Here is a 57,671-nt window from a genome sequence, read left to right as displayed (position 1 = left end):
ACTCCGCCCCGCGACCCGACGGCGTGGCCGGCCGGGGCCGGTCGGTGGGCAGCGGGACGGCCCGGGGTACGTCGGCGAGCCGGTCCCGCCAGTGGCGCAGCACCGCCGGCGGGACCCGGGTCGCCCGCTGCCGGCGCGCGTGGTCGACGTAGCGCAGCGCCGGCGCGCGGTCGGGCGGCGCACCCGAGTAGCCCCGCCCCAGCTCGTCGAGAAGTTGGAGCATGGACCAACCGTCCCCGCACAGGTGGTGCACGACCATCAGGAGGACCCAACGGTCGCCGGCCAGCCGGGCGAGGCGGGCCCGCAGCCACGGCCCCTCGGCCGGGAACGGCTCCCGGCCAGCCGCCACGCACCACGCCCGCGCCCCGGCGGGGTCGGCGGCGAGGTCGGCGACCGGCACCGGAACCGGCCGGTGGGCCAGCACCTCCTGCACCACCGCGCCGTCGCGCGCCACGACGCGGGTACGTAGGGCATCGTGCCGGGCGACCAGGGCATCGACCGCCGCCGCCAGGGCGGGCACGTCGAGCGGGCCGGCGAGGTCGACGCGTACCGCCATGTGCACGGCCGCCGGGTCGGGGGCCAGGCGCTGCCGGTGCCACATCAGCTCCTGCTGGTACGTCGCCGGCGCCCGGTCCCGCACCGCGACGTCGCACTCCGCCGGGCCGGGGTGCGGGGCCGGGGCGGCCGTGCCGGTCGAGCCGCCGGGACCGGCAGGGGCAGGCGGTGGCTCGGCGGCCATCGCGCGGACGCCCGGGCTGCGCAGCACCCGGTCCACCCCGACCTCGACGCCGAGCGCCTCGCGCAGCCGGTTGGCCAGGCGGACCGCGCCCAGGGAGTCGCCCCCCGCGGCGAAGAAGGAGACGTCCAGTGGGACCTGGGCCACGCCCAGCTCCGCGCACCAGGCGTCGTGGACGAGCCGTTCCCGGCCCGGGCGCGGCTCCTCCCCGCCGGGCGGCTGGCCCGGCGCCGGGAGCCGGGAGACGTCGACCTTGCCGGTGTCGCCGGTGGGCAGGGCGTCCAGCACCACCCACGCCCGAGGGACGAGGTGGGCCGGCAGCCGCTCCCCCAGCTCGGCGGTCAGCCGGGCGGTCCGGGCGACGGGCGGCTCGCCGTCGTCGTCGCCGACCACGTACCCGACCAGGTACGGCTCGGCCCGGTCGTGCCGGGCGACGACGGTGGCCTGCCGTACCCCCGGCAGGAGCGCGAGCGCGGCGGCGGCCTCGCCCGGCTCGACCCGGTGCCCGGCGATCTTCACCTGGTCGTCGACCCGGCCGAGGAACTCGACCGTGCCATCGCCGCGGAGCCGGACCAGGTCCCCGGTCCGGTACATCCGGTCCCCGGGCGTCGCGGCGAACGGGTCGGGCAGGAACGCCGCTGCGGTCGCCCCGGGCTGGCCCAGATAGCCCCGGGCGAGCCCGGTGCCGCCGACGTACAGCTCGCCGGCCGCGCCCGGCGGCACCGGCGCGCCGCGCCGATCCAGCACGTACAGCCTGCGGTGGTCCACGGGCCGGCCGATGTCGATCGGGCCGGGGCCGGCGGCCGGCACCGGGCCGGCGGTGGTGACGACGGCGGCCTCGGTCGGGCCGTACGCGTTGAGCACCGCCGCCGGGTACCCGGCGGGCGGCCGGCGGCGCAACTGGCTCCCGCCGACCACCAGGGCCCGGACCGTCGGGGCGGGCGGCGTCGGGAGCGCGAGAACCAGCTCGGCGAGGGGCGCCGGCAGGAAGGCGACGGTGACCCCGGCGCGACGCCACTGCGCGACCAGCCGCGCCGGGTCCGCGCGGGCCCGCGACGGCACGAGGTGCACGGTCGCACCAGCGGCGAGCGCCGGGTGGATCTCGGCGAGGTTCGCGTCGAACCCGAGGCCGAGGGCGTGCGCCACGGTGTCCGCGCCGGTGAGGGCCAGGGCGCGCGCGTGCCAGTCGACGATGTCCACGGCGGCCCGGTGCGGCACGCCCACCGCCCTGGGCCGGCCGGTCGAGCCGGAGGTGTACACGCACCAGGCGAGATGCCCGGGGCGGGCCGCGTCGACCGGGTCGGCCAGGTCCGGCTCGGCGGGCCCGTCCACCAGCACTCGTACCACCCCGGCGGGTGCCCGGGTGGGGTCGGGGACGTCGGCGGCGGTCAGCAGCAGGCGGGCGCCGCTGTCGGCGAGCAGGTCGCGCAGCCGGGCCGCCGGCAGGCCCGGGTCCAGCGGCAGGAAGGCCGCGCCGGCCATCAGCACGGCGAGCTGCGCCGCGACCAGCTCCGGCCGGCGCGGCAGGAGCACGGCCACGAGGTCGTCCGGCCCGACGCCGTGCGCCGCGATCCGCCGGGCCAGGTCCCGGGCCCGGTCGCGCAGTTCCCGGTACGTCCACCGGCGCTCACCGGAGACCACGGCGATCGCGTCGGGGGTCCGGGCGGCCTGCCGGACGAACAGGTCGTGCAGCCGGTCGGCGGCGGGTTCGGGTCGCGGCCCGACCGGGCGGGCGACCGGGTCGTCGAGCCGGTCGGCCAACCGGGACAGCGGCAGGCCCGGCTCGCGGGTCAGCACATCCAGCAGGCGGTGGAGGTGGTCGAGCAGGCGGTCCACGGTGGCCCGGTCGAGCACCTCCGTGCGGTACTCGACGTGGCAGCGCAGCGTCCCGCCGTGCGACAGGTAGACCATCAGGTCGACCGGTGCCTTGTCCAGACCCACCGGCAGGGGCTCGGCGGTGACGCCCGGCAGGTCGAAGGCGAACGCCTCGGGGCCGCTCTCGTACTCCACGACCACGTCGAAGAGGGGGTGCCGACCGGCCTCGCGGTTCGGGGCCACCGCGCGGACCAGGGCATCGAACGGGACCCGGTCGTGTTCGTACCCGTCGGCGGCGGTCACCCGGACCCGGGCGAGCAACTCCCGGAACGTCGGGTCGCCGGTGAGGTCCAGCCGCAGCGGGAGGGTCCGGACGAAGAACCCGATCAGGTCGGCGGTCCGCTCGTCCCGGCCGCCCGTGCCGGTGCCGATGACCAGGTCGGCCTGGCCGGTGAACCGGAACAGCAGCACCCCGAACGCGCTCAGCAGGACGGTGAACGGGGTGACCCGCTCGTCCCGGCCGAACCGCCGTACCCGCTCCGCCAGCTCGGCGGGCAACTCCCGGAAGACGCTCTCCCCCGCCGCCGACGGCAGCGCCGGGCGGGTCAGGTCGGACGGGATGACGAGGGTGGGCGGGGGCGGGTCGAGCCGGTCCCGCCAGTAGGCCAGGTCCTTGTCGTCGGGCTCGCCGGCACCGGCCGCCGCCAGCTCCGGGTAGCTGACCGGCAGCGGCGGCAGGTCGGGGGCGACGCCGGCGGTTCGGGCCCGGTAGCAGGCCGAGACCTCCCGGGTCAGCACGGCGTACGACCCGCCGTCGGTGGCCAAATGGTGGAACGTCAGCACCAGCACGTGGTGGATGGCGGAGAAACGCAGCAGCGTGAAGGCGAACACCGGCCCGCGGGCCAGGTCGGACACCCGCCGGCTCCCGGCGGCCAGCGCGGCCCGGACCGTCGCGTCCTCGGCCTCGCCGGCGTGGTCGCGCACCGGGCACCGCACCGGCACCCACGCGCGTACGACCTGCCGGGGCTCCCCGTCGACCTCCGCGTAGCTGGTGCGCAGCGGGGCGTGCCGGTCGACCACGTCCTGCAACGCGCCGCGCAGCGCGGCGTGGTCGAGCGGGCCGCGCAGCCGCACGGCCACCCCCTCGTGGTACGCGGGGGTGCCCGGGTGCAGCCGCTCCACCAGCCAGAGCCGGCGCTGCGCGGACGACAGCGGTGCAGTCCGAACGACCCCGTCGGCCCTGTCGGCCCTGTCGACCCCGTCGGTTCCATCGGTTCCATCGGTTCCGTCGGTTCCGTCGATCCTGTCCGTTCCGTCGACCCCGTCGGACGGTGGGGGCACCGGGCTGCCGGGGTCCGGTGCCGGTGCGTCGTTGCCCACCGGTCGCTCGGTGGGGGCGGCGATCCGGCGTGGGGTGGCCCGGCGCAGCGCGTCGAGCGCCGGCAGACCTGCGCGGACCGCGTCCCCCGGGAGTCCGAAGTCGACGAAGCAGGCGATCTCGTCGACGCCGGCGTCGAGCACCGCCTCGACCACCGCCCGGCAGCTTTGCGGTGACCCGATGAGCGCCCGCTCGGCGCAGTACCGCTCGTACGCCCGGGACAGCACGAACCGGACGTCGTCGTCCGGGGTGTCGGCCAGGTCGACGTTCATGCCGAGGCTGTTGACCACCTGCCCGAGCAGGCTGAACGAGGAGCGCAGGTACGCGCAGAACGGCTCGAAGGCCTCGGCCCGGGCCCGCTCGGCGTCCTCGCCCAGGTAGGCGTGCAGCAGCACCACCACGCGTCCGCCGGCCGGGTCGAGCCCGTGCTCGGCCCGGGTACGCCGGTACAGGGCGACGTTCTCGGCGAGACGCGCCACGTCCTGCGTCATCAGGTTGGTCACCACGCCGACGTCGCGGCGGGCGGCCTCCCGGTAGCTGTCCGGGTTGCCGACGATCGCGGTGAAAACCGGCGGCTCCGCCTGGACCGGCCGGGGGAACAGGCGCACCTCGATCCGCTCGCCGCTGCCCGACCGGGCCGGCACCGCCTCCCCGCGCCACAGCCGCCGGACGGTGTCCAGGTGCTCGTACATCACCTGCTTGTGCCGCCCGAAGTGGTCGGGCTGGAAGACGAAGTCGTTGGCGTGCCAGCCGGGCGCGCAGCCGAGCCCGATCCGGCCGCCGGAGAGGTTGTCCACCATGGACCACTCCTCCGCGACCCGGACGGGATGGTGCAGGGGCAGCACGACCGAGCCGGCGTTGAGCCGCACCCGCCGGGTACGCACCGCGAGGGCGGCGGCGAGCACCGACGGGTTGGGAAAGAGACCGCCGAAGGAGTGGAAGTGCCGCTCCGGCATCCAGACGGCGTGGAAGCCGTGCACGTCGGCGAACTCCGCCGCGTCGAGGACGACCCCGTACTTGTCGTCCCGGTCCTGGTCGGGGTAGTCGCCGAAGAAGTAGAGGCTGAAGTCGGCGGTGTCCGGCGGGGTCACCGGCTGCGCGACGGTGTCCGTCGAAGTGACCACCGGCGCGGCGGCAACCGGCGCAGCGGCAACCGGCACGGCGACGAGGGGCACAGCGGCGGGAGACACGGCCGACGACACGGCCGGGGTCGTCCCTACCTGCGGGTCGTCGCCGAGCCCGGAAGCAGCACCGAGCAGGGCGAGCTGCTGCTGCATCAGGTCCAGCTGCCGATGGATGATGCCGGCCAGCTCGCCGGATCCCGGCCGGCCCTCGCCGGCGGCGAGGCCGGCCGGAGCGGAACCGGCCACCTCAGGCCCGGCCACCTCCGGCCCGGACGCGGGGGACCCGGGCGCCGCCCGGTCCGTCCCGGGAGGCGCGGTCGCCGCCCGGTCCGGCCCAGTAGGCGCGGTCACCGCCCGGTCCGGCCCGGGAGGCGCGGTCGCCGCCGGGTCCGTCGCCGCCCCAGCGGCGGCGATGATCGCGGCGGCCAGGCGGCGGGGGGTGTCGACGGCGGTGAACAGGTCCCGCACCGGCACCCGGACGGCGAAGGAGCGGTCGATCTCCCGGGACATGGTGATCAGCAGGAGCGAGTCGGCGCCCAGGGCGAAGAAGCTCTGGTCCGGGTCGACCTCGGCGGCGGCCAGGCCGAGCCGCTCGGCGGTCAGCGCCCGCACCCGCTCCAGCACCGCCGACTCCGCCCCCGCCGCCGGAACCGGCGCGGCGACGGACCCCACGGACGCGGCCCCGACCGACGCAGGCACGCCGGCGGCGGGCGGGTCGGCGGCGGGCGGGTCGACCCAGAACCGGCGACGCTGGAACGGGTACGCGGGCAGCGTGACCCGCCGGCCGCCGTAGCCGCCCACGAGCCCCGCCCAGTCCAACGGCGTCCCCGCGACGTGCAACTCGGCCGCGGCCCGCCACAGTCCGGCGGCCGGGGCGAGGCCGCGGCGCTGGGACGGGACCCAGCGCGGCACCGGCCCGGCCGCTGCGGCGATGCCGGTCAGCACGCCGTCCGCGCCGGCCTCGACCACCGTCCGGCAGCCCTCGGCGGCCAGGGCGGACACGGCGTCGTGCCAGCGCACCGGCTCGCGCGCGTGCCGGCACAGGTGGTCCGCGTCGGGCCGCCAGCCGGGCGGGTGGACCCGGCCGTCGAGGGCGCTCACGACCGGCAGCCGGGTGGGCCGGAACGCGACCTCGCCGGCCAGCTCCCGGAGACGGTCCAGCACCGGCGCCACGGCCGCCGAGTGGAACGCCCGGTCGACCGGGAGCCGCCGGGTCACCACCCCGAGCCGGTCGGCCCGGGCCGCGGCGGCGTCGACCTCGGCCGGCGGGCCGGCGAGGACGTGCTGGGCCGGCCCGTTGACCGCCGCCAGCTCCAGCGACGAGCCGGCGATCAGGTCGGCCACGACGGGCCGGTCGGCCAGCACCGCCAGCATCGCGCCGGGCGGCAGGCCGTCGGCCATGAGGCGGCCCCGGCAGGCGGCGAGCCGGACAGCGTCGGCGAGGGACAGCGCGCCTGCGGCGACCAGGGCGGCGTACTCGCCGACGCTGTGTCCGAGGACGTGGTCCACGGGCAGGCCCCACGACCGCCACAGCTCGGCGAGCGCCACCCCGACGACGACCAGTGCCGGCTGGGCCGCGTCGGTGGGCCGGCCTGCGGGCGGGCGATCCTCGCGCAGCCGGCCGACCAGGTCGCCACCGACCGCCTCCCGGTACGCGTCGGCGGCCTCGTCGAGCACCGCGCGGACCACCGGGAACCGCGCCGCCAGCGGGAGCAGCGCCTCGCGGACGTCCCCCTGACCGGGGAACGCGAGGGCGACCGGTCCGGTGGCGTCCCCTCCGGTGTCGCCGGCGACCACCTCGGCCGGGAGGCCGGCGGCGTACCGGTCCAGGGCATCGGCCAGCGCGGTGGTCGAGTCGCCGAGGGCGACGAGTCGGTGGCGCAGGTGACGGCGACCGGTGCCGGCGGTCAGCACCAGGTCCGCCGGCGGCAGGGCGGGGTCGGCGCGGAGCCGGTCCCGGTGGGCCAGGGCGAGCGCGGCCAGCGCGCCCGGGTCGGCGGCGGAGAGCGGGAGCAGGCCGGGAACCGGGGCGGGCCGGTCGCCGGGCCCGGGCCGCGGGGGCGGCGGGATCGGCGGCTCCTCGACGATCACGTGGGCGTTGGTGCCGCCGACGCCGAGGGCGCTGACCGCGGCCCGCCGGGGCGACCCGGTCGCCGGCCAGGCGGCGGTGACGGTGGTGACGGTGAACGGCCCGTCGGCCAGGCCCAGCGCGGGGCTCGGCCGGGCGAAGTTGATCTGCGGCGGGACGCGGCCGGAGCGGACGGTGAGCACGGCCTTGATCAGGCCGGCCATCCCGGCGCAGCTGTCCAGGTGCCCGATGTTGGCCTTCACCGAGCCGAGGAACGCCCGCGCGGGCGCGTACGCCTCGGCGAGGGCGTGGTGCTCGATCGGGTCACCGAGGGCGGTGCCGGTGCCGTGCGCCTCGACGTACCCGACGGAGGCGGCCGACACCCCCGCGTCGCGCAGGGCCCGCCGGACGACGTCCACCTGCCCGGACACCCCGGGCGCGGTGTAGCCGACCTTTGCGGCCCCGTCGTTGTTGACCGCCGAGCCGAGGAGCACCGCGTGGATGCGGTCGCCGTCGGCGAGTGCCCGGTCGAGCGGCTTGAGCACGACGGCCGCCACCCCGTTGCCGCCGACAGTGCCGTCGGCGTCGGCGTCGAAGGGCCGGCACCGCCCGGTGGCGGACAGGATCGACCCGGGGGTGTGCCGGTACCCGGTGACCTGCGGGACGTGCACCGCCACCGCGCCCGCCAGGGCGATGTCGGCGTCGCCGGCGAGCAGGGCGCGGGCCGCCAGGTGCACCGCGACCAGCGAGGTGGAGCAGGCGGTCTGCACGGTCACCGCCGGACCGGTCAGCCCGAGCCGGTACGCGACCCGGGTGGCCAGGAAGTCGGGCTGGTTTCCCAACGCCGCGCCGATCGTGGTGGCCGGGTCGGCCGAGCCGACCGCCTGCGGGAGTTGGTGGCGCAGGTAGGTGTGGTGCGGGTACAGGTTCATCCCACCGCCCGCGTACACGCCGATCCGCCGTCCGTCGGTCTCGCCGGGGCAGCCGGCGTCCTCGAGGGCGTGGTGGCAGGTCTCCAGGAACAGCCGGTGCTGCGGGTCCAGCAGCTCGGCCTCGCGGGGGCTGACGCCGAAGAAGCCGGCGTCGAAGCCGGTGACGTCGTCCAGGACGCCGCTGGCCGCCACGAAGCCGGGGGCGCGCATGGCCTCCTCGGGCACCCCAGCTGCGGTGAGCTCCTGCGGGGTGAAGAAGTGGACGCTCTCCACCCCGGCGAGCAGCCGCTCCCAGTACTCGTCGACGGTGCCCGCGCCCGGGAACCGGGCGGCCATGCCGACGATCGCGACCCGCCGGTCCGCCGGGGGAGCCTGCGTCGGCGCGGGGCCGGCGCTCGGGCCGGCGCTCGGGCCGGCGGCGAGGTGCGCGCTGAGGGCGTCGACGGTGGGGTGGGCGAACAGCGCCGGCTGCGGGACCGGGCGGCCCAGGGCCTGCTCCAGCCGGGCCCGGAACCGGACGATCTCGACGGAGCCGACGCCCAGCTCGTAGAACGGCCGGTCCGCGTCGACCGGCCGGCCGAGGACGTCAGCGAGCGCGGCACGCACCACGGTCCGCGCCGCTGCCCGCCCGGGCCCGGCCGGTGACGGCCCCGTCGCCGGGCCCGCGCCCGCACCCGCCGGCTGCGCGCCAGCGCCAGCCGGGCCGACGACGGGGCCGACGACAGGGTCGGGGCCGACGACGGGACCGGGGCCGGGGCCCCTAGGCGGGAAGCCGCCGGCCAGGAACCGTCGCCGCAGCTCCACCCGCTGGAGCTTCCCCCCGGAGGTACGCGGGAACTCCTCCTCGGGCACGGCCAGCACCCGCGCCGGGACGACCTGCCACCGGCGGGCCACCACCGCGCTGAGCACCTCGGCCACCCGCTGCGCCGGCTCGGCCGCGTCGGGATCGGGGACGTGGAACAGCACCAGCGACTCGGTGCCGGTACGGGCGTCGGGTACGCCGACGGCGGCGACGAGCCCGGCGCGTACCCCGGCGACCCCGGCGGCCACCCGCTCGATCTCGTGGCAGGGGATGTTCTGCCCGTTGAGGATCAGCAGGTCCTTGGCGCGCCCGGTGACGGTGACCGCGCCGTCGCGCAGGTAGGCCAGGTCCCCGCTCTCCAGCCAGTCGCCGTCGGGGAAGGCCGCGCGGTTGGCCTCGGGGTCGCCGAGGTAGCCGGGGGTGACCCGGGCCGAGCGGACCTGCAGCCGGCCGACCCGGCCCTCGGGGAGCACCACACCGTCGGCGTCGACGATGCGCAGCGTGACCCCGGGCGCGGGCCGGCCGACGGACAGGAACTCTGTGCAGTCGGCCGCCGCGTCGTCGTCGACCCACTCCAGGTCGCCGTCGAGGCTGGCCGTGCGGACCCGCTGCCGGCAGCCGGGCGCGGTGAACGACGCGAAGGTGATCCCGGTGCAGGTCTCGGACATCCCCCAGGCGGGGGTCATGGCCGCCGCCGGCACCCCGGTCGCGGCGACGAACGCCTCGAACGTCTCCGGCAGGCACTGCTCGCCGCCGCTGACCATGCGCCGCACCCCGCCGAGGTCCCACCGTCGGCCCGGTACGCGCGCCACCGCGTCGACGACCAGCCGCAGGCCGAAGTTCGGCGCCCAGCCGTGCGTCACCCCGTACCGGCGCATGAGGTCCAGCCAGCGCGGCGGGTCCGCCAGCACCAGCGGTGTGGCGACGTGCACGGACGTGGCGCCGAGGAACACCCCGCCGAGGTGGTACAGGAGCAGGCCGGCGACGTGGTCCAGCGGGAGCCAGTTGAGCAGCACGTCGCCCGGGCGGACGTCGAGCATCTCGCGGGCGCCGACGGCGTACTCGGACAGGCCCCGGTGGGTCAACGGAATGATCTTCGGGCTGCCGGTGCTGCCCGACGACAGTTGCAGGACGGCCACCCCGGCAGGGTCGGGGGCGACGTCGGGCAGTTCCCCGATGGTGTCCCCCGCCGCCAGCTCCGCCACGGCGAGCACCCGGCCGGCCGGCGGCAGACCGGCCAGCCCCGCCACGTCCTCGACACCGGCGAGGACGACCGGGGCGTCGAGGGCCCGCCAGGCGTGCAGCAGCGCCGCGAGGGCGGGGCTGTCCGCGCCGTAGCCGGCCGGGGCGCCGACGGTCAGCGGCACGACGCCGCCGAGCACGCAGCCCCAGAACGCCGGCCAGTACTGCGCGCCGGAGGTGATCCGCAGGATCGCCGACGAGCCGGCGGCGACCCCCCGCGCCCGCAGGCCCGCCCGCACGACACGGGCCCGGTCGAGCAGTGTCGAATGGTCGAGGAACACGCTGCGGCCGTCCTCGTCCACCACCCGGATGCCGGCGTCGGGGAACTCCCGCGCCGCCCGCCGCAGCGCGTCGCCCAGCGTCCGGGGGTGCTCCGGGTCGACGGGCAGGTCGCCGCCGTGGCTGACGGCGGGGCGACGGGCGGGCGGTACGGCGGTCACGGCGTCACCTCTTGGATCGCGGGGTCGACGGGCGGTTTCCGGCCGGCCGTTCGGAACGTCTGGACGAGGAGGAACGTCAGCGCCACGGCGAAGGCCGCCCCATGTGCCACGGCGACGACCACGAGCGGGGCCGCCCGGCCCAGCGCGGCGGCGCAGCCGACCATGCCGAGGCCGAAGCCGGCGTTCTGCGCCGCGCTGGCAAACCCGAACAGCCGGGCTCGCCTGGTCTCGTCGACCGCCTGGAGCCGCGTGGTGTAGCTGATCTCGGCGTAGCCGTCGGCGGCACCCGCCGCCACGGTCAGCGGGACCAGCAGCCACAGGGGAGGATCGGTGAAGGCGAGCACGAAGAAGACCGACATCAGGCAGGTCGCGACGCCGAAGGAGCGCGGGGAGCCCACCCCGCCGGTGCGGGCGGCCAGCCGGGCGCACCACCGGCCGGCGACGAGGCTGCCCACCGCCCAGCAGGTCAGGAAGACTGCGGCGTACCCGGCGGGCGAGTCGGGGCGGACCAGGTTGGCCTGCACCGGGATGCCCACGTTGTGCGACGCGGACCCGAACGCGTCGGCGGCGCGTACGCCGATCATCGCCACCACCACCGGCGCGACCGCCCGCAGCATCCCGAAGCCGGCCAGGGCGCGCGGCCCGGCGGGCGGCACGATCCCGGCGGCGGCGGTCGGCCGGCGGGCCCGCACCCGGGCCAGCAGCCCGGCGGACAGCACGTACGTGCCGGCGTCGAGCAGGAACGCCACCTGGTAGCCGAGCTGGGCGACCAGGATTCCCGCCGAGGCGAACCCGAGCAGCATCGCCACCGACCGGGCCGCGACGAGCCGGGCGTTGGCGCGGGCCCGCCGGTCGGGGCCGGCCAGCTCGGGCAGCTCGCTGCGCAGCGCGACCCCCCACAGGGTCTGCCCGCAGCCGAGCACCACGGCGAGCGCGTAGAGCATCCCGGGCCGCGCCCCGGCGGGGGCCGCGACCAGCAGCGCCAGGGTCACGGCCGACAGCACGTCGGCGCCGATCATCAGGCGGGTACGCCGGCACCGGCCGGCGAGCAGCCCGCTCACCGGTCCCATGAGGAAGCCGGCGGTCATGCGGACGGCCATGAACAGGCCGGTCTGCACGGCGGAGCCGGTGACCTCCAGCGTGAACAGGCCCAGCGCCACCAGGTTCAGGTAGCTGCCGTACGTCGACGCCGCGTGCGCGGCCACGACGAGCCGCAGGTCACGCGCCGGACGCCCCCCGTCGGCCCCATCCACCACTGAAGGTCCCCACCACTGTCGATGCCTCCGGACCGCCGATCCTGCCTGCCGGCCGGGCGACTTTCAATGGCGCTGTCGGGATTGCGGGGTGCCCCTACCGTCCCGGGGTGAGGTATCGGGCGGGGACGGCGTCGGTCAGCCACACCCCGTTGGCGCTTCGGTGGAAGACGTGCCCGTCGCGGGCCATCGCCGCCGCGTCCACGGTGAACACCACCACGGCCCCGCCCCGCCGCGCGCCGACCCGGCGGGCGGTCTCGACGTCCTCCGACAGGTGGACGTGGTGACGGCCGCCCCGGTGCAGCCCGGTGGCCCGGATCGGGTCGAGGGCGGCGGCACCGGTGCCGTGGTACAGCCGGTCGGGCGGGGCCGCCGGTGGCAACCCCAGCTCGACCGGGATGGAGTGGCCCTGGTTGGCCCGGATACGTTCGACCCCGTCGGGGCCGCGCTCCACCGCGAAGCGCTGCTTGTCGCTCTCGGCGACCACCGTGTCGAGCACGTCCCGCCCCACCCGCAGGGCGGCCAGCAGGTCGTCGACCAGGACCCACCCGGCCCGGTCCGGGGTGAGGCCCAGGCGGTGCGGCTCGTGTCGCAACGCCCGGGACATCCGCTTGCTCAACTTGACCTTGGCTCGGTGATCCATCCCGGGATTGTGGCCGCGGTCGCCGCGCCGATCCACACGTTTTCCACGCGACGACCGGCTGCGCGGCTGCTAGCCTCTCGCGTTGACGCGGAACCACCATCGGGAGGCCGGCCGTGCCCAGGGAGACCGGACGCACCCTCGTCGCGTCGAACAAGAAGGCCCGGCACGACTACGACGTCCTCAAGACGTACGAGGCGGGGTTGGTGCTCGCCGGCACCGAGGTGAAGTCGCTGCGGGCCGGCCGGGTCTCGCTGGTCGACGCCTTCGCCCAGGAGCACGACGGCGAACTGCTGCTGCACGGCCTGCACATCGCCGAGTACGGCTTCGGCACCTGGACCAACCACCAGCCCCGCCGCACCCGCAAGCTGCTGCTGCGCCGCGTCGAGATCGACCGGATCCTCGACCGGACGCGCGAGGGCGGGCTCACCCTCGTGCCGTTGTCGCTGTACTTCTCCGACGGCTGGGCGAAGGTCGAGCTTGCCCTGGCCAAGGGCCGTAGGTCGTACGACAAGCGGCAGGCGATCGCCGAGCGGGACGCGAAACGGGAGATCGCCCGCGAGTTCGGCCGCCGACTCAAGGGCGCCCGCGCCCGACGCGCCTGACCCGCGCCCGCCGCCGCTTCTTCCCGGGCCCCGCCGTGTCCGGTCCCGGCCCGCGTGACCCGTCCCACGCCGTGCCGGCCGGTGCCGGATACCGGCGCGGAACGACATCGTTTCGCCACGTCATGCGATAAGGATCGCGTCTCGACTTGCGAACGCCGAGTCTTTACTACGATCGGGTACGACATCGTTTCGCAGGAGGGACCAGTGACGAGCGATCAGCGGAGCACGACGACTCCGGCCGTCCCACCGGCACGGACCGCCCCGGCAACGGCACCGGCCAGCCCGGCAACGGCCGTTCCGGCGGCGCGGGCCGCCCCGGCGTCGGCGCGGACGCAACGCTTCCCGGAGCTGCTCGCCACCGTGCTCGACCTGCTGCGCGAGGTGGGCTACGACCGGCTGACCATCGACACGGTGGCCGCCCGGGCCCGGGTCAGCAAGGCCACCGTCTACCGGCACTGGCCGGGCAAGGCCGAACTGGTCGCCGCGGCCCTGCTCGAGCGCCACGTCGACCGGCGCGTCCCCGCCGACACCGGCTCGCTGCGCGGCGACCTGCTGGAGCTGCTCCGCGCCACCGCGGCCATCTGCACCGCGGACAGCGACCTCATCCAGGCGCTGACCCTGGCCATGCGCACCACCCCGGAGCTGGAAACGATCATCCGACAGCAGGTGATGCCCGCCGGTCGCGTCCTCAGCGTCGCCGTCGTCGTCCGCGCCGCCGCTCGCGGCGAGATCCCGCCCGAGGCCGGCGAGCGCGATCTCTTCCACGACCTCGCACCCGCCATGGTGATGTCCCGGATCCTCGCCCACGGGCTCCCCGCCGACGACACGTTCCTCACCCAGCTCGTCGACCAGGTGCTGATTCCCGTTCTGCGGTACCGCGCCGACTGACGCGGGGGCCCGCCCGCGCGCCGACACCCCTTCACGGAGGGCTCCACCATGCCCGGATCCACGTCCAGCGCGCCCGCCTCGCCCGGGGCGACGGCCGCCTCCGCGCACCCGCGGCGCTGGGTCGCGCTGGCGATCATCGCGTTCGCCCAGCTGATGGTGGTCCTCGACGCGACCATCGTGAACATCGCCCTGCCCAACGCCCAGGTCGACCTCAACATCTCCGACGCCGACCGGCAGTGGGTCGTCACCGCCTACACCCTCGCCTTCGGCGGCCTGCTGCTGCTCGGCGGCCGGATCGCCGACTACTGGGGCCGCAAGCGGACCTTCCTCGTCGGCATGGTCGGCTTCGCCCTCGCCTCGGCCCTCGGCGGCCTGGCCGGGAGCGGCGGGTTGCTCTTCGCCGCCCGCGCCCTCCAGGGCGCCTTCGGCGCGCTGCTCGCCCCCGCCGCGCTGGCCCTGCTCACCGTGCTGTTCACCGAGACGAAGGAGCGGGCCAAGGCGTTCGCCGTCTACGGGGCCATCTCCGGCGGCGGCGCAGCCGTGGGCCTCCTCCTCGGCGGCGTGCTCACCGAGTACGCCAACTGGCGCTGGTGCCTGCTGGTCAACATCCCGGTCGCGATCATCGCCCTCGCCGCCGCCATCCCACTGGTGCCCGAGAGCCGCGCCCACGGCGACACCCGGTACGACGTACCCGGCGCCGTCGTGGTCACCGCCGGCCTGGTCTCCCTCGTCTACGGGTTCACCAAGGCCGCCGAGGACGGCTGGGACGCCACCGCCACCCTCGCCTTCATCGCCGCCGGCGTGATCCTGCTCGCCGTGTTCGTGGTGATCGAGCTGCGTTCCAGCCACCCACTGCTGCCGATGCGCATCCTGCTCGACCGCAACCGGGGCGGCGCGTACATCGTCTCCACGCTCGTCGGCGCCGGCCTGTTCGGGGCGTTCCTGTTCCTCGCCTTCTACTTCCAGGTGGTGCTCCAGTACACCCCGCTGGAGGCGGGCCTCGCCTCCCTGCCCGTCACCGCCGGCGTGCTGGTCGCCGCCGCCGCGGCCAGCGTCCTGCTCCCCCGCATCGGCGCGAAGCCGCTGATGCTGGCCGGCGCGGTCCTGGCCGCCGCCGCCATGCTGCTGCTCACCCAGATCGACGTGGACACCTCGTTCGTGGCCCACCTGCTGCCCACCCAGGTCGTCCTCGGCATGGGCCTCGGGTTCACCTTCGTGCCGGTGTCCAGCCTCGCCCTGGTCGGGGTGCCCGAGCACGACGCGGGCGCGGCCAGCGCCACGCTCAACGCCACCCAGCAGATCGGCGGGTCGCTCGGCACCGCCCTGCTGAACACCATGTACACCAGCGCGGTCGCCGGGTACCTGGCCACCCGGGTCCCCGACCCCGCGACCCAGGTCAAGGCGCTGGTACACGGCTACACGGTCGCGTTCGCCTGGGGTGCCGGGCTGATCCTGCTCTCCGGCCTGGCCACCCTGCTGCTGATCAAGGTCGGCCGGAAGGACATCCTGGCCGGCGGCACCGTACACATGGGCTGAGACCCGCCGGGGCCGGACTTTCCTCTTCCGGTACGTGCCGCGCGGCGACACCGACCCCGCGCGGTGGTATCAAGAATCGGAGTCCACGGAGGAGGGGCCGTGCAGAGCTTCACCCGTACCTTCGTCCGCAACCTCGTGATCTTCACCGTCTGCGGGGTGGCGGGGCCGGTCTTCCTCGTCGTGGGCGCCCTCGGGGTCAGCGAGGTCGGCTCGGGCGAGGAAGGCGTCCCGCTGGCCTTCTTCCTCACCGGCCTGGTGTTCACCCTCGCGATCCCGGTCGGCGCCTTCCTCTTCACCCGTGCGCACTTCCGGGTGATCACCGGCCGCGACCAGGTACACGACGCGCACCGGCGCGACGACGACAGCTTCGCCATGTGGACCCCCACCACCCGGATCCCGATCCAGGATGGTCGGTTGGCCATGGCCGAGGTGCGCGAGGCGACGTTCGTGACGTACGGCCAGGACTGGGAGGCGACGTACCAGAGCTACGGCGGCGCCCTCGACCCCGACGAGCCCAAGGCGCGCATCCGGCTCAGGCTGTGGGTTCACCCCGAGGGCGGCGAGCCGTTCGAGTCGACGGCCACGTGGCGTGTGCCGTCCCTGTGCCTGGCGGCCGTCACCGCGGGGCGACTCGTCGCCGTCACCCACCCGGGCGTCCCCGCGGAGTTCGGCATCGACTGGCCGCGCAGCGCCCTGCTGTCGGGCGCCCGGACCTGCCGGCTGGTCGGGCTCGACGGCCGACGCGTCGAGCTGACCGGGCACCCGGATCTCCTCCTGGAGCAGATGAGAACCGCGCGGGCCACGGGCCGGGTCGCCCTGGACGGCGACACGATCGACCTGCGACGCGTCGACCCCGCCGTGGCGACGCGACTGCGGAGCATATTCGAGCGGGCCGCAGCCGGTCGACCGATGCCCGAGCCGGTGCCGCACGGCAGGGCCAGGTGGGTGATCGACCGCCTGCCCGGTGCGGAGGGTGCGTTCGGTGGCGTCGACCGCCGGTGGGCGCGCCAGGGCGGGCAGCTCGTCCGGGGCCGGTTCCTGGAACTGCGGGGCACGGACACCTTCCAGTACGAGGGCCCGGTACTGGAAGGTGTCCTACGGCTGTTCCCCGACGGCGGTGCCCCGTTCGACGTCGGGAAGAAGCTGACGGTGCCGATGAACTACCTCGCGCTGCTGCACCGGACGAAGCAGCTCGTCGTGCAGGTCGGCGGGGACCGCCGGTCGTACGAGATCGACTGGGAACGCACCAACCTCGCCGCCGGGGTCAGCCCCGCCGTCGTGATCGGCCCCGACGGCCGGCGGTTCGACCTGACCGGCCGGTTCGACCCCCTGCTGGCGATCATGCGGCTGCTCGTGGCCCACCGGGTGAGCCTCCCCGGCACCGTCCTGGACCTCCGCGACCGCCGTCCCTCCGCCGTGGCGGCGCAGGTCATGGACGTGATCCGACGTACCCCACTGAGCCTTCGATCAGGCTGACCCGATCCTCAGCCCTTCACGCAGACCACCTGCTTGAGGTGGGCGACCACCTCCACCAGGTCCTCCTGCTGAGCCATCACCTCCGTGATGTCCTTGTACGCGGCGGGGATCTCGTCGACCACCCCCGCGTCCTTGCGGCACTCCACCCCGGCGGTCTGCCGCACCAGGTCGGCCGTGCTGAAGGTCCGCTTCGCCTGCCCGCGCGACATCCGCCGCCCGGCCCCGTGCGAGGCGGAGCAGTACGCGTCCGGGTTCCCCTTCCCGCGCACGACGTACGACCCGGTGCACATCGAGCCGGGGATGATGCCGAGGTCCCCGGCGCCGGCCCGGATCGCGCCCTTGCGGGTGACCAGCACGTCCACCCCGCCGTACGTCTCCTCGGCGACGTAGTTGTGGTGGCACGAGATGGGCTCGTCGAAGCCGACCTGCGGGAACCGGTCACGGACCACGTTGCAGAGCAGGGCCAGCATCACCGCGCGGTTGCGGCGGGCGTACTCCTGCGCCCACCACAGGTCCCGCCGGTACGCCGTCATCTCCGGCGTGCCGGCGAGGAACACCGCCAGGTCCCGGTCGGGCAGCTCGGCGTTGTGCGGCAGCCGACGCGCGACACCGATGTGCCGCTCCGCCAGCTCCTTGCCGATGTTGCGCGACCCGGAGTGCAGCATCAGCCAGACCCGGCCGGCGTCCGGGCCGCCCTGCTCCAGGCAGACCTCGATGAAGTGGTTGCCACCGCCGAGGGTGCCCATCTGCTGCTGGGCCCGGGTCTCGAGCTGGGCCACCCGCTTGTCGAGGGTGCCGAAGCGCCCCCAGAAGTCGGCCCAGCCGCGCTGTTCCAGCCCGCGTATCCGGCGCGGGTCGACCGCGTTGTCGCGCTTGGCGAAGCCGACCGGGATGGTCGCCTCGATCTCGGAGCGCAGCCGCGCGAGGTCGTCGGGCAGGTCGGCGGCGGTGAGCGAGGTCCGCACTGCCGACATGCCGCAGCCGATGTCCACGCCGACGGCGGCCGGGGAGACCGCCTGCCGCATCGCGATCACCGAGCCGACGGTGGCGCCCTTGCCGAAGTGGACGTCGGGCATCACTGCGACGCCCTCGACCCAGGGCAGCGCGCCGATGTTGCGCAGCTGCCGGGCGGCCTGCTCCTCGATGGCGTACGGGTCGGTCCAGACCCGGACGGGCGCGCGGGTGCCCGGAAGCGGGGTGAATGCCATCGTTCTCTCCTCGTTCGTTCTCGTCCTTGGCGGAGCGGCTGGCCGGATTCGAACCGGCGGTCTTCACCGTGGCGGGGTGACGCGCTGCCGGGCTGCGCCACAGCCGCGAGGCCGGCCCGCCGGTGGCGGGACGGGCGTGGGCGATATCGGTCCGACGGGCGGGGCCGGGGACGAAAAAGCCGCCCGGTCCCGGACTCGGGATGGGCGGCTACGCATGTCGCGCTGGCGCTATCCGCGCCACCACCCGGATTGTCGGCGCTGACACCGGCCGAGGGTCTGCCCGCCGGTGTGCAGCGGGGCACCCCCGCGCGGCGTGGGCCGCGAGGTTGTGGTGCGTTTGCGCTGCGACACGGCATGCTCCCTGGATCAGCTCGGGTTGGCCTTGCCCGATGACCGTAGGCGAGGGCCACGACGACCGCAATGGATATCCGGCTGCCCTCGGCGCCCACCGGCACGCCCGCCGGACGCCCGGCGGGTTGTTCGGGCGATCAGAGCCAGCCGCGTGCGGACGCCTCGACGCCGGCCTGGAACCGGGTGGTGGCACCCAGCCGGTCGATGACGGACGCGATCCGGCGGGTGGCGGTGCGGGCGCTGACCCCGAGCTGGCGGGCGATGCCCTCGTCCTTGAGGCCGGCCTTGAGCATCTGAAGCAGCAGCAGATCCTCGTCGCTCGGCTTGTCGTCGGCCGGCGGGTGGGTGCCGGCGAGCGGTGTGGCCCGACCCCAGTACGCCTTGAACAGTTCGATCAGCGCGTCGAGCAGCCCCGAGGGGTGGATCAGCGCGATGTTGTCGTAGGCCCCGCCGGTGAGCGAGACCACCGCCACCCGCAGGTCCATGATCCGTAGCTTGAACGGCAGGCTGGGAAGGATCCGGGCCTGCTCACCCGCCTCGGCGAGCCTGACCAGCAACTCGAAGCGGCCCGGACGCCCCATGGACTCCGGGCAGTAGACCGTGCGGATGTCCACCCCTCTGGCAATCAGGTCCTGGGTCTCCGCGATCTCCGCCTCGTTGGTGTCCGGGGTGCCGTCCACGTGCTTCATGTAGGGCGGCCGGTCGAGCACCCACAGGTGGGTTCGCACGGACCGGGTGAGCTCGTCCACCCGACGGTTGACCGTCTCCCGGCCCGACAGCACCTCCACCCAACGCCCGGGATCGCGGAGCCGAGCTTTCTGGAACAGTTGGGCAAAGTCCGCGACGGCGGTCTGCACGCCGTCCAGCGCCGCTTCCGTCTCCAGCCGGTGCCGGGCGACGAGCGCCGTCAGTGCCGCCTGCGGCCCCATGGCCTCGTATCTTCCGGGCGCTGTCCGTCTCAGCAGGCCGAGCCTGCCCAGCCGGGTTACGGCGCTGCGTACCCGGGCGGTGGTTACGCCCAGGGCGTCGGCGCTCTCCGACAGTGGTTGGTCGGGCTGGATCAGCAGTAGACGGTAGACCTGCTCGTCGAACTCGCTGATGCCCAGTGCGCCCAGCACCGGATCGTTGCGCACATCCCACCTGCCCGTGACCAGGTCACCGACGCGTGGCGCGATTCGCCACGTGGCCGAAGACGTCATGAAGATATCTCGACTTCTTTGGCCCTGAGACGTTCACTACTCACCATCCCACCTGGCGATCTTGCCGGCGTGGACAGGCTCTCTTCGTCTCCAAGCCCCCCAAAGAGGAGCAATGGCCCGTAGGATCCGACAAACCTCCCGCTATGGCGCGGCGGTAGCTGCTGTGGCCCTGGCGATCACGATCAGCCCGGTCCCGGCGTCCGCCCAGCCGGAGCCACCGGCATCGCCGAGTGTCCTGCCCTCGAGTGCCGGGGGCAGCGAAACCTACATCGTGACCCTGGCCGACAAGCCGCTGGCGACCTACGAAGGCGGGGTCGCCGGCATCGCCGGCACCAAGCCCGGCAAGGGCAAGAAGGTGGACGTGGGCACCCCCAACGCCCAGCGCTACCGCAGCCACCTCACGGACAAGCACACCAGGGTGGCGCGCAGCGTGGGCGCCAAGGCGCTCAGGAGCAACTCCGTCGCCTCGAACAGCTTCGTCGCGGAACTGACCCGGGCGCAGGCAGTGAGGCTGCTGGCCACCGGCGGCGTGCTCTCCGTGGTGCCGGACAAGCTGCTCAAGACCACCGACGACCGCAACTCCGTCGACTTCCTCGGTCTCTCCGGCCGCAGGGGCGTGTGGTCCAAGCTCGGCGGCACGGCCAACGCCGGCAAGGGCGTCGTCGTCGGTGTGATCGACACCGGGGTCTGGCCGGAGAGCGCGTCGTTCACCGCGCCGGCCCTCGACGCCACCGCGCCCACGGCGGCCGATCCGTACCGGCCGTACCGTCAGGGCACGGCCACCGTCATGCACAAGTCCGACGGTGGCACGTTCACCGGCACCTGTCAGACCGGCGAGCAGTTCGCCGCGACCCTCTGCAACGAGAAGGTCATCAGCGCCCGGTACTTCGGCGACGGCTGGCTGAAGCGCGTTCCCGCGGAGAAGCGGAAGGACTACGTCTCCCCCCGGGACGCGCAGGGACACGGCACCCACACCGCGAGCACGGCGGCCGGCAACACCGCTGTCCCCGTCACCGAGCAGGGCGTCAACTTCGGGGAGATCTCCGGAGTCGCGCCGGGTGCGGCGATCGCGGTCTACAAGGCACTCTGGCAGGGCATCGACGACGACACGACCGGCGGGCAGACGTCGGACATCGTCGCCGCCATCGACCAGGCGGTGGCCGACGGCGTCGATGTGATCAACTACTCGGTGGGCAGCGGAAGCGAGTCGTGGCCCGACGACCCGACCCAACTCGCCTTCCTCAACGCGGCGGCGGCGGGCATCTTCGTCTCCGCGTCCGCCGGCAACTCCGGTCCGGACGCGTCGACGATGGACAACACCCCACCGTGGGCGATGACGGTCGGCGCCAGCACCGTCGCTCCATACCCGGCCAGCGTGGAGCTGGGCAACGGGGCCCGCTTCAACGGCACCAGCACGACCGTCGCGGCGGCGTTCGGACCCAAGCCCTTGATCGCCTCCCGGGCGGCGAAGGCCGCCTCCGCCGACGACACCGAGGCGGACAACTGCATGACCGGCAGCCTCGACCCGGCGAAGGTCGCCGGCAAGGTCGTCGTCTGCCTCCGGGGCGTCGTCGCACGGCCGATCAAGTCCGCCGAGGTCAACCGGGCCGGCGGCGTCGGGATGGTGCTGGCCAACCCGAGTGACCAGGACCTCAGCGGTGACCTGCACAGCGTGCCGACCGTGCACATCAACTCGCCCGACACGCAGACCGTGCTGGACTACGCGGCGACCGCCGGCGCGCAGGTCACCCTGCTGCCGACGGGCCCGACCATGCCGTACCCCCAGGTGGCGGCGTTCTCCTCGCGCGGTCCCTCGGAGCGCCACCCGGACCTGCTGAAGCCGGACATCGCGGCTCCCGGCGTCGCGATCCTCGCGGCGGTGGCCCCGCCGGGTGCCGAGGGGAAGAACTTCGACTTCTACTCCGGCACCTCGATGGCCGCGCCGCACATCGCCGGCCTGGCCGCGCTCTACCTCGCCAAGAACCCGGACTGGTCGCCGGCGCGGGTCAAGTCCGCGATGATGACCACCACCTTCCCCACCAGGACCGCCACCGGGAAGCGGACCAGCGACGTCTTCGCCCAGGGCGCGGGCCACGTCGACCCGGCCAAGATGCTCAACCCCGGTCTGGTCTACGACGCGGCGGAGCAGGACTGGCTGGGCTACCTGGAAGGGCTGGGCGTCCGGACCGGTTCCGGGGTCAAGCCGATCCAGGGCAGCGACCTGAACTACCCGTCCATCGGCGTCGGCAAGCTCTTCGGCACCCGGACGGTCACCCGTAAGGTCACCGCCGTCACCCCCGGTGTGTACCACGCCGCGGTCGACCTGCCCGGGTTGAAGGTCAAGGTGAGCCCGTCCACCCTCCGCTTCAAGAAGGCGGGGGAGACCAAGCAGTTCACCGTCACCATGGAGCTCAAGACGGCTCCCGCCGGCGTGCCGACCATCGGTTCGCTGACCTGGCATGGCGGCGGCACCGTCGTTCGCAGCCCGATCGTGGTGACCCCGCAGAGCGTGCTCGCGCCGACCGAGGTCCGGGGCACCGGCGCCGCCGGCTCGGTGTCCTTCGAGGTGACCCCGGCGCTCAAGAAGCTCCCGATCACCACCTACGGGATGGTGTCGGGGCCGCTGACGCCCGGCACGGTGAACGTCACCGACGTCTGGGGCAAGGACTTCCCGGTCACGGTGGCCAAGGGCACCAAGGCCGTCGAGTTCACCGCACGCGCGGACAACCCTCAGGCGGAGATCGCCATGATCATCTTCCGGGTGGTGAACGGCAGTCTGGTCTTCCATGACTGGACCGTGTCGGGCAATGACATGCGCCTCACCTTTGCCAGGCCGGAACCCGGCCTGTACCAGATGACGATCATCACCCTGGCGGACCTGCCGGGAACCACGGAAACGCCCTTCAAGGTGCAGGCGAACCTAGTCACCGGCCAGGGTGGCGTCGGCAAGCTGGCCGTGTCCCCCAAGAACCCCAAGGTCACCCCGGGCACTGCGCTGACGGTCACCGCGAAGTGGTCGGCAGTGCCCGCCGGGCGGCACACGGGCTACATCGAGTACCCGAACGGGGCCGGCACCATCATCAGCGTCAACTGACCTGATGCCGTACGGAAGGCGGGGCCGGACAGCATCGTCCGGCCCCGCCTTCGCAGGTCCGAGGCCCGCAGCGGCGGCCGAACGCGCGCCGGGGCGGTCGGGTGCCGGTCAGGCGAGCGCGATGCCCTCGCCGACCGGCTCGGTCACGTGGTCGAGGAAGGAAAAGCGGGCGCGCAGCTCGGTGAACGCCGCGCCACCGCGCCAGGCGTCGGCGAGCCGCACGACCTGGTCCAGGTCGGTGGTGTCGCCGTCGGCCCGGGACCCGTCCGAGCCCGAGATGTCGACCATGAAGTAGCGGGCCTGGGATCCCAGCCCCACGCAGATCGTTCCCCGCTCGGAGATCAGCTCGGCGCACGTGAACCGGCTCCGCCCCTGCTCGGGGGCGCTGATCCGGCCCACATCCACCTGACACCGGGTGGCGGTCAGGGCCAGCGCGGACGCGAGCCCGCCCAGCTCCACCAGGTCGGGGTAGAGGCGCACACCCAGGGCCGTCGACACGTCGCTCATCACTGACTCCCACTTCTCTGTGACAGGTCCAGCAGCGCGGACGTTACAGCCTGGTAAACCTTTGATCTAGGGTCCTGGCCGCCCCGGAACAAAAACGTTCCTCCGTGGCCGGTCCCGCCCCGGGACGCCGCCGCACCGGCCGGGGCGCCGGCCGACGCCGCGTAGCATCCACGCCCATGGCGCTGATCCGCTGCGACTTCCACTCCGAGGCGCTGGGCATGGGCACCTCGATGACGGTGCTCCTGCCGGACCCGGCCGGCTCCGGGATCGGCCTGGACGGCAGCGCGCCGGCCGGCGACCCGCCCGTGCTGTACCTGCTGCACGGCCTCAGCGACGACGACACCGTCTGGACCCGGCGCACCTCCCTCGAACGGTACGTCGCGCCGCTCGGGCTGGCCGTGGTGATGCCGCAGGCCGGGCGCAGCTTCTACACCGACGAGGAGCACGGCAAGCGGTACTGGACCTTCCTCAGCGCCGAACTGCCCGAGCTGTGCCGGTCGTTCTTCCGGCTCTCCGAGCGGCGCGAGGACACCTTCGTCGCCGGCCTGTCCATGGGCGGGTACGGCGCGGTCAAGTGGGCGCTGCGTGAACCGGGCCGGTTCGCCGCGGCGGCCAGCCTCTCCGGGGCGCTGGACTTCGCCCGGCGGCGCGACCACCCGACCAGCCCCGTGGACCCGGCCGTGTGGCACCCCGTCTTCGGCGACCGGCACGTCCCGGGCAGCGACGACGACACGATGGCGCTGCTGGAACGCGCCGGGGACGACCTGCCGGCGCTCTACGTCGCCTGCGGCACGAACGACTTCCTGTTCGACGACAACGCCCGGTTCGTCGAGACGGCGCGGCGGCGCGGCGTGCCGCTGACCGTGGACTTCTCCCCCGGCGCCCACGACTGGGCGTACTGGGACGCGAAGATCCGCGACGTGCTGGCCTGGCTGCCGCTGCGCACGCCCAGCGGGGCGTAAAGGCCGGGTCCCGCAGATCCTGGTCCGGAGGGGCCGAGATCGTCCAGGGTCTCCGGGTAGCCCCTCGACCGGGCGCAGCGGTTCAGACGCCGACCGAGCCGTCGACGGCCTCGCGCAGGAGGTCGGCGTGGCCGTTGTGCCGGGCGTACTCGTGCATCATGTGCAGCATCACCAGGCGCAGCGACACGTCCTCGCCCCAGCGGGGGTTGTGGGCTACGACGTCCAGCGACCCGGCCTCCCGCTCGATGCGCCGGGCGTGGTCGACCTCCCGCCGCCACGCCTCGAACGCCTCGGACACGCCTGCCGTGCGGGCGTCGTACGCCTCCTGGTAGTCGCCGGTCTCCGACCAGACCAGCGGCACGTCCTCGCCGCCGATCACCCGGCGGAACCAGTTGCGCTCCACCTCGGCCATGTGCCGGACCAGGCCGAGCAGGCTCAGCGTGGACGGCGGGGACGACTGCCGGCGCAGCTCCTCGTCGGTGAGACCCTCGCACTTCATGGCGAGGGTGGCGCGGTGGAAGTCCAGGAACGCGCGCAGCATCTCGCGCTCGTCGGCGATCAGGGGCGGTCCGATCCGCTCGGTGGTCATGTCCGGGTCCTCTCCGGTCGCCGACGGCCCGTCCCACGGGGTCGGCGGGCCGGAGGCCGCCGAGGGGCGATGCTCTCGCCGGGCGAGCCTAGCCGCCGGAACCGCCCGGGGCCGGCCGGCGCGGTCGGGCAGGGCCCGCCGGGTCAGCCGGACGGGCGGGCCACGGGAAAGTCGAAGTACGTCTCGGGGTACGGCTCGTCGTCGTACCGGTAGTGCCACCACTCACGCGGATAGTTGGTGAACCCGCCGGCGGCCATCAGCCGCTTCAGCAGTTCGCGGTTGTCCCGGGCGGCTCCGGTGACCCGACCGTCGGCGGTGTGGGCACGCGGGTCGAAGCAGTCGAAGCCGGTGCCCATGTCGACGCTGTTGTCCGGGAAGCGGTCGCCCTTCGGCGCGGTGCAGGCGGCCAGGGGCTCGCCGGGGACGTAGGGGCGTTGGCCGGCCGGCGGGTCGTCGACCAGGGTCAGGTCGACGGTGCTGCCCCGGCTGTGCGCGGTGGGCGCACCGAGGTAGCCCTCGTCGAACAGTCGCGATTTGGCCACCCCGGGGTAGAACTCGGCCTTCGTCTGCTCCTCGTCGGGGCGTTTCGCCCAGGCCACGAAGTCGTCCACGGCGGGCTGTGGGCGGTAGCAGTCGTACACCTTGAGGCTGTGGCCCGTCGCACGGGCGGCCTGCTGCACCCGGCGCAGCGCCTCGGCGGCGGGCCGGGTGAGCAGGCACAGGGGCTCCCGGTACCCGGCGATCGGCCGGCCGACGAAGTTGTGCGCGGTGGCATACCGGATGTCGGACCCGATGCTCGGATCCACATCGGACAACACCACGAACTCCCCCGGCACCCCCACCGCGCCCCCGCCCGACGCGGACGCCCCGACCCCGGACGACCCCACCCCGGACGGCCCGACCCTGGACGGCCCCGACACGGAACACCCCGCCAACAACACCGCTCCCCCGACGACGGCCCGTCCCAGCCCCCCGACCACCCACCGCCAACCCCCCACCCGCCCCGCGGCGGCGATCAAGAGGTTCACGTCAGGTCTGATCTCCGATCCCGACGTAAACCTCTTGATCGATCCGAGAGGGAGGCCTGGGCGGGAGGAGGCGGGTCGCCCCTCGGGGGCGGGGCGGGGTGCACGGGCCGGCCGGCGTCGCTGTCCCATGCACACCGTTCTAGCAGCATCCGGCCTGTTTCACGGTCAACCGGTGGGATCCCGCTCCGGAATGGGGTGGGGTGGCCGAGCGCATCCGCACCGCCCGGTGGGCCCGCCGACACTCACCGCCCACGGGCCGCCCGGCGGATCTCCACCGGCAGCGCGGGCGCGCCGTCGACCGGGGCCGGGTCCTCGGCCGTAGGGGCGATCCCGCCGGCGGCGATCCGGTCCAGGGTGGCCAGGCCGGCGGCGTCCACCTCGCCGAAGATGGTGTAGTTGGGGCGCAGCGCCGAGTTGGCGTACACCAGGAAGAACTGGCTGCCGTTGGTGTCCGGGCCGGCGTTGGCCATGGCGAGCACACCCCGGGCGTACACCTTGCGCACACCCGTCGGGTCCGTCGGCGCGGGCGGCAGGTCGGTGGGCAGCTCGTCGGCGTACCGGTAGCCGGGCCCGCCCGAGCCGGTGCCCGACGGGTCGCCGCACTGGAGCACGCTGAGCGTCGGGTACGCGGTCAGCCGGTGGCACGGGGTGCGGTCGTAGAACCGGTGCCGGACCAGGTGCAGGAAGCTCTGCACCGTGCAGGGCGCCTGCTCGCGGTCCAGGGTCAGCCCGATCGGGCCCTGGTTCGTCCGAAGCGTGACCCGAACGGTGCCGTGACCCGGCGTCCGCCGGGGATCGGGCGGCAGCGGGACGGGCCGGGCGGCCGGCTCGTCCGGCGTCTCGGTGTACGCGCACGGCCCCGGGGTCGTCCTCGGCGGCGCGGCGGCGGCCGGGACCGCACCTCCCCGGGCGGCGGCCGGGGCTGCCACGGCGGCGACGCCGCTGCCGCCGACGAGGGCGGTGGCGAGCAGCGCGACACCGGTGAGGCGGGACAGCGTACGCGTCCTGCGGGGGTGGGCCGGCACCGGCGGGACCGGCTGCCGACGGGATGACCTCGACACGGGCGTCCTCCTGGGCTGTTGAATCCAGAAAGATCGCAGTCTATGGATTCGGCGGTCCTCCTGTCGACGGCGACACGCGAAGCGGGGCGCGGCAGCAGGTCGAGGAGGTTCGCCCGACGCGGGTTGACTCCCCGGCCCAGGCCGCGCGGACACCGCGCCGCGCCCGGCCGCCTACTCCGGGGGCGTCAGCCGGCGGGCGCTCAGGCCCGACGGCGGCGGCTCAGGCCCGACGGCGGCGGCGACGCAGGAGCACCGCGGTGAGCAGCGCGGCCACGACGACGGCAGCGGCGGCGACCCCCACTACCACCGGCCACGACGCGGCCCGGCCGGGACGGGAGACCCGGTGGGCGGCCACCGCCCGGGGCGCGGGCGAGACCGCCGCTCCGGGCGACGCGGACGCCGACGGCGAGCCGTTGGCGGCTGTCTCCCCCGGGGAGACGAGACGGCCCACCGAGGCGTCCCGGGGCAGCGAGAAGCCCCAGTCCAGCAGCGTGGCGCCCTGTTCCCAGCCGCGCATCGGGCTGGGCTCGGCCCCGAGCAGGGTGACCACCAGCCGGCGTCCGCCGCGCTGCGCCGCGCCGACGTAGGTGTGCCGGGCGTAGTCGGTGAAGCCGGTCTTCCCGCCCAGCGCCCCCGGATAGCGGTAGATGAGCTGGTTCTCGTTCTGGATCTGGAAGCCCTTCTTCCGCAGCGCCGGCTGGGCGGGGATCCGGGTGCTCTCGGTCAGCGCGTACCGGCGGAAGGTGGGGTCGGCGAAGCAGGCCCGGGCGATCAGCGCCAGGTCGTACGCGCTGGTGAACTGGCCGGGGCCGTCCAGCCCGGAGGGGGTGACGGCGTGGGTCTGCAGGGCGCCGAGGCGCGCCGCCTCGGCGTTCATCGCCCGGACCCCGCCAGCCGCCCCGGCCGGGCCGCCGACGAGCCGGGCCAGCACGTTGGCCGCCTCGTTACCGGACTGGAGCAGCAGCCCGAGGAAGACCGTCTCGACGGTGTAGCGACCGCCCTCCAGCAGTCCGACGGCGGAGCTGCCGGGGGCGATGTCGAGGTCGGCTTGGGTGACCGTCACCACCTGCTTCGGGTCCAGCTTCGGCAGCGCGGTGGCGGTCAGCAGCAGCTTCTGCACGCTGGCCGGGGTGGCGTACCCGTGCGGGCCGCAGCCGCCGAGCACCGCTCCGGTGTCCAGGTCGGCGACCAGCCAGGAGGTGGCGGTGACCGCCGGCGGCGGGGTGGCCCCGGCCGGCGCGACGAGGCCCGGTACGGCCAGCGCCGCGCCGCCCACCGCCTGCTGTTCCGGCACCGACGGCGGGGGTGTCGGCTTCGGGGAGCGCGGCACCTTCGGCGCCACCGCCTTCGGGCAGGGCACCGCGGCGTTGGCCCGGCCGGCCGGCGCAGCGGCGGCCGGGACGGCCGGGACGGCGCCGGCGAGGAGGACGGCGGCAGCGGCGGCCAGCACCGGAGCTCTCATGCCCAGCACCCTAACCGGCAGGGTCCGGCGCCGACGGGCGGCCACGCGCACTCCGGACCGCGCCCACGGCCGCCGTTCCGCCACAGCGTCCACCGTCCCGCTTACGCGCCGTTTGAGACTCTTCCGCCCGCTCCCGCCGCTGACCACGCCGTATTGCCGCGCAAGTTTCAACGTGTGGGTCAATGAGATGATTGAACCGGCCAGGCCCAGCACCAGCAGCCGGGCAGGGTTCACCCTGCCCACGATCGCCCGAAGGGTTCGCATGCAGCAGCCGACTCGGACCGTCGCCGACAGCCACGACATGATCGAGGTAAGCGGTGCCCGGGAGAACAACCTCGCGTCCGTCTCCGTGGACATCCCCAAGCGACGCCTCACCGTCTTCACCGGGGTCTCCGGCTCCGGCAAGTCCTCGCTCGTCTTCGGCACCATCGCCGCCGAGTCGAAGCGGCTGATCAACGAGACCTACAGCGCCTTCCTCCAGTCGTTCATGCCCAGCCTGGCCCGGCCGGACGTCGACTCGCTGCGCAACCTCAGCGCCGCGATCATCGTCGACCAGGAACGGATGGGGGCGAACTCGCGCTCCACGGTGGGCACCGCCACCGACGCGTACGCCATGCTGCGCATCGTGTTCAGCCGGCTCGGGCAGCCGCACGTCGGGGCGGCCGGCGCGTTCAGCTTCAACCTTCCCGAGGGGATGTGCCCCACCTGCGAGGGGATGGGCCGGGTCTCCGACCTCGACGTGCACGAACTCGTCGACATCGAGCGGTCGCTCAACGACGGGGCGATCACGGTGCCGAACTTCGCCGTCGACTCCTGGTACTGGCAGTCCTTCGTCGCCTCGGGCCTGTTCGACCCCGACGCCAAGCTCCAGGACTACACGCCCCAGCAGTGGCAGGACTTCCTCCACAAACCGGCCACCAAGCTGAAGGTCGGCGGCGGCAACCTCACGTACGAGGGCCTGGTCGTCAAGGTCCGCCGGCTGTACCTGAGCAAGGACAAGGAGCCGGCCCAGCCGCACATCAAGGCGTTCGTCGAGCGGGCCGTCACGTTCACGACCTGCGGCGACTGCGGCGGCGCCCGGCTCAACCAGGCCGCCCTGTCCTCCCGGATCGCCGACCGCAACATCGCCGAGTGCTCCGCGATGCAGATCAGCGACCTGGCCGCGTTCGTTCGGGGTGTCACCGACCCGTCCGTGGCGCCGCTGGTGGGCAACCTGCGCGACCTGCTGGACTCGCTCGTCGAGATCGGCCTGGGCTACCTCAGCCTCGACCGCGAGTCGGGCACCCTGTCCGGGGGCGAGGCGCAGCGGGTGAAGATGGTCCGCCACCTCGGCTCCAGCCTCACCGACGTCACGTACGTCTTCGACGAGCCGACGGTCGGGCTACACCCGCACGACATCGCCCGGATGAACGGCCTGCTGCTGCGGCTGCGCGACAAGGGCAACACGGTGCTCGTCGTGGAGCACAAGCCGGAGACCATCGCGATCGCCGACCACGTGGTCGACCTCGGCCCGGGAGCCGGTCCGGACGGCGGCCGGGTCTGCTACGCCGGCGACGTCGCCGGGCTGCGCCGCTCCGACACCCTGACCGGCCGGCACCTCGACCACCGGGTCAGCCTGCGCGAGCAGGTCCGGCCACCCGCCGGGCAGTTGCCGATCCGCGGCGCCGACCTGCACAACCTGCGCGACGTCAGCGTCGACGTGCCGCTCGGGGTGCTGACGGTGGTGACCGGCGTCGCCGGCTCCGGCAAGAGCTCACTGATCCACGGCTCGCTCCCCCGCCGCGCCGGGGTGGTGGTCGTCGACCAGTCCCCGATCCGCGGGTCCCGGCGCAGCAACCCGGCCACCTACACCGGTCTGCTCGACCCGGTACGGGCCGCCTTCGCCAAGGCCAACGGGGTCAAGCCGGCGCTGTTCAGCGCCAACTCCGAGGGCGCCTGCCCGACCTGCAAGGGCATCGGGGTGATCTACACGGACCTGGCCATGACGGCCGGGGTCGCCTCCAGGTGCGAGGAGTGCGAGGGCCGCCGGTTCACCCCGAAGGTGCTCACGTACACCCTGCGGGGGAAGAACATCAGCGAGGTCCTCGCCATGTCGGTGGCCGAGGCCCGGGACTTCTTCCCCGGCGGGCCGGCCCGGTCGGTGCTGGACCGCCTCGCCGACGTGGGCCTGAGCTACCTCGGCCTCGGCCAGCCGCTGACCACCCTCTCCGGGGGCGAGCGGCAACGACTCAAGCTGGCCATCCACATGGGCGAGAAGGCGCACACCTACGTGCTGGACGAGCCCACCACCGGCCTGCACCTGGCCGACGTCGACAACCTGCTGGCCCTGCTGGACCGCCTGGTGGACGCCGGCAACACCGTGGTGGTCATCGAGCACCACCAGGCGGTGATGGCGCATGCCGACTGGATCATCGACCTCGGCCCGGGCGCCGGCCACGACGGCGGGCGGGTCGTCTTCACCGGCACCCCCGCCGACCTCGTCGCGCACGGTGACACCCTGACCGCCACCCACCTGCGGGAGTACGTCGCCCAGTGAGGTCCGGGCCGGGTCCACCACGCCCACGGTGGGCCCGGCCCGTCGTCGACGTACCCGCGAACGCGCCGGCCGGCGGACCCTAGCAACGGCCGCTTCGTCGGGGGGCCGCGCCTCTCGGACAGTCGCCGCCGGCCGGGCCCCCTTGTCGGGGCCCGGCCGGTTGGCTGTGCGGTGGTGCGGGGGTCAGCTGTTCCAGTGCTCGGCGACGAGGTCGGCGGCCTGCTGTTCCCACTGCGCGTACGCGTCGGGGTACGCGGACACCTGGACGGTCTGGGCGGCCTCGGTCAGGGGCATGTCCTGCCATCCGTCGACCTGCTTGAGGCCCTTGAGGAACGCGAGGGTGGAGTATTCGGGGTCGGTGATCTGCTCGGGGGTGCCCCAGCCGGAGGTGGGGCGCTGTTGGAACAGGCCCTGCGAGTCGTGGTCGTTGCGGTCGCCGAGGTGACCCAGGTTCTCCAGCTTCGACTCCTGCAGGGACGTGCCGATGGAGATCACGGCGGCCCGCTCGTCCATGTCGGCCTTCTTCGTGGCGGCGATGATCGCCTTCACGTTGGCGGTCTGCTCGTCGTCGAGGTCGATGCGGGACTGGTCGCCCTGCACGCCGTGCGGGATCAGCTTGCCCTTGTCGACAACCGGCTTGTCTGCCTGCACGGCCACAGCGGCCGGGGTGGCCGACTCGACGGTCGCAGGGGTGGTGGCGTGGTGCAGGGGACCGGCGGCCAGACCACCGGCGAACGCGAGACCGGCGATACCGAGAACGCTCTTACGCATGATCGTGTTCATGGGGGTGTCTCCAATCGGGGGTCGACACACCCGCCCCGGGGGAGGGGCGGGGGTGTGAGCACCACGTCGAGGCGCCCAACAGATCAAGAGGGGGGAAGTCATCCGACAGCTCACCCGCACCCGGGGGGTGCTGATGGCGGCGGGACCATGTGTAACGACCGGCGGCCCACCCACATTCCCCGACGGGGTCACGGGGGTTCGGGTGGCTCAGCAGCGGGTGCGCTACTCGATCGTCTGCCATGTGTAACGACCCCGGGCCGGCCCATGTTCCGCCGGGCGGGTGTCGCCGGTCACCACGAACCGGACATTCGACCCAGACGCGCCGCCACGCGCAGGCACCGGCAGGATGATCGACTCCTCGTGCCGGACGCGCGGGCCGGCCGGGGACATATCGACCGAATGGCGGACGGGCACGAGCGCCGCGCCGGCCGGACCAGGCGTTACCCTGGCACCATGCAGGGCGTAGCCTCCCCCACCTCGGCCGGCGTGGCCTTCCTGGCCCGTCCGGGCCGCCCGGCCGTCGTCACCCCCACCCTGGCCGAGCTGACCGGCCCCACGCGGGGGGTCGTCGAGCTGCCCGTACGCCTGATGTGGAACCTGCACCGCACCTTCGACCTGAGCGACCCGGACGACCTGCTCTGGATGTACGAGAACGTGTTGCGGGAGACCACCCACGCGGACGACCTGCGGGAGCTGGTCAACGGTCACCTGCTGCGCCAGGTGTGGCCCATGCTCAACCTTCCCCGTGGTGTCCGCGCGGCGTGGGAGCACCGCCACGGGGCCCTGCGGGACGACCGGGCCCTCCGCACGGCGTGAACGACGCCGCACCGCCGGACGAGTTCTACCGCGAGGTCGCCCGGGTGGCCCTGTCGGTCGCCGGCCGCCACCGGTTCGTGCTCGGCGGCGGCGTCGCCTGGGCCGCGCACGGGCTGTTCTCCCGCCCCACCGAGGACGTGGACCTCTTCGCCGATGTCGAGGGGGCAGCCGCCGCGGCGGCGACCGGCGTGCGTACCGCCCTGGAGCGCGCCGGCTTCGAGGTGACCGACGCGGACCCGGGCAGTGACCTGGCTGAGCTGTTCGCCGGGTTCGACCGGGACATGAAGGACTTCGTGGTGAGCCGGGGGCCACGGCAGATCCGGCTGAGCCTGGCCCGGCTCGACCGGTACCGCAGCCCGGTCGTGATGGACCTCGGGCCGGTGATGGACATCCGTGACCTGGTGGCCAACAAGACGGCGGCGCTGGTCAACCGGCGGGAGGTCCGGGACTTCATCGACGTGGGGGCCGCCCTCGATCACTATTCGGTCGCGGAGCTGCTCGGCCTGGCCCGGCAGCTCGACCCGGCGCTGGAACCAGAGGACGTCCGGGACGCCGGCCGCTACCTGGACCGCCTGCCCGACCGACGCTTCGCCCGGTACGGCCTGGACGCGGCGCAGGTCGCGCGGCTGCGGGCCCGGCTGGCCGCCTGGCCCCGCTGACGTCCCCACCGGCTGTGAAGCATGTCCGCTCCTGTGGCGGGAGGGACAACGGCTCGTTAGGGTGCGCAACGGCGCCCGCGAGGCGCGCCCACCCCCATGGAAAGGCACCTCATGACCTCCTCCTCCGGCGCGTCGCGCCGCCAGGTGCTGGCCGTCGCCGCCGCCGCCGCGACCGCACCCCTGATCGCGGGCGCGCCCGCGCAGGCGGCCGGGTCCAAGGGCCCGAAGACCTGGGACCTGACGATCCTGGGCACCTCGGACACCCACGGCAACGTGTACAACTGGGACTACTACCGGGACGCCGAGTACGACGACAGCAAGCACAACGACGTCGGCGTCGCGAAGCTGGCCACCCTGGTCAACCAGATCCGGGCCGAGCGGCGGGGCAGGGCGACCCTGGTCCTCGACTCCGGCGACACCATCCAGGGCACGCCGCTGGCCACGTACTACGCCAAGCAGGAGCCGATCACCACCACCGGTGCGACGCACCCGATGGCCAACGCGATGAACATCCTGAAGTACGACGCGGTGACGCTGGGCAACCACGAGTTCAACTACGGCCTGCCCCTGCTGGCCAAGTGGATCAAGCAGCTCGGGTTCCCGGCCCTCGCCGCGAACGCGGTCAACGAGGCGACCGGCAAGCCGGCGTACCTGCCGTACGTGATCAAGGAGGTCCGGCTCGGCGGGCACGGCGCGCCGAAGCTGAAGGTCGGCATCCTCGGCCTGACCAACCCGGGCGTGGCGATCTGGGACAAGTCCAACGTCGAGGGCAAGCTGGTCTTCGCCGACATGGTGACGACCGCCGCCAGGTGGGTGCCGGTCATGCGGGCACGCGGCGCCGACGTCGTCATCGTCTCCGCGCACGGCGGCGACAGCGGCACCTCCAGCTACGGCCCGGAGCTGCCGAATGAGAACCCGTGCACGATGATCGCCGAGCGGGTCCCGGGCATCGACGCGATCCTGTTCGGCCACGCGCACAACGAGGTCGTCGAGAAGTTCGTGACGAACACGAGGACCGGCGCACAGGTGCTGCTCTCCGAGCCGTCCAAGTGGGGCCAGCGGCTGACCCGGATGGACTTCACCCTCACCCGGGAGCGGGGCCGCTGGAAGGTGGCCACCAAGCACGCCACCATGCTCAACACCAACACGGTGGTCGAGGACCCGGCGGTGCTCGCGGCCGTGCGCGGCCAGCACAGCAAGACCGTCGCGTACGTCAACACGGTGGTCGCCCAGTCGACCGTGGAGCTGTCGGCGGCCGAGTCGCGGTACCAGGACACCCCGATCCTGGACTTCATCAACCACGTCCAGACCGAGGTCGTCACGGACGCGCTGGCCGGCACGCCGTACGCGGGGCTGCCGGTGCTGTCGATCGCGGCGCCGTTCAGCCGCACGGCGGTCTTCCCCGCCGGTGATGTGCGCATCCGCGACGTGGCCGGGCTGTACGTCTTCGACAACACCCTGGAGGCGGTGGTCCTCACCGGCGCCGAGGTGCGGGCCTACCTGGAGTACTCGGCGAAGTACTTCACCACCCTCGCAGTCGGCGCGCCGGTCGACCCGGCGACGATCAGCGACCCAGCCGTCCCGGACTACAACTACGACGTCTTCTCGGGGCTGGACTACGACATCGACATCAGCAGGCCGGTCGGCGGGCGGATCACCCGCCTGGTCCTGCCCGGCACCGGCACCCCCGTCGCCGACGACGCGCAGTTCGTGGTCGCGGTGAACAACTACCGGCGCAGCGGCGGCGGCAACTTCCCCGGCATCGTGAAGACCCAGGTCTACAACGCGCAGCAGGAGATCCGCCAGCTCCTCATCGACTGGGCGCAGACCCGGGGGACCATCGACCCGGCCGACTTCTACGTGCCGAACTGGAAGCTGGTCCGCGAGGGCGCGCCGGTGGAGTTCCCGAGCGCCTGAGCGGTTCGGACCGCGCGACAGCCCTCTTTTCCGTCCGTCCGAAAAGAGGGCTGTCGCCGGAAAGGCTCGGCATCTCTCGTCAAAGGCTTACATAGTGCGTCCGCGCTCCCACTCCATCGACAGCACAAACGGGGCAGCTCCATAGGGACCGACGCAGGGCAAGCCGACCCGGCAAAGGCCGACCCGGCAGGGCCGATGGTGTCGGCAGCGCTCATATCCCCTGGGGCCTGCCAAGCCGGAGACCCTCACGACTTTGCCGGTGCCCGGGGTGAGTCGGCGTGCCGTTTCAGCCGGTGCCGGGGCCGAGGCGCAGCGCCCACTGGTCGGGGTTGCTCGCCGGATCGGGCCGGTCCCGCCGGGGGTCGGTCTCGGTCGACGTGGTCCGCTCGTCGGGGTGCGCCCCCGACGGCAGTTCCCCGAAGCGGACGTGCCGCAGGAAGGCGTACTCCTCGTCGGTGAACGGGGCGTCGGACGCGGTCATGGCTGCTCCCTCCACGGGTCTCCATCCTGCACCCGGTCCGCCATCGGCGCAGCCCCGCCGCTCACCGGGACACGACTGGCGTCGAACGGACCTGGCGGGCCGGCGGGAGCCGGTCCAGCAGCGCCAGCGCCGCCCGCACCGGCACCCGGTTCAGCGTCTCGTCGAAGCTCGCCCGCCCCTGGCAGAACCGGACGAACATCCGCCAGCCGGCCGGGGTGGCCAGCAGGGCGTGGAAGACGTCCGGCCGGCGGGAGAACACGTCCAGCAGCCGGTGCCCGGCCCGCATCGATCCGACCAGGTCCCGTTCCACGCCGCGCTGGTAGCCGTCCAGGTCGCCCTCGGCGACGGCCGCGCCGGCCAGCGCGCCGGACCGTAGCGCGTAGCTGATCCCCTCCCGGCTCCACGGCTCCAGCAGGCCGGCCGCGTCCCCGGTCACCAGCACCCGGCCGTGGCGCAGCGGCGAGTCGTCGGCGCGGCAACGGGTCAGGTGCCCGGAGTCGTGCTCCGGAGTCGCCCCGGACAGGCCCAGCCGGTCGACGAAGTCACGCAGGTACCCCCGGGTCCGCTCCCCCTCGCCGCGTGCCGCGATCACTCCCACCGTGAGCCGGTCGCCCTTCGGGAACACCCACGCGTACGAGCCGGGGATCGCCCCCCAGTCCAGCAGCAGCCGGCCGCGCCACCGGCGCTGCTCCTCCTCGGGCACCGGCAGCTCCAGCTCCAACCCCAGGTCGACCTGCCGGTACCGGACGCCGACGTGCCGGGCGGTCACCCCGGAGGAGCCGTCCGCGCCGATCACCGTACGGGCGTGCACGGTGTCGCCGTCGGCGAGCCGCAGGCGTACCTGATCGGGGTCCTGCTCCAGGGCGCGGACGGCGACCCGCTCGCGCACCTCGGCCCCGGCGGCGACCGCAGCGGCACGCAACCGGTCGTCGAACTCGTCGCGGCGCACCATCGACACGAGGGGCCCGTCGGCGTGCCGGCGGGTGAACTCGCGCCGCCCCTCCCGGGTGAACGTCACCCGGTCCACCCGGTCGTGCGCCGGCACGTCGATCCGGTCGCCGACCGCCGCGAGGGAGGTGCCGATCAGGCCGCCACCGCAGGTCTTGTACCGGGGGTGCGCGGCCCGCTCGACGACCAGGGTGCGCAGCCCGGCGCGGGCCGCGACGTGGGCGGCGGAAAGCCCGGCGGGGCCGCCACCGACGACAGCGAGGTCCCAGATGATCACGGTTGAAGCCTAGGGCACCGCCGGACGGAAAGCCGGGCGGCACAGCGGGTACGGGCCGGCGGGAACCGCACGAAAGGGCGGGCATCAACCGCGGGGCGGCGGGTAATCGTCCAGCGCAGTCCCGCCCCCCTGACGGGCGGTCACGTCGAGGAGGAAGTCATGCAGCAGGTACGGCTGTCGGATGTCGAGGAGCGGGTCTACCAGGCGGTGGCCGCGCTGGAGTCCCGTGGACAGGTTCCCTATCCCGACATGATCGCGCAGGAGTCGGGGTTGCCCCAGGACGAGATCCACGCGCCGCTGCACATGTTGACCGAGAAGAACCTCCTGCACCGGGAGGACTCACCGATGGCGGGGCTGGACTTCGGCCCGCGCTGGTGCGCCCGCCAGATGGCGTGAACCGGCGCGAGGCCCCGGATTGCCCCTCGTGGGCCCGGGTAGCGATCATTGACACGTGATCGACGGCCGACGGGGGGCACCGCCATGAGCCCAGGACGGCCGGACCGACCGGGCCAATCGACGGATGCTGCCGACGGGGCCGACAACGTCGACAACCGACGGCGCTGGCAGGCCCTCGGGGTCGGCCTGGTCGCCGCCTTCATGACGCTGCTCGACGTGAGCATCGTCAACGTCGCCGTGCCGTCCATCGACCGGTCGCTCGGCGCGACCCCGAGCGACCTGCAATGGGTCCTGTCCGGGTACGCGCTCACCTTCGGCCTGGTGCTGGTGCCGGCCGGACGATTCGGCGACGCCCGGGGCCGCCGCAACGCGTTCGTCCTGGGGATCGCCCTGTTCACGTTGACCAGCGCCCTGGCCGGGTTGGCCCGATCACCCGAGTGGCTGGTCGGTGCCCGGCTGCTGCAGGGCGCCGCCGCCGGAATCGTCAACCCGCAGGTCACCGGCCTGATCCAGCAGTTGTTCCGGGGCCCGGAACGGGCCCGGCCGTTCGGCTTGCTCGGTGCCACGATCGGCATCTCCACCGCGGTCGGCCCGCTGCTCGGTGGGCTGCTGATCCAGGCGGGCGGCGAACAGCACGGCTGGCGGTGGGTCTTCTTCGTCAACGTGCCGGTGGGGATCGTCGCGGTGCTGCTCGGCTGGCGTCTGCTGCCCGCCCGCCCGTCCGGCGGCGTGTCCCGTCACCGGCTTGACCCGGTCGGGGTGCTGCTGCTGGCCGTCGGCGTGCTGCTCCTGCTCCTGCCGCTGGTGCAGCGGGAACAGTGGCACAGCCCGTGGAAGTGGGCGCTGGTTCCCGCCGGCCTGGTCACGCTCGCCGGCTTCGGCCTCTGGGAGCGGTGGTACGCCCGGCACGAGACGCCGCTGTTCGACCTGCGGCTGTTCAGGTTCCGCTCGTACACCCTCGGGTCCCTGATCGCGCTGGTCTACTTCGGTGGCTTCACCGCGATCTTCTTCATCTTCACCCTGTACCTGCAGAACGGCCTCGGCTACAGCGCGCTGATCGCCGGCCTGGCCATCACGCCGTTCGCCCTCGGCTCGGCCGCCGCGTCCGCGCTCGGCGGTCGGATCGTCAACCGGTACGGCCGCCCACTGGTCGCCGTGGGCCTGCTCGCCGTGGTGCTCGGCCTCGGCGCGGTGGTGTTCGTGCTGCGCGGCGACCCGCACGGCTCGGTGCCCCTGCTCACGGCGGTACCGCTGCTGATCGCCGGGCTGGGCAGCGGCCTGGTCATCGCCCCGAACCAGACCCTCACCCTGTCCCAGGTTCCGGTGGAGCAGGCGGGCAGCGGCGCGGGAATGCTCCAGACCGGTCAGCGGATCGGCTCCGCCGCCGGCATCGCCGCCGTCGGCGCGGTCTTCTTCTCGTCCCTGGCGGACACCGGCGGGAACTGGTCGACGGCGTTCCGACACTCGCTGCTGCTCGCCGCCGGCATCATCGCGCTTGCCCTGGTCGCAGCCCTGATCGACATCCACCGCAGCCGCCGGGCCCGACCGGCGCAGCACAGCGCGCGTGACGGCGCCCGCCGGTGAACAACCCGGCGGGCACCGTCACGCGGTAGCTCGGGCACCGCCCGGCTCAGAGCGGTCAGCGCGTCGACCCCGTGCCGAAGCGGTTGCGGCGACGCCAGGCCAGCCCGGCGATCGTCAGCACCACACCGACACCGAGCAGCCCACCACCGACGGCCAGCGGCGTGCCGATGCTGTCACCGGTCACGGGCAGCCCTCCGTGCGGCTTGCGGGTCGGGGTCGGTGTCGGCTCGTGGCGTGGGAGCACGGTCAGGGTCGCGGTGGCCGTCCAGCCCGTGGTGGCACCGACGGCGGTGAACGTGAGCCGGCCGGTGACACTCGGCGTGTAGCGAACGGAGAACTCCCCCTCCGCGTTGGCCTTCACCGTGAACCGCAACGGCGCCGCGGCCTGGTAGGCCACCGGGGCCATCGCGACGGTGCTGCCGTCGCTGCGGCGGGCCGGCGCCTGACCGGGCAGGCCGGCGGCGAGTGGCGTCGTCGCCACGGCGTGCCCGACGGACTCGTTCGGCCCGAACCCGGCACCGGTCAGGGTGACGGTCTGACCGAGGACGATCGTCGACGAACTGACCGTCAGGGCCGGGGGCTGCGGCGGGTACTGCGGCGGCTGTTGTGGGCCGGACGGCGACGGTGCCGGCTGCGGCTGCGCCGCCCCCGCCGCGGTCGGCGCCGCCACGACGGCAAGGCCGACCGTGAGCGCCATGATGATGCGGGATAGCCGCATGATTGGTTCCCTCCTACTGGTCACAGAGTGGTGCGGACTTAACTTGGGTGGTCCATGGGGTGGCGGTCGGGGTGAGCCAGAGGTCGGCGTCTCCGCTGCCGGTCCTGCCGGTCAGCACGTCGACTTCGAGGGTCCGGGTTACGCCGGGGCGTACCTCGACGTTGGCGATGACGACCTGTCGCCGCCGTTCGAGGCCGCTGCCGACCCGCAGGTCGACTCCGTCGAGCCGGCTGGCGAGCACCGCGCCGCCGGCCGGGCTGTAGACGGACACCAGGGTGCGGGCGGTGTACGGGTCCCCGGCCAGGCCCAGGCCGAGGACGGAGGGGGAGAGCCCGCTGGCGGGCGCGGTCGAGTGGAGCGTGAAGCTCAGCCGTAGCTGCCGCCGGCCGTCGGGGCGGCAGTTGCCCACGGTCAAAGTCGCCGACGGCCGCAGGTAGTAGCCGAGCTTCGCGCCACTGCCGTCGTTGAGGAACACGCCGATGGTGGGAACGTTCTCCTGCTCGGGCAGCGCCCCACCCAGCCGGCTGCCGGCGATGACCCGCTGCTCGGCCGGGTGGGCGCTCCAGAACAGGATCCGCCGCTCGCCGATGGCGCGGTCCAGTGCGGACAGCAACGCCCGGGGGTCGACCGCCCGGGTGAAGAAGGCGCTGAACACCGCCGCCGCGGAGGCCGCGAAGAACTCGTCCTGCCTGGCCTGGTCCAGCCGCTGGTACGTGTCGGAGAGCAGGGTGTGCACCACCTTGTCGCTGACCAGCGTGGTGTTGCCCGGCACGGGCACCGGTCCGGTGGCCTTGAGCAGGTACGAGAGCACCACCGGGTCGACCGCGAGCACCCCGTCGACCGTGCTGCCGCTGCGCTTGCGGTACATCGCCCGGAAGAGCGCCGCAGCGGTCGGGAAGTGCGGGGTCAGGTTGACGTCCGCCGGATACGTGCCGACCAGGTCGGTGTAGAGGTTGCGGACCTCGGTGCTCAGCTTCGCGGACAGGTCGAAGCGGCCCAGGCTGGCGGCGGCGTCCTGTGCGCCCATCCGGAGCCGGCCGCCCTCTGCCTCGATCACCGCGTACGCGCCGAACATCCCGCCGGTGGCCCGCAGCTCCGCCGGGTTCTGCGACACCAGCAGGTAGCTGCGCGGCCCGTCCGCGCCGAGCAGGTTCGGCAGCAGACGGGCGGCCTGGTCGGCGGCCCGGGTCAGGGCGGCCAGCCGGTCGGTCTCGGCCCGCAGGTCCGTCACGGCCTGTCGGACCGCGTCGACCAGTCCGGTGGTGGGCACGGCGGCGAGCCGGGCGTTGGTGCGCCGGACGACCTCGTCGGTGTCGGTGAGCTGGGCCGAGACGGCCCGGAGCTGGTTGACGTCCAGCCGTCCTTTGCCGGGCAACAGCGTGGACAGGTCGGTGCGCAGCAGGGCGGGGAACGCGTCCCGGGCGAGTTCGTCGACGGCCACCGCGATCTCGCGGACCGCAGCGAGGTCGTCCCCGGCGTACGGGGTGTGCCGCCCGACCGACCAGCCCGGGTCGGCGGTGGCGTCGCGGGCTGCGGCGGCCTGCTCCTGGAGCGCGGCGAGGGTGCGTTGCGCCCGGTCGGCGTCGGCCCCGACCACCTCGGTGCTGAGCTGCCGCGCCAGCCCGGCGGCGTTGAGCAGGTGGGCCCGGGCCTGCCAGCCTCGGAAGCCGACCCAGCCGCCGCCGACCGCGACGAGCGAGCCGACGATCAGGCCGGTGAGCAGGACGCGGCGTACCCGCGCCCTGGTTCGCCGTCGGGATCTTCGCCGACGGCGGCGGGGCCGCACGGTTTCGCTCACACCTGCTCCCGTCGTAGAGCGGACATAAATGATGATTCATCGTTTTCTAGCACGCATAGTGCAGGCCGTGTGGGAATATCGCACTTTTTCAGACTTCGAGTCCCGTATGGGGGGTTGCTTCCGGCGAGTCCGAACCACGATGCCGCCCGGCCACCTCGTACAGCAGCTCCTCGACGCGGTCCACCCCGCCGCGCGTGGACATGTCGCGCAGGTACGCCTCCCGGCCGCGCCGCCCCATCTCCAGCCGCGCCGGCGTCGGGATGGCGGCGGCCAGCCAGAACCGGTCGGCCAGGGTGGCCCAGTCCTCCGGCGGGCAGGACAGCCCGGCCCGGGCCCGTTCCACGATCTCCACGGTGTCTCCCCCGGCGGAGGCCACCACGGGCGAGGCGGAGCTGAACGCCGCCTGGAGCTTGCCGGGGACGTTCCCGCGCAGCTCCGGCAGGTCGCGCAGCATCACCAACTGGTAGTCCGCGGCGGCGTACAGGTCGGACATCTCCAACGGCGACCGGCGCGCGACGAACCGGACGTTGCGGGCCCCTAGCTCCTCGGCGAGCCCCCGTACCCGCCCCTCCTCGGAGCCCGAGCCGACCAGGACCAGGTCCATCGTGCCGCGCAGCGGGGCGGCGGCGCGGACCGCCGTCTCCAGGCCCTGCCGGGCGCCGATGGTGCCGGCATACATCACCGCGCACCGGCCGTCGCCCCGGACCAGCCGGCGGGCCTCCCGGGTCGGCTCGGCAGGGCGGAACAGCCGCTCGTCGGTCCAGTTGAGCACCACCCGCACCCGGTCGGCGTCGGCCCCACCGGCGACCACCAGGTCACGCATGGCGGGGGCGGCGACCGCGACCAGGTCGGCGGACCGGTAGAGCCGACGGGTGGCCGCGGCGAGCCGGTTCGCCCAGGGGCGTGCCGCCTCCGCCGGCCCGGGTAGCTCCGGGTGCACGTCCTGGACGTGCAGCAGCGTCGGGACCGCGCCCAGCAGGCGCAGCAGCCCGGCGGCGGCGAAGGTCGTCGGCGGCAGCTGGTGGACGTACAGGGCGTCGACGCCGGCGAGCTGCCCCCGGCCGATCGTCCCGACGCTGGCGGCGAAGGACAGCCAGCTCGCCATCCTGGCGCGGACGGAGGCGTCCCCACCGGTCCACCGCGGCACCCGGCGCACGGTCAGCCGCTCGCTGCGGCTCTCGTAGCGCCACCGCTGCCGCCAGCCCGGATAGGCGTGGCCGCCCGGGTAGTCGGGAAAGCCGGTCAGCACGCGAACCTCGTGGCCGCGGGCGGCCAGCCCCTCGGCAAGGCTGCCGGGGATGAACGCCGGCTCCGGCGGGAAGTGGTACGCCAGGATGCCGATCCTCACCGGGCACCCCCACCCCGGAGGTCACCTTCCGGCGCGGCGTCGCCACCCTGGGTGGTTCCGGCTGCGTACGATGCCGGAAACGCGCTGCCCACGGGCGCCGCCTCGGCCGGTGCCGGCACAGCGCCGGGCCGACACGCGACCAGACCGCTGGGAGAGTCTCCGATGGCCGACCGGATCCTGTTCGTCTGCCACGCCAACATGTGCCGCTCGCCGATGGCCGAGTACCTGGCCGGCTGGCTGCTGGCGAAGCTGCCGGTCGAGGTGGCCAGCGCCGGCACGGCCGCCGTGGACGGCCGGCCGATGCATCCGTACGCGGCGCAGGTGGCCGCCGGGACCGGCCGGGATCCGGCGGCGTTCCGCAGCCGGGCGCTGACCGCCGGCCAGTTGACCGACGCCGCGCTGGTGCTGACCGCGACCCGTCGCCAGCGGGCGGCCTGCGTGTCGCTGGCCCCCGCCGCACTGCACCGCACCTTCACCCTGCGCCAGTTCGGTCGGCTCGCCGGGCTGTCCGACGCGCCGGACACCACGGACGCCGGGGCGCTGCGCGCGGCGGCGCGGGCGGCGACCCAGGCCCGGGGGCGGTTGCAGCCGACCACCACGGCCGAGGACGACCTCGTCGACCCGATCGGTGGCACGCCGATGGACTTCCGGCGCTGCGCGCAGGAGATCGAGCGGTCGTTGACACCGGTCGCGGCGCTCATCGAGGCAGCCGGGTGAGTTCCTGCGTCGGGTCGGCAGCCCGCTCCTGGCCGAAGAACCCGCTGCTGGGGTCTGCCGCCGGCTTGCCCACCCGCTCGGCCGGGGCGGCGACGGGCGCGGGAGGCACGTCGATCCGGTAGCTCTCGTACTGGTCGGTCTCGGCGCGGCCGAGCTTGGCCATGTTGAGCACGCAACCGAGCAGCCGGACGGAGACCGACTGGAGCGCCTGAGCGGCGGCGGCGATCTGGCCGCGGTCGGTGCGCCCGTACCGGCTGACCACCAGCGCCCCGTCGGCCTGGACGGCCACGACGACGCCGTCGGTGACGGTCCGCAGCGGGGCGGTGTCGATGACGACGATGTCCGCCGATTCCCGCAGCACCAGCAGCAGGTCCGCCATCGCCTTGGAGCCGAGCAGCTCGCTGGGGTTGGGCGGGACCGAGCCGGCGGGCAGCACCAGCAGGGACTTGTCGCCCCACCGCTGCACCACGTCCCCCACGCTGACGTCGCCCAGCAGCACGTCGGTCAGCCCGACGCTCGCCTCCAGGTTCAGGTACTCGGCCACCTTCGGCCGGCGCAGGTCGGCGTCGACCAGCGCGACCCGCCAGCCGGCCTCGGCGAGCGCGATGGCCAGGTTGCAGGAGAGGGTGGTCTTGCCCTCCCCCTGCAACGCGCTGGTGACGGCGATGACGCGGGCCGGTTCGTGGACGTCGACGAAGCGCAGGTTCGTCCGCAGCTTGCGGACCGCCTCGGCGCGCGGCGAGCTGGCCGCGTCCCCGACGATCAGCGGCGCGTTGCGCGCGGTGGGGTCGAACGGGATCTCACCGAGCAGCGGGCTGCCGGTGGCGCGTTGGAGGCCGACCGCGTCCCGCAGCCGGTTGTCGAACCGGGTCCGGAGCACGGCCAGTCCGATGCCGACGAGCAGGCCGGCGAGCCCGCCGACGGAGAGGTTGAGCGGCGGCTTGGGCGACACCGGTACGGAGCTGACCCGGGGTCCGCTGATCACCTCCACCTTGATCGGGGCGGTCCGCCCCTCGGGGGGTGTCTCCACCGCCTTGACCAGCTCGACGAACTGGGCGGAGACCGCCTCGGTCAGCCGCAGCGCCCGCGTCGCGTCGGTGTCGGTGACGGTGCCGCGCAACAGGACGGTGTCGGGGACGGTGCTGGCGCCGATCCTGGCCTGCACCTCCTCCGCCGTGAGCCCGAGCGGGTTCTTCGCCACGACGCTCTGCGCCAGCCGGTCGCTCTTCAGCAGGTCGGCGTACGACTTGACGCGCTGCTGCATGAAGATGCCGCCCTGGTACGCCTCGCTGACCCCCTGGTTGGGAACGGTGACGAAGTAGGTCACCGAGGCGACGTACCGGGGCTTCGTCTGGACCGTGACCAGAGCGGCCACGCCGAGACTCACCATGACGGCGAGCAGGACCAGCCACCAGCTGCGTCGGACGGCCCGGAGGTAATCACGAACGTCCATCAGCCGGGAAGCCCCCGTCCGGTCCGTGCGGTCGACTTGTCAAGCACAGGAACTCCTCAGCAGTCACGGGGCGGTCACCGGCTCCGACACCCCCACCCAGCGCATTCGGCTCCACCGACTGTAGAGGATGTAAGCGGTCAAATGCCGCAAACGGCCCATTCAGCGAGGCATAGCCATTAATGGGACCGCTCGCATCGCCGAATTCGTTCGGAACAACTGCCCCGGGACCCGGGAAGTGACGTAGGACGCGGCGGACAGGTGTCGCTCGGCGGCCCGCCGGGGCAGGGCAGCGGACAGGTGTCGCTCGGCGGCCCGCCGGGGCAGGGCAGCGGACAGGTGTCGCTCGGCGGCCCGCCGGGGCAGGGCAGCGGACAACGGCGGTCCGGGAGCCAGCCCGGCGGACGGCCAGCCCGAGGCAGCCCGGGGCGGGGCCGGCGACCCTCGCGACGTGGCGGGCCCCGCCTCCCGGGTGCGGCGGCGGTGGGGCCGGCCCACTGCCGTTGCCCCCACCGGTGGACTCAGCGGCGGCGCTCGACCGGCTCGTCCTCCTCGGACTGCTCGGTCTCCTCGCCGATCGCCTCGTTGAACGGCTCGGTGAGGTCATCGCCCGGGACGGCCACCTCCTCGGCGAGGTCCTGCTCGTCGGGCCGCCCACCGGGTTGCGGCTGGGGCGCGGTGGCCCCGCCGGCGAAACCGTACTCGTTGGGCTCGTCGTGCCGGCTCATACCGTCATCCTCCCGATTTCTCCGGTTTGTCTCCTGGGGCCCACGGTAGGCCGTGATCTTCCTCGGCGCAGCGCGCTACGGATTGTCGACACGACACCGGCTCGACCCGGCACTCGTCAGCGGGCCGGGAGCCCGGCGGGTGCCTCGAATCGAACCGGGAGACGCGGTGACCGGGCCGCCGGGTGGCCGGCGAGCAGGATCGCGGGCGACGACGTGGCGGCGGCGTGGTCATCGATCCGGGGTGACCTGTCGCTGCTCCTGGGCGATCTCACGACGCAGGAAGAAGTTCAGCGCGGTCCGGATGGTGGCAATGGCCGCGAGCTGGCCTATCTGGTCGAAGGTCGGCGACACGGCGGTGCGCAGGATGTCGGCGGCGAGCTGGAACTCCAGCCCGAGTACGAGGAACCGGCCCAGGGAGAGCCGGATGGGGGTGAAGACGGCGGCGCTGCGGTGGCGCAGTCCCTCGACCACGAACCGCAGCGCCGCCCAGGCCGCGCCGACGAAGATCACCAGCGCGCCCGTGACCTCCACCAGGGCGACCAACACCTGGTCGCCCTGCCGCAGGAATTCCTCCCACCTCACCCCGGGCCGTTACCCGCCCCGGCAGGCGGTAGTCGGGATCACTTGAGCTCGGCGACGGCCTCGAAGATGAGCCAGAGACCGCAGATGGCGAAGAGCACCGCCGCGCCGTACCGGATGGCACGCTCCGGCAGGTGCCGGCCGAGCATCCGGCCGACGAGGATCGCCAGCGCGTCCGCGGCCACCATGCCGATCGTCGAGCCCAGCCAGGTGCCGAACCAGCCGTACTTGGTGGCCAGGGTGATGGTGGCCAGCATCGTCTTGTCACCCAGCTCGGCGAGGAAGAACGCGACGCCGACGGCGAAGACGGCGGACTTGCCGCCCCGCTCGGCCTTGCGCTTCTCCTCCTCGGTGAGCTTGTCGCCGCGCAGCGTCCACGCGCCGAAGCCGAGGAACGCGACGCCGGCGATGAGGGAGATCCACCCGGTGGGCAGGGCGGCGCCCAGCCCGTAACCGATGGCCACCGAGGCCAGGTGGACGAGGGCGGTGGCGATCGTGATGCCGATCAGCACCGGGACCGTCTTGAACCGCGTGGCGAACGTCAGCGCCATGAGCTGGGACTTGTCGCCCAGCTCGGCGACGAAGATGACGCCGAAACTGACGACCAGCGCGACGAGGAAACCTTCCATGACACCCTTCCCGATGGTGCCGGGCCGGGGTGTGGGGCGCCCTCGACCCGGCTGTTGTGCACAGCCTGGGTCGAAGGTCTCGCCCGCCCCACCTGAGGTGGGGCCGCGTGGCCGGATGCGGAACGCACCAGTGTGTCGACCACGACATTGGGGGCTACTCCCCTTCGCCCCGGCAGCCTAGCCGATCGACGCGGCCGGGGCCGACGCGGGTGGACGGCGGCACCCGCGTCGGGCCGGCTGCGTCACCCGCGTCGGGCCCGTCAGAGCGGCTCAGTCGGCGTGGGCCAGGGTCACGCCGAACAGGCCGTCGGCGTCGGTCCAGAACTCGCGGACGGTGAAGCCGGCGGTGGCCAGCTCCGCCGCGATCCCCTCCGGGCGGAACTTCGCCGACACCTCGGTGCGCAGCTCCTCCCCCGCCGCGAACGCCACGTCCAGGTCGAGCGCCCGGACCCGCTGCGGACGCTCGGCGCGCAGCCGCATCTCGATCCACTCCCGCTGCGGGTCCCAGAGCGCGATGTGGGTGAACGCCTCCGGATCGAAGTCGGCGCCCAGTTCCCGGTTGACCACCCGCAGCACGTTGCGGTTGAACTCGGCGGTCACCCCGGCCGCGTCGTCGTACGCGGGGACGATGACCGCCGGGTCCTTGACCAGGTCGGTGCCGAGGAGCAGCCAGTCGCCGGGCTCCAGGGCCGCGCGCATGGCGGCGAGGAAGCCGGCCCGCTCGGCGGGGAGCAGGTTGCCGATGGTCCCGCCGAGGAAGATCACCAGTCGGCGTCCGCCGGCGGGCAGCCGATCGAGGTGCCTGGTGAAGTCCCCGACGATGCCGCGTACCCGCAGCCTGGGGTAGTCGGCGGCGATCTGCTCGGTGGACTGCCGCAGGGCGCTGACCGACACGTCCAACGGCACGAAGGTGCCCAGCCCGCCACGGCGGGTGAAGGCGTCCAGCAGCAGCCGGGTCTTCTCCGACGAGCCGGAGCCCAGCTCGATCAGCGTCTTCGCCCCGGTCAGCTCGGCGATCTCGCCCGCCCGTTCGGCCAGCACGGACCGCTCGGCCCGGGTCGGGTAGTACTCCGGCAGGCGGGTGATCTCCTCGAACAGCTCGCTGCCCCGGGCGTCGTAGAACCACTTGGGCGGCAGCCACTTCGGTGCCGAGGTCAGCCCAATCCGCACGTCCTCCCGCAGCCCGCGCCCGAGGTCCTGCTCCTCCAGGTAGATCTCCAGCGGTTCGACGCTCATCAGGTGTCCCCCTCCGTCACTCGTGTCGTGTCCCCACCTGCCGGCCGGTCGACGGGTCCGCCCCCGGGCAGGGTGTCGACCCGGGCCCCGGCGGTCGTGGCCACCACCAGCCGCCCGTCCGGCACCGCCTGCCAGCCGGGCTCGTCGTCGTGCGGTTCCGAGGCCAGCAGCACCGCGCCCGGGGTCCGCCGCAGCGACAGCGCGTGGCCGGCGACGCTGGCCACGACGGTCCGCCCGTCGGTGAGCAGCAGGTTGAGCCGGGACCCGGGCGCCGCCGCCGCGACCCGCGTCACCGTGTCGGCGACCGCCCGCGCCGGGTCGTCCCCGGCGCGCAGCCGGTGCCGTACCAGGGCCCAGAGCAGCGCCGCGTCGGTCGGCGCGTCGAGGGTGAGCAGGTCGCGTACGGGCAGCCGGCCGGCGAGCCCGGTCACCGCGTCCGGCCAGCCGCGGACCACCCCGTTGTGGCTGAACAGCCACGGACCCTCCGCGAACGGGGCGACGGCGGTGTCGAGCACCGGCATGCCGACGGTGGCCGACCGGACGGCGGCCAGCACCGCGCCGCTGGTGGTGGCCGCGGCCAGCTCCGGCAGCGTCACGTCGCCCCAGATCGGCGTGCCCCGCCGGTAACGCAGCGGCTCGCCGCCGCCGGGCGGGTACCAGCCGACGCCGAAGCCGTCGGCGTTGATCGTCCCGCCGCCGCGCATGTCCCGGGGTGCCCAGGACTGCCGCACCAGGGAGTGCGGCGGGTCGTACAGCAGGGCCCGCAGGCTCACCGGCGGCCCGACGTACGCCAGGTGCCGGCACATCAGGCGGCACCGCCGGTCGGGCCCGCGGCCCCGCCGGACGTCCGCCGGGGCGCGGTCGCCACCGGGTGCGGCGTCACCGGGGTGCTTCCTCCGGCCGGGCGTCGCGGGCGCAGCGGAAGCCGCTGAAGATCTGCCGCCGGATCGGGTAGTCCCAGTTGCGGAACGTCCCCCGGCAGGCGGCCCGGTCGGTGCCGAACGAACCGCCGCGCAGCACCCGGTGGTCCTCGCCGAAGAACACCTCCGAGTACTCCCGGTAGGGGAAAGCGGTGAAGCCGGGGTGCCCCCGGAAGGTGCTGGCGGTCCACTCCCAGACGTCGCCGACGAGCTGGTGCACCCCCAGCGGCGACGCGCCGGCCGGGTACGCGCCCACCGGCGCCGGCCACAGGTGCCGCTGCCCGAGGTTGGCGTGCTCGGCGGTCGGGTCCTCGTCGCCCCACGGGTAGCGGCGGGACCGGCCGGTGGCCGGGTCCCAGCGGGCGGCCTTCTCCCACTCGGCCTCGGTGGGCAGCCGCCTGCCGGCCCACGCGGCGTACGCCTGCGCCTCGTGCCAGCAGACGTGCGCCACCGGCTCGTCGGCCCGCACCGGGGACCACCGGCCGAACCGCCGGTACGCCCACCCTCCGCCGTCGCGCCGCCAGTGCATCGGCGCGGTCAGCCCGGCCTCGGTGCGGTGCCGCCAGCCGGCCTCGCTCCACCAGCGCGGGTCGTCGTAGCCGCCGTCGGCCATGAACTCGGCGTACCGGCCGTTGCTGACCGGGGCGGCGTCGATGACGTACGCGGGCAGGTGGACGGTGTGCGCGGGGCGCTCGTTGTCCAGCGCCCACGGGTCGGTGGAGGTGCCCATGGTGAACCCGCCGGCCGGGACGAAGACCTCGTCGGCGACCCGGGCGCGCGGCTCCGGCGGGGGCGGGGCGTGCAGTGCCGGCGGGCCGGTGCGGAGCTGGTGGGTGGCGAGCATGGTCTCGTCGTGCTGCTGCTCGTGCTGGACGATCATGCCGAAGGCGAACCCGTCGGCGACCAGCGGACGGTCGGTGAACGGCACCCGGTCGAGCAGGTCGTGCACCTTGTCCCGGACGGTGGCGAGGTAGGCGCGGGCCTCGGCGGGCGGCAACAGCGGCAGCGCCGGGCGGTCCCTGCGGGGCTGCTTGAACGCGTCGTACAGGTCGTCGATGTCCCGCCGGACGGGCTCGCGCCCGCCGACGTCCCGGACCAGCCAGAGTTCCTCCTGGTTGCCGACGTGGGCGAGGTCCCACACCAGCGGGGACATGATCGGCGAGTGCTGGCGCATCAGGTCGGCGTCGTCGACGGCCTCGGTGAGCAGGGCCGTCCGCGTCCGGGCGCGCTCCAGCTCGGCGGCGATCCGGTCGCGCAGCCGCTCCGTGCCGAGTTCGTGGATGGTCGTCACCGCGTTCCCCTCTCCGTGGCGGTCAGTCGCCCCCGTAGTGCGTCGGCGGTCTCGTCGCGCAGCGGGGCCGGCAGGTCGAGCCGGGGCAGGGCCGCCAGCGCCAGGTCGAGCAGACCGGCGGCGGCGCGCGCCAGCGGGGGGTCGGCCAGCCCGTGCCGGGCCGCGACGTCCCACCGGTCGGCCACTGCGGCGGCGACGCTCGCGGCGCGGGCCACCGTCCCGGGGTCGGCGAAGAGCGCGGCCAGCACGGCCAGCGGGAGCCGCCAGTCCGGCCCCGGCTGGGCGTCCAGGTAGCGGATCTCCAGGTACCCACGGGGCCGGACCACCGGGAACAGGGTGCTCAGGTGGTAGTCCAGGTCGTCCGTGGTGGGCGGGCGGGGCAGCGCGCCGGCGAGCCAGTCGCCGAAGGTCACCCCCGCCGGCGGGGTCCAGTCCGCGGCGTCGTCGCGCAGGCACAGCAGCGGCGCGGCCAGCGCGTACGCCGTCCAGGCCGCCACCGGGTCGGCGTCGGGCCGGGCCGGCGACCAGACCGGCCGGGTGCGGGCGGGGTCGATGGCCAGCCAGGCCGCCATCCGGGCGGACGCCCAGCCGGTGCGCCGCCCGGCGTGCCGCCCGGCCGTGGCGAACGCGGCGAGCAGCGGCGGGCCGACCGCGTGCGCCGCCGCCCAGCGGGCCGCCACCTGCTCCGGTTCGCCCGCGTCGAGGCAGACCTGGAGACCGGCGGTGCTGTACATCATGGTCCGGCCGGCCGTCCCGCCTCGGTCGAACACGCAGCGCATGGCGCGGTAGCGCAGGGTGTCGACGACCGGGCGCGGTGTCCGGAACGGGTCGATGCCGGTGCGGCCGAGGGCGAGGCCGGCGGCCCGGAGCAGGCCGGTGACCTGGGCGATGTCGGCGTCGGTGGCCTTGATCAGCGCGGCGACCGAGGGTCGCGGCGGGGTGGATATCTCGAGCTGGCCGCCGGGCTCGACGGTCACGGCGCTGCCGTGCCGGAGCGGTGCGGCTGGGCTGGAGTCGTCGATGGTGACGGGGGCGTGTCGCCCCAGCGCCGCCAGCAGCCGTTCCCGGTCGACGGGGAGGGCGGGGTCGGCGGCGTCGTGCACGGTCCATTCCAGTTCGACGCCGGTGTGGGTGGGTGGGCCGGTCTTGAAGCAGATCCGGGCGATGTGCCGGGCGGCGTCGGCCGCCTCCAGCAAGCGGGTGTTCCGGTCCAGCTCCGGCGATGTCACCACGAGACGATTCCTTCCCGCGCTGGTTGACTGACGACCACACCGCTGACGGCCGTTTCCTGACCGTGACCGGTCCGGGCGTCCGCGGTGCACCCATCCTCTGTCTAGCAGACGAAATCCGCTCGTCTTGCCGTAACAGATGTTTCGTTGCCGGTCGTCCGGGTCGGGGCGCGAGGGGGCCGTCGGCCCAGGTCAGGACGGGAGCTTCGCCGCGTCCGGGATCTCGCCGCCGGTCGCCGCCGCCGCGTTCCGGTCCGGCCGGCCGGGGTGGGAGGGGCGCACGGTGGGGACCCGCCCGGAATCCGCCCCGCCCAGCAGGTCCTGGCAGAAGCTCTCCACCTCGGCGGCCCCGCCGGCGGCGGTGACCAGGGGCGCGAAGCCGGGCTTCTCCAGCGCCCGTTCCCGCTGGGCCGCCGACTTGGCCAGGTACGCCCGGCACAGCCCCGGCAGTTGGGCACCGGCACCCGAGTGGCCCGGGTCGGGGCTGCGGGTGTCGGTGTCGGTGCCCGGCGTCCCGGGCCGGGCCGGGCCGGACGGGCGGGCGCCGGACGGCGTGGCGGTCGGGGCCGGGATGGGGGACGGGGACCTGCCAGGGCCGGATCCGGTGGGGCGGGGCGCGGTGGGGCCGGCGGCATCCGGGTCTGCGGGGCTGGCCGACGCGGCGGACGGCGCCGACGGGGGCGCCGGTTCCTCCGCCCGGTCCAGGGTGGCCGCCGCGACGGCGACGCCAGCGGTGGCGGTGGCGGCCAGCGCGCCGATCCAGGCGACCACACCGACGGTGAGTCGGCGGGGCGTCCGCGCCGGGCCCGACGCCGGGGCCACCCGGGCGGCCCGGAAGGCCGCCAGCGCCCTCTCCTCCCCGGCCAGTTCGCCGGGGAGGGTCGGTCCGGCCGCGGCGGCGAGCAGTTGGGCCAGCGGATCTCCGGCGGGACGGCCGGGGCCGGCGGCGTCCTCCCGGTCGGCGGCCCGGTCCCGTCGGGCAGCGGCGGTGTCCTCGTCCTGCGCGGCCCGGCCCGGGCGGGGTGCCGCGGCGTCCCGGGCGGCGCGGGCCGCGTCGAGGAGCCGGTCGGACTCGGACCGGCCGGCGGGGTGCCGCCCGGGGCGGTCTGGTTGACGGAAGCTCATCGGTGTCCCCTCACGTCACCGTCCGCCGGCTCGACGCGCGGCGCGTCCGGGGCCGACCGATCCGTCCGGGGAAGGGGCGGGATGACGGACGGCATCGCGGTCGGGAGCGGATCGTGACGTTGCACGAGTGCGGCTAGCCGGCGCAGGCCGCGATGGGCGGCCGTGCGCACCGCGCCGGCCCGGCAGCCCAGCACCCGGGCGGCGGTCTCGGCGTCCAGGCCGACGACCGCACGCAGCAGCACCGCCTCGGCCTCCCGAGGCGGCAGGGTGGCGATCAGCGCCAGCGCGGCCTCGGTGCCGAGCGTCTCGCCGGCCCGCTCGGCCGTGTCGGCGTCACCGGCCAGGTCGCTGAGCGTCTGCACCGGCACCGGCATCGAGGGCCGCCGGCGCTGGCGGCGCAGATGGTCCATGGCCCGGTTCCGGGCGATGGTGACGGTCCAGGCACGAAACTCCCCGCCGGTGAAGGCCGGCAGGTCGCGGGAGATCTGCAACCACGTCTCGGAGGCGACGTCCTCCGCCTCGGCCCCGACCAGTGCGGTCAGGTAGCGCAGCAGGCCGGGCTGGAGGCTGCGGTAGAGGAACCGGAAGGCGTCCTCGTCACCGGCCCGCGCCGCGACGACCGCCTCGTTCAGCTCACCGGCCATGGCTCCGCCGTCCCCGCCGCCCGGCCTCCGAAGACCGGCGTACGCCGACCGCGTCGCACGCGACGCCGGCCCGGCCCGGCGGCCGGACCTCATCCCGCACCATCAGCCCCCCGCTGACCAGATCACGCCCGACGCCGGTACGGCGCGGACGGCACGTCCGGGCGCAGCACGCGGCACGTCCGCCGACGGGTGTGTCGTGCCAACGCCGCCGGGCGGGCCCGAGCCGGGCTAACGCTAGGAGTGGAGGGGCAGGTGGACAAGCCACCGACTGCCGGAAAAAGAGTGAGAATTATCAACCCGCCTGCCCGGCGTGTCGATGTAACACGTCGGGGTCAGCCGACGCCTGAGCCCGCCCGCGAGCGGCACGGAGCCCCGGTTGATGCAGGCCACGACCCGCTTGACCAACACACCCGCCCACCACTGTGACCGACTGTCGCGAAAAGGTCACAGAATATCCGACCCGGGAATCCCCTCGCTGCCCCGTCGCCACGAAGGCCCCGTCCGATTGGGCCAGATCACGAGAAGTGCTCCGCGCCGGCTCTGGGTACGGTAGTGCCGTGTTGTCTTCGGGAGTCGTGCTCAGCGGTCGGTACCGCCTGGACGACCGTGTCGCCACCGGCGGCATGGGTGACGTCTGGCGGGCCACGGACCAGATCCTCGGCCGCCAGGTCGCGGTAAAGGTCCTGCTTCCGGCACTGGTCTCCGACCCCGACTTCATCGCCCGGTTCCGGACCGAGGCGCGGATCATGGCCGCCCTGCGACACCCGGGCATCGTGCAGGTCTACGACTGCGGCGAGGACGACCTGCCCGACGGCGGGCGGGCCGACTACCTGGTCATGGAGTTCGTCGAGGGCCAGCCGTTGTCCCGACGGATCGAGGCGGCCGGGCAGCTCGACGTCGCCGAGACCATGTCGATCGTCGCCCAGGCGGCGCAGGCGCTGCACGCGGCGCACCTCGGCGGCATCGTGCACCGCGACGTCAAGCCGAGCAACCTGCTGGTGCAGGAGGACGGCACCGTCGTGCTGGTCGACTTCGGGGTGGCCCGGTCGACCAATGTCACGAGCATCACCAGCGCCGACGCGGTGCCGGGCACCGCGCTCTACATGGCCCCCGAACAGGCAGCCGGCCGGCCGGTCTCCGGTGCCACCGACATCTACGCCCTCGGCGCCGTGGCGTACTGCTGCCTGACCGGCGGGCCGCCCTTCACGGGGGACAACCCGTTGCAGGTCGCCGTCCGACACCTGGACGACGAGCCGCCGGAGCTGCCGCAGGAGATCCCGGCGTCGGTGCGGCAGCTGGTGGATCGGGCCCTGGCGAAGGATCCGGCAGAGCGGTTCGCCACCGGCGCGGCGATGGCCGAGGCGGCGCGGGCCACCGTCGCGGACGGCTCGGCGCCGACCAGCACCGTGCCGGTCCCGCTGCGCGGAGCCGCCGGCGGCGGTGCCGCCGCGGGCGCCAGCGGTACCACCCGCGACGACCTGCCGCCGGTGCGGCGGCCCACCTCCTCCACCCGGCGCGGCGGGCGGCGCGGCACCCTGCTCGGCGCGCTCGTGGCGGTGCTGGTGGCGGTGGCCGGGCTCACCGCGGCCCTGGGCGCGACGCGGGGCGACGACGCCCCCGCGACGAAGTACCAGCCGACCGTCCCGGCTGCCGTCCCGACGCAGCGCGACGACTCGGCCGCCACCGAGGGAGCCGCGGTCGACGAGGGTCCGACCGGCCGGCCGGGCCGCCGCCCCTCGGCCCCGGCCAGCCCGACGGCGACCCCGAAGCCGAGCGGGTCGGCCACGCCGAAGCCGTCCAGCACGCCGACGGCGAGCGCGCCGGTCGACCCGCCGACCACGACGAGCGCGCCGGTCGACCCGCCGCCCACCACGGCGAGCACCCCGGTCGACCCGCCGCCCACCACGGCGAGCACCCCGGCCGACCCGCCCGCCCTGAACGGCTGACCCCACGCGCCGACCGACCCCGGCCGGATGACCGATCGGGCCGGGGTAACGGCTTCCCACCGGCTCCGTCATCCCCAAACCGGACTTTAAACGCAGATACTCCCTTACGCTGACGAGGATGCATGTTCCGTCGTCTGCGGGAGCACGGGTGAGCGCTGAGAAGTTGGTCGTCATCGGCCAGGGATACGTCGGCCTGCCGCTGGCCGTGCGGGCGGTCGAGGCGGGAATGGACGTCGTCGGCCTCGACGTCGACGCCGACCGGGTCAAGCGGCTCGCCTCCGGCGAGTCCTTCGTCGAGGACATCCCGACCGACCGGCTCGGCCGCGCGCTGGGCAGCGGCCGGTACCGGCCGAGCACGGAGTACACCGAGGCCGAGGGCTTCGACGTCTGCGTGATCACCGTGCCCACCCCGCTGCGCGACGGCGTCCCCGACCTGAGCTTCGTCGAGCAGGCCGGAGTGGGCATCGGCCCGTACGTTCGGCCGGGCTGCGTGGTGGTCCTGGAGTCGACCACCTACCCGGGCACCACCGAGGAACTCCTCCGACCGCTGCTGGAGTCGGCCAGCGGGCTGACCAGCCCCGGCGACTTCCACCTCGGCTACAGCCCCGAGCGGATCGACCCCGGCAACCCCACCTGGAAACTGGAGAACACCCCGAAGGTGGTCTCCGGGGTGGACGCCGAGTCCCGCGACCGGGTCGACGCGTTCTACCGCCGGCTGGTCGAGCGGACCGTGCCGGTGGACTCCACCCGGGTCGCCGAGCTGACCAAACTGATCGAGAACACCTTCCGCCAGGTCAACATCGCGCTGATCAACGAGCTGACGATGCTCAGCCACCACCTCGACATCGACGTCTGGCAGGCGATCGAGGCGGCCGAGACCAAGCCGTTCGGGTTCATGCCGTTCCGCCCCGGGCCGGGCGTCGGCGGGCACTGTCTGCCGATCGACCCGTGCTACCTGTCCTGGCAGGTCAAGCGGCGGCTGGGGCGTCAGTTCCGGTTCATCGAGCTGGCCAACGACGTCAACCACGAGATGCCCGACCACGTCGCCCAGCGGATCATGGGCGGGCTGAACCGGGCCGGCCGCGCGGTCAACGGAGCGCGGCTGCTGCTGCTCGGGCTGGCGTACAAGCCGAACACCGGGGACATGCGGGACTCCCCCGCCGTCGACGTGGCCCGCCGCCTGCAGGCCCTCGGCGCGGACGTGCGCGCCGTCGAGCCGTACGCCGAGCCGCACCACGTGCCCGCCGGGGTGACCGTGGTCGGGCTGACCGAGCACGAGGTCCGGCAGGCCGACGCGGTGGTCGTGGTGACCGACCACGACTGCCTCGACTACGACCTGGTGGTGCGGCACGCCCGGTACGTCTTCGACACCCGCAACCGGTGCCACGGCCCGGCCGTCGAGCGGCTCTGAACACAAGGACTCGTCGCGGGGTCCCCGCCCACGGGCGGGGACCCCGCGACGTCACTCGGTGCCGAGGGACTCCACGACCGGGCGGGCCAGGGCCCGGCGAGCCGGGAGGACGGACGCGGCGAGCGCGGCGAGCACCGCCACCGCGAGGATCAGCCCGAGCTGCCCCCACGGCATGACCAGCGTGAAGTCGCCGCCCAGGCGGGCGACCACGGCCATCGCCCCGGCGCTGACCCCGATGCCGAGGCCCACCCCGAGCACCGTGCCGACCAGCGCCATCAGCACCGCCTCCACGGCGAGCATGGCGCGCATCCGGCCCCGGGTCAGCCCGACCGCGCGCAGCACCGCGTTCTCCCGGGTCCGCTCCACCACCGACAGGCTCAGCGTGTTGGCGACCCCGACCAGCGCGATCACCACCGCCAGGCCGAGCAACGCGGTGACGAACGCCAGTAGCATGTCGACCGTGCCGGTGAGCGTCTTCTTGTACGCCGCCTGGTCCATCAGGTTCACCGTCGGGTAACGGGTCACCACCGACTCGACGGCCTCCCGGGCCCGCTCGGCGGGCACCCCGGCGGCCGGGTCGACCTCGACGAGGTAGCCGCGCTCGGCCGGGAAGAGGCGGGTGAAGTCGGCGTCGACCACGTCGACCACGTGCCCGGCCGGGACCGGGCTGCCGGCCAGCAACGGGCCGTCGGCGACGACGACGGCGGCGACCTCGAACGGCCGCCCGGCGAGGGTGACGGTGTCGCCGACCGCCCAGCCCTTCGCCCGGGCCAGCTCCCGGTGCACCAGCACCCGGCCCGGCCCGAGCCGGCCCGCGTCGCCGGCGTCCACGGCGGTCAGGGTGCGCCCGACCAGCGCCGGGTGGGCGGTTCGCAGCTCGACCCCGCCGCTGACCCGGCTGCGCTGCTCGTGCACCACGCCCAGTTCGGCGCGGGCGGCCAGCTCGTCCGCGAGGCCCGGTGGCAGGCCCCCGTCGATGCCGGCGACCAGGAAGTCCACCCCGATCTGCTGGTCCACGGCCCGCTCGATGCCGGTCTTGACGCTGCGCGCCCCGACCACGAAAGCGGACACCAGTCCGATGCCGATGACCAGGGCGGTGGCGGTGGCGG

The 57,671-nt window shown here is 74.3% G+C and carries 42 protein-coding genes and 1 tRNA gene (2 of these 43 only partly in view); 15 read left to right on the top strand and 28 right to left on the bottom strand.

Features of this window, described 5'->3' with window-relative positions:
• The 3 genes from ACH4T9_RS16100 to ACH4T9_RS16090 form a co-directional block, all read right to left on the bottom strand.
• A protein-coding gene (locus ACH4T9_RS16100; RefSeq protein ID WP_396672643.1) for a MupA/Atu3671 family FMN-dependent luciferase-like monooxygenase crosses the window boundary here: on the bottom strand, positions 1-10,537 show its 5' portion. The gene continues 635 nt to the left of window position 1, outside the view; the window shows 10,537 of its 11,172 coding nt (coding positions 1-10,537); its start codon is at positions 10,535-10,537; the stop codon falls past the left edge of the window.
• Positions 10,534-11,793, bottom strand: a complete 1,260-nt coding sequence (locus ACH4T9_RS16095) for an MFS transporter (RefSeq protein ID WP_396672644.1) — start codon at positions 11,791-11,793, stop codon at positions 10,534-10,536. Before ACH4T9_RS16095 ends, ACH4T9_RS16100 begins: the two co-directional genes overlap by 4 nt.
• A 94-nt stretch (positions 11,794-11,887) precedes the next feature.
• The gene (locus ACH4T9_RS16090; RefSeq protein ID WP_396672645.1) at positions 11,888-12,433 is read right to left on the bottom strand and encodes an RNA 2'-phosphotransferase; all 546 of its coding nucleotides are present in this window, start codon (positions 12,431-12,433) and stop codon (positions 11,888-11,890) included.
• A gap of 113 nt (positions 12,434-12,546) precedes the next feature.
• Between ACH4T9_RS16090 and smpB the strand changes: the two genes are divergently transcribed.
• From smpB to ACH4T9_RS16070, 4 genes are all read left to right on the top strand, one after another.
• Positions 12,547-13,035 carry an SsrA-binding protein SmpB gene (gene smpB, locus ACH4T9_RS16085; RefSeq protein ID WP_396672646.1) on the top strand — a complete coding sequence of 163 codons (489 nt, stop codon included), beginning with the start codon at positions 12,547-12,549 and terminating at the stop codon, positions 13,033-13,035.
• Positions 13,036-13,239: 204 nt separating this feature from the next.
• Positions 13,240-13,923, top strand: coding sequence for a TetR/AcrR family transcriptional regulator (locus ACH4T9_RS16080; protein WP_396672647.1), 684 nt, complete (start codon positions 13,240-13,242; stop codon positions 13,921-13,923).
• Positions 13,924-13,971: 48 nt separating this feature from the next.
• Positions 13,972-15,459, top strand: a complete 1,488-nt coding sequence (locus ACH4T9_RS16075) for a DHA2 family efflux MFS transporter permease subunit (protein WP_396672648.1) — start codon at positions 13,972-13,974, stop codon at positions 15,457-15,459.
• Positions 15,460-15,558: 99 nt separating this feature from the next.
• Positions 15,559-16,935, top strand: coding sequence for a hypothetical protein (locus ACH4T9_RS16070; protein WP_396672649.1), 1,377 nt, complete (start codon positions 15,559-15,561; stop codon positions 16,933-16,935).
• 8 nt (positions 16,936-16,943) lie between these two features.
• On the opposite strand, the gene ACH4T9_RS16065 is transcribed toward ACH4T9_RS16070, so the two are convergent.
• From ACH4T9_RS16065 to ACH4T9_RS16055, 3 genes are all read right to left on the bottom strand, one after another.
• Positions 16,944-18,143, bottom strand: a complete 1,200-nt coding sequence (locus ACH4T9_RS16065; RefSeq protein ID WP_396672650.1) for an RtcB family protein — start codon at positions 18,141-18,143, stop codon at positions 16,944-16,946.
• A 33-nt stretch (positions 18,144-18,176) separates the two neighbouring features.
• Positions 18,177-18,250, bottom strand: a tRNA-Gly gene (locus tag ACH4T9_RS16060).
• Positions 18,251-18,631: 381 nt separating this feature from the next.
• Entirely contained in the window at positions 18,632-19,627 is a 996-nt protein-coding gene (locus ACH4T9_RS16055) for a hypothetical protein (RefSeq protein ID WP_396672651.1), read from the bottom strand.
• A 337-nt stretch (positions 19,628-19,964) separates the two neighbouring features.
• Between ACH4T9_RS16055 and ACH4T9_RS16050 the strand changes: the two genes are divergently transcribed.
• On the top strand, positions 19,965-22,787 hold the full coding sequence (locus ACH4T9_RS16050) for a S8 family serine peptidase (protein WP_396672652.1): 2,823 nt from the start codon (positions 19,965-19,967) through the stop codon (positions 22,785-22,787).
• Positions 22,788-22,895: 108 nt separating this feature from the next.
• Here the strand turns inward: ACH4T9_RS16050 and ACH4T9_RS16045 are convergent, their stop codons facing one another.
• On the bottom strand, positions 22,896-23,294 hold the full coding sequence (locus tag ACH4T9_RS16045) for a hypothetical protein (RefSeq protein WP_396672653.1): 399 nt from the start codon (positions 23,292-23,294) through the stop codon (positions 22,896-22,898).
• A 176-nt stretch (positions 23,295-23,470) separates the two neighbouring features.
• On the opposite strand from ACH4T9_RS16045, the gene ACH4T9_RS16040 reads away from it, so the two are divergent.
• Positions 23,471-24,256, top strand: a complete 786-nt coding sequence (locus ACH4T9_RS16040) for an alpha/beta hydrolase (RefSeq protein WP_396672654.1) — start codon at positions 23,471-23,473, stop codon at positions 24,254-24,256.
• A gap of 82 nt (positions 24,257-24,338) precedes the next feature.
• Here the strand turns inward: ACH4T9_RS16040 and ACH4T9_RS16035 are convergent, their stop codons facing one another.
• The 4 genes from ACH4T9_RS16035 to ACH4T9_RS16020 all read right to left on the bottom strand — a co-directional run bounded on the left by ACH4T9_RS16035 (position 24,339) and on the right by ACH4T9_RS16020 (position 28,396).
• A complete protein-coding gene (locus ACH4T9_RS16035) occupies positions 24,339-24,845 on the bottom strand; it encodes a DinB family protein (protein WP_396672655.1) in 507 nt (168 codons plus the stop codon).
• Positions 24,846-24,988: 143 nt separating this feature from the next.
• Positions 24,989-25,663: a M15 family metallopeptidase gene (locus ACH4T9_RS16030; protein WP_396672656.1), complete on the bottom strand. Its 675-nt coding sequence runs from the start codon at positions 25,661-25,663 to the stop codon at positions 24,989-24,991.
• Positions 25,664-26,115: 452 nt separating this feature from the next.
• Entirely contained in the window at positions 26,116-26,868 is a 753-nt protein-coding gene (locus tag ACH4T9_RS16025) for a peptidylprolyl isomerase (protein ID WP_396673044.1), read from the bottom strand.
• Positions 26,869-27,154: 286 nt separating this feature from the next.
• A complete protein-coding gene (locus ACH4T9_RS16020; protein WP_396672657.1) occupies positions 27,155-28,396 on the bottom strand; it encodes a D-alanyl-D-alanine carboxypeptidase family protein in 1,242 nt (413 codons plus the stop codon).
• A gap of 262 nt (positions 28,397-28,658) precedes the next feature.
• Here ACH4T9_RS16020 and ACH4T9_RS16015 point away from each other — a divergent pair, with 262 nt between their 5' ends.
• Positions 28,659-30,932 carry an ATP-binding cassette domain-containing protein gene (locus tag ACH4T9_RS16015; protein WP_396672658.1) on the top strand — a complete coding sequence of 758 codons (2,274 nt, stop codon included), beginning with the start codon at positions 28,659-28,661 and terminating at the stop codon, positions 30,930-30,932.
• A gap of 183 nt (positions 30,933-31,115) precedes the next feature.
• Here the strand turns inward: ACH4T9_RS16015 and ACH4T9_RS16010 are convergent, their stop codons facing one another.
• Positions 31,116-31,715 carry a hypothetical protein gene (locus ACH4T9_RS16010; protein ID WP_396672659.1) on the bottom strand — a complete coding sequence of 200 codons (600 nt, stop codon included), beginning with the start codon at positions 31,713-31,715 and terminating at the stop codon, positions 31,116-31,118.
• A 453-nt stretch (positions 31,716-32,168) separates the two neighbouring features.
• Here ACH4T9_RS16010 and ACH4T9_RS16005 point away from each other — a divergent pair, with 453 nt between their 5' ends.
• From ACH4T9_RS16005 to ACH4T9_RS15995, 3 genes are all read left to right on the top strand, one after another.
• On the top strand, positions 32,169-32,531 hold the full coding sequence (locus tag ACH4T9_RS16005; RefSeq protein WP_396672660.1) for a hypothetical protein: 363 nt from the start codon (positions 32,169-32,171) through the stop codon (positions 32,529-32,531).
• The gene (locus ACH4T9_RS16000) at positions 32,528-33,190 is read left to right on the top strand and encodes a nucleotidyl transferase AbiEii/AbiGii toxin family protein (RefSeq protein ID WP_387017468.1); all 663 of its coding nucleotides are present in this window, start codon (positions 32,528-32,530) and stop codon (positions 33,188-33,190) included. The genes ACH4T9_RS16005 and ACH4T9_RS16000 overlap by 4 nt, the downstream gene beginning before the upstream one ends.
• A 111-nt stretch (positions 33,191-33,301) precedes the next feature.
• The gene (locus tag ACH4T9_RS15995) at positions 33,302-35,107 is read left to right on the top strand and encodes a bifunctional metallophosphatase/5'-nucleotidase (protein WP_396672661.1); all 1,806 of its coding nucleotides are present in this window, start codon (positions 33,302-33,304) and stop codon (positions 35,105-35,107) included.
• Positions 35,108-35,393: 286 nt separating this feature from the next.
• On the opposite strand, the gene ACH4T9_RS15990 is transcribed toward ACH4T9_RS15995, so the two are convergent.
• Together ACH4T9_RS15990 and ACH4T9_RS15985 are read right to left on the bottom strand one after the other, a co-directional pair.
• Positions 35,394-35,588, bottom strand: coding sequence for a hypothetical protein (locus ACH4T9_RS15990; RefSeq protein ID WP_396672662.1), 195 nt, complete (start codon positions 35,586-35,588; stop codon positions 35,394-35,396).
• Between the two features lie 61 nt (positions 35,589-35,649).
• Positions 35,650-36,813, bottom strand: coding sequence for a geranylgeranyl reductase family protein (locus tag ACH4T9_RS15985; protein WP_396672663.1), 1,164 nt, complete (start codon positions 36,811-36,813; stop codon positions 35,650-35,652).
• 159 nt (positions 36,814-36,972) lie between these two features.
• On the opposite strand from ACH4T9_RS15985, the gene ACH4T9_RS15980 reads away from it, so the two are divergent.
• Positions 36,973-37,209 carry a hypothetical protein gene (locus ACH4T9_RS15980; protein ID WP_350889386.1) on the top strand — a complete coding sequence of 79 codons (237 nt, stop codon included), beginning with the start codon at positions 36,973-36,975 and terminating at the stop codon, positions 37,207-37,209.
• Positions 37,210-37,293: 84 nt separating this feature from the next.
• Entirely contained in the window at positions 37,294-38,793 is a 1,500-nt protein-coding gene (locus tag ACH4T9_RS15975) for an MFS transporter (RefSeq protein WP_396672664.1), read from the top strand.
• Between the two features lie 55 nt (positions 38,794-38,848).
• On the opposite strand, the gene ACH4T9_RS15970 is transcribed toward ACH4T9_RS15975, so the two are convergent.
• From ACH4T9_RS15970 to ACH4T9_RS15960, 3 genes are all read right to left on the bottom strand, one after another.
• The gene (locus tag ACH4T9_RS15970) at positions 38,849-39,511 is read right to left on the bottom strand and encodes a hypothetical protein (protein ID WP_396672665.1); all 663 of its coding nucleotides are present in this window, start codon (positions 39,509-39,511) and stop codon (positions 38,849-38,851) included.
• A 13-nt stretch (positions 39,512-39,524) separates the two neighbouring features.
• Positions 39,525-41,309, bottom strand: a complete 1,785-nt coding sequence (locus ACH4T9_RS15965; RefSeq protein WP_396672666.1) for a DUF4012 domain-containing protein — start codon at positions 41,307-41,309, stop codon at positions 39,525-39,527.
• Between the two features lie 88 nt (positions 41,310-41,397).
• A complete protein-coding gene (locus ACH4T9_RS15960) occupies positions 41,398-42,657 on the bottom strand; it encodes a glycosyltransferase family 4 protein (RefSeq protein WP_396672667.1) in 1,260 nt (419 codons plus the stop codon).
• 162 nt (positions 42,658-42,819) lie between these two features.
• Here ACH4T9_RS15960 and ACH4T9_RS15955 point away from each other — a divergent pair, with 162 nt between their 5' ends.
• Positions 42,820-43,374, top strand: a complete 555-nt coding sequence (locus tag ACH4T9_RS15955) for a low molecular weight phosphatase family protein (protein ID WP_396672668.1) — start codon at positions 42,820-42,822, stop codon at positions 43,372-43,374.
• On the opposite strand, the gene ACH4T9_RS15950 is transcribed toward ACH4T9_RS15955, so the two are convergent.
• The 10 genes from ACH4T9_RS15950 to ACH4T9_RS15905 all read right to left on the bottom strand — a co-directional run bounded on the left by ACH4T9_RS15950 (position 43,355) and on the right by ACH4T9_RS15905 (position 53,205).
• A complete protein-coding gene (locus ACH4T9_RS15950) occupies positions 43,355-44,827 on the bottom strand; it encodes a polysaccharide biosynthesis tyrosine autokinase (RefSeq protein WP_396672669.1) in 1,473 nt (490 codons plus the stop codon). The genes ACH4T9_RS15955 and ACH4T9_RS15950 overlap by 20 nt on opposite strands.
• 518 nt (positions 44,828-45,345) lie before the next feature.
• Positions 45,346-45,552, bottom strand: coding sequence for a hypothetical protein (locus tag ACH4T9_RS15945; protein WP_396672670.1), 207 nt, complete (start codon positions 45,550-45,552; stop codon positions 45,346-45,348).
• A gap of 228 nt (positions 45,553-45,780) precedes the next feature.
• Complete coding sequence (locus ACH4T9_RS15940) at positions 45,781-46,134, bottom strand: DUF1622 domain-containing protein (protein WP_396672671.1); 354 nt, start codon at positions 46,132-46,134, stop codon at positions 45,781-45,783.
• A gap of 38 nt (positions 46,135-46,172) precedes the next feature.
• Positions 46,173-46,760, bottom strand: a complete 588-nt coding sequence (locus tag ACH4T9_RS15935) for a TMEM165/GDT1 family protein (RefSeq protein ID WP_396672672.1) — start codon at positions 46,758-46,760, stop codon at positions 46,173-46,175.
• A gap of 270 nt (positions 46,761-47,030) precedes the next feature.
• Entirely contained in the window at positions 47,031-47,996 is a 966-nt protein-coding gene (gene egtD / locus ACH4T9_RS15930; RefSeq protein WP_396672673.1) for an L-histidine N(alpha)-methyltransferase, read from the bottom strand.
• On the bottom strand, positions 47,996-48,802 hold the full coding sequence (gene egtC / locus ACH4T9_RS15925; RefSeq protein WP_396672674.1) for an ergothioneine biosynthesis protein EgtC: 807 nt from the start codon (positions 48,800-48,802) through the stop codon (positions 47,996-47,998). The genes egtD and egtC overlap by 1 nt, the downstream gene beginning before the upstream one ends.
• Before the next feature lie 73 nt (positions 48,803-48,875).
• Entirely contained in the window at positions 48,876-50,207 is a 1,332-nt protein-coding gene (gene egtB, locus ACH4T9_RS15920) for an ergothioneine biosynthesis protein EgtB (RefSeq protein ID WP_396672675.1), read from the bottom strand.
• Positions 50,204-51,439: an ergothioneine biosynthesis glutamate--cysteine ligase EgtA gene (egtA, locus tag ACH4T9_RS15915; protein WP_396672676.1), complete on the bottom strand. Its 1,236-nt coding sequence runs from the start codon at positions 51,437-51,439 to the stop codon at positions 50,204-50,206. The genes egtB and egtA overlap by 4 nt, the downstream gene beginning before the upstream one ends.
• A gap of 189 nt (positions 51,440-51,628) precedes the next feature.
• Positions 51,629-52,561 carry a hypothetical protein gene (locus ACH4T9_RS15910; protein WP_396672677.1) on the bottom strand — a complete coding sequence of 311 codons (933 nt, stop codon included), beginning with the start codon at positions 52,559-52,561 and terminating at the stop codon, positions 51,629-51,631.
• Complete coding sequence (locus ACH4T9_RS15905; RefSeq protein ID WP_396672678.1) at positions 52,558-53,205, bottom strand: RNA polymerase sigma factor; 648 nt, start codon at positions 53,203-53,205, stop codon at positions 52,558-52,560. The genes ACH4T9_RS15910 and ACH4T9_RS15905 overlap by 4 nt, the downstream gene beginning before the upstream one ends.
• A gap of 557 nt (positions 53,206-53,762) precedes the next feature.
• Between ACH4T9_RS15905 and ACH4T9_RS15900 the strand changes: the two genes are divergently transcribed.
• Both ACH4T9_RS15900 and ACH4T9_RS15895 read left to right on the top strand, forming a co-directional pair.
• A complete protein-coding gene (locus ACH4T9_RS15900; RefSeq protein WP_396672679.1) occupies positions 53,763-55,151 on the top strand; it encodes a protein kinase in 1,389 nt (462 codons plus the stop codon).
• 148 nt (positions 55,152-55,299) lie between these two features.
• Entirely contained in the window at positions 55,300-56,562 is a 1,263-nt protein-coding gene (locus tag ACH4T9_RS15895; RefSeq protein WP_396672680.1) for a nucleotide sugar dehydrogenase, read from the top strand.
• A gap of 51 nt (positions 56,563-56,613) precedes the next feature.
• Here the strand turns inward: ACH4T9_RS15895 and ACH4T9_RS15890 are convergent, their stop codons facing one another.
• Positions 56,614-57,671, bottom strand: partial view of an ABC transporter permease gene (locus ACH4T9_RS15890; RefSeq protein ID WP_396672681.1) — the final stretch only. 1,423 nt of this gene lie beyond the right edge of the window; only the last 1,058 of its 2,481 coding nucleotides appear in the window; its start codon lies beyond the right edge, outside the window — the gene reads right to left on this strand; it ends in the stop codon at positions 56,614-56,616.

The organism is Micromonospora sp. NPDC020750 (assembly GCF_044334565.1).
Lineage (GTDB): Bacteria > Actinomycetota > Actinomycetes > Mycobacteriales > Micromonosporaceae > Micromonospora.
Note: the sequence above shows the minus strand (reverse complement) of the source record. Positions and strands in the feature narration are given on the sequence as shown.

What these genes read in the sequence shown, in the direction of transcription:
- ACH4T9_RS16045 (WP_396672653.1), bottom strand. Translation starts at nt 23,294, where the DNA reads ATGAGCGACGTGTCGACGGCCCTGGGTGTGCGCCTCTACCCCGACCTG.
- ACH4T9_RS15945 (WP_396672670.1), bottom strand. Translation starts at nt 45,552, where the DNA reads ATGAGCCGGCACGACGAGCCCAACGAGTACGGTTTCGCCGGCGGGGCC.
- egtC (WP_396672674.1), bottom strand. Translation starts at nt 48,802, where the DNA reads ATGTGCCGGCACCTGGCGTACGTCGGGCCGCCGGTGAGCCTGCGGGCC.
- ACH4T9_RS15910 (WP_396672677.1), bottom strand. Translation starts at nt 52,561, where the DNA reads ATGAGCTTCCGTCAACCAGACCGCCCCGGGCGGCACCCCGCCGGCCGG.
- ACH4T9_RS15905 (WP_396672678.1), bottom strand. Translation starts at nt 53,205, where the DNA reads ATGGCCGGTGAGCTGAACGAGGCGGTCGTCGCGGCGCGGGCCGGTGAC.
- ACH4T9_RS16015 (WP_396672658.1), top strand. Translation starts at nt 28,659, where the DNA reads ATGCAGCAGCCGACTCGGACCGTCGCCGACAGCCACGACATGATCGAG.
- ACH4T9_RS15990 (WP_396672662.1), bottom strand. Translation starts at nt 35,588, where the DNA reads ATGACCGCGTCCGACGCCCCGTTCACCGACGAGGAGTACGCCTTCCTG.
- ACH4T9_RS16090 (WP_396672645.1), bottom strand. Translation starts at nt 12,433, where the DNA reads ATGGATCACCGAGCCAAGGTCAAGTTGAGCAAGCGGATGTCCCGGGCG.
- ACH4T9_RS15995 (WP_396672661.1), top strand. Translation starts at nt 33,302, where the DNA reads ATGACCTCCTCCTCCGGCGCGTCGCGCCGCCAGGTGCTGGCCGTCGCC.
- ACH4T9_RS15955 (WP_396672668.1), top strand. Translation starts at nt 42,820, where the DNA reads ATGGCCGACCGGATCCTGTTCGTCTGCCACGCCAACATGTGCCGCTCG.
- ACH4T9_RS15975 (WP_396672664.1), top strand. Translation starts at nt 37,294, where the DNA reads ATGAGCCCAGGACGGCCGGACCGACCGGGCCAATCGACGGATGCTGCC.
- ACH4T9_RS16075 (WP_396672648.1), top strand. Translation starts at nt 13,972, where the DNA reads ATGCCCGGATCCACGTCCAGCGCGCCCGCCTCGCCCGGGGCGACGGCC.
- ACH4T9_RS15980 (WP_350889386.1), top strand. Translation starts at nt 36,973, where the DNA reads ATGCAGCAGGTACGGCTGTCGGATGTCGAGGAGCGGGTCTACCAGGCG.
- ACH4T9_RS15950 (WP_396672669.1), bottom strand. Translation starts at nt 44,827, where the DNA reads ATGGACGTTCGTGATTACCTCCGGGCCGTCCGACGCAGCTGGTGGCTG.
- egtD (WP_396672673.1), bottom strand. Translation starts at nt 47,996, where the DNA reads ATGAGCGTCGAACCGCTGGAGATCTACCTGGAGGAGCAGGACCTCGGG.
- ACH4T9_RS15935 (WP_396672672.1), bottom strand. Translation starts at nt 46,760, where the DNA reads ATGGAAGGTTTCCTCGTCGCGCTGGTCGTCAGTTTCGGCGTCATCTTC.
- ACH4T9_RS16035 (WP_396672655.1), bottom strand. Translation starts at nt 24,845, where the DNA reads ATGACCACCGAGCGGATCGGACCGCCCCTGATCGCCGACGAGCGCGAG.
- ACH4T9_RS16040 (WP_396672654.1), top strand. Translation starts at nt 23,471, where the DNA reads ATGGCGCTGATCCGCTGCGACTTCCACTCCGAGGCGCTGGGCATGGGC.
- ACH4T9_RS15970 (WP_396672665.1), bottom strand. Translation starts at nt 39,511, where the DNA reads ATGCGGCTATCCCGCATCATCATGGCGCTCACGGTCGGCCTTGCCGTC.
- ACH4T9_RS16065 (WP_396672650.1), bottom strand. Translation starts at nt 18,143, where the DNA reads ATGGCATTCACCCCGCTTCCGGGCACCCGCGCGCCCGTCCGGGTCTGG.
- ACH4T9_RS16005 (WP_396672660.1), top strand. Translation starts at nt 32,169, where the DNA reads ATGCAGGGCGTAGCCTCCCCCACCTCGGCCGGCGTGGCCTTCCTGGCC.
- ACH4T9_RS16020 (WP_396672657.1), bottom strand. Translation starts at nt 28,396, where the DNA reads ATGAGAGCTCCGGTGCTGGCCGCCGCTGCCGCCGTCCTCCTCGCCGGC.
- ACH4T9_RS16010 (WP_396672659.1), bottom strand. Translation starts at nt 31,715, where the DNA reads ATGAACACGATCATGCGTAAGAGCGTTCTCGGTATCGCCGGTCTCGCG.